The 57,671-nt window shown below is 71.9% G+C and carries 46 protein-coding genes and 1 tRNA gene (1 of these 47 running past the window's edge); 23 read left to right on the plus strand and 24 right to left on the minus strand.

All coding sequences use genetic code 11. The annotated features are described in order from the left end of the window. The 7 genes from argS to ACYVLT_RS07835 all read right to left on the minus strand — a co-directional run. A protein-coding gene (gene argS / locus ACYVLT_RS07805) for an arginine--tRNA ligase (protein ID WP_461119444.1) crosses the window boundary here: on the minus strand, positions 1 to 16 show its 5' end (the start). 1,757 nt of this gene lie to the left of the window's left edge; only the first 16 of its 1,773 coding nucleotides appear in the window; its start codon is at positions 14 to 16; its stop codon lies off the left edge, out of view. Between the two features lie 166 nt (positions 17 to 182). Further along, on the minus strand, positions 183 to 1,052 hold the full coding sequence (locus ACYVLT_RS07810; protein ID WP_461119445.1) for an LLM class F420-dependent oxidoreductase: 870 nt from the start codon (positions 1,050 to 1,052) through the stop codon (positions 183 to 185). An 85-nt stretch (positions 1,053 to 1,137) separates the two neighbouring features. Continuing rightward, positions 1,138 to 2,172, minus strand: coding sequence for a medium chain dehydrogenase/reductase family protein (locus tag ACYVLT_RS07815; RefSeq protein ID WP_461119567.1), 1,035 nt, complete (start codon positions 2,170 to 2,172; stop codon positions 1,138 to 1,140). A 113-nt stretch (positions 2,173 to 2,285) separates the two neighbouring features. After that, positions 2,286 to 3,335, minus strand: a complete 1,050-nt coding sequence (locus ACYVLT_RS07820; protein WP_461119446.1) for an ABC transporter ATP-binding protein — start codon at positions 3,333 to 3,335, stop codon at positions 2,286 to 2,288. Further along, entirely contained in the window at positions 3,332 to 4,105 is a 774-nt protein-coding gene (gene modB, locus ACYVLT_RS07825; RefSeq protein ID WP_461119568.1) for a molybdate ABC transporter permease subunit, read from the minus strand. The genes ACYVLT_RS07820 and modB overlap by 4 nt, the downstream gene beginning before the upstream one ends. A gap of 80 nt (positions 4,106 to 4,185) precedes the next feature. Beyond that, entirely contained in the window at positions 4,186 to 4,956 is a 771-nt protein-coding gene (modA, locus tag ACYVLT_RS07830; RefSeq protein WP_461119447.1) for a molybdate ABC transporter substrate-binding protein, read from the minus strand. Continuing rightward, positions 4,956 to 5,354 carry a TOBE domain-containing protein gene (locus ACYVLT_RS07835; protein WP_461119448.1) on the minus strand — a complete coding sequence of 133 codons (399 nt, stop codon included), beginning with the start codon at positions 5,352 to 5,354 and terminating at the stop codon, positions 4,956 to 4,958. Before ACYVLT_RS07835 ends, modA begins: the two co-directional genes overlap by 1 nt. A 211-nt stretch (positions 5,355 to 5,565) precedes the next feature. On the opposite strand from ACYVLT_RS07835, the gene ACYVLT_RS07840 reads away from it, so the two are divergent. After that, complete coding sequence (locus tag ACYVLT_RS07840) at positions 5,566 to 5,817, plus strand: hypothetical protein (protein ID WP_461119449.1); 252 nt, start codon at positions 5,566 to 5,568, stop codon at positions 5,815 to 5,817. 30 nt (positions 5,818 to 5,847) lie between these two features. Here ACYVLT_RS07840 and ACYVLT_RS07845 read toward each other — a convergent pair whose 3' ends face one another. The 3 genes from ACYVLT_RS07845 to ACYVLT_RS07855 form a co-directional block, all read right to left on the minus strand. Then, complete coding sequence (locus ACYVLT_RS07845; RefSeq protein ID WP_461119450.1) at positions 5,848 to 6,669, minus strand: tyrosinase family protein; 822 nt, start codon at positions 6,667 to 6,669, stop codon at positions 5,848 to 5,850. A gap of 33 nt (positions 6,670 to 6,702) precedes the next feature. Then, positions 6,703 to 7,146, minus strand: coding sequence for a tyrosinase family oxidase copper chaperone (locus tag ACYVLT_RS07850; protein ID WP_461119451.1), 444 nt, complete (start codon positions 7,144 to 7,146; stop codon positions 6,703 to 6,705). Between the two features lie 286 nt (positions 7,147 to 7,432). Next, entirely contained in the window at positions 7,433 to 8,605 is a 1,173-nt protein-coding gene (locus ACYVLT_RS07855; protein ID WP_461119452.1) for a metallophosphoesterase, read from the minus strand. A gap of 106 nt (positions 8,606 to 8,711) precedes the next feature. Between ACYVLT_RS07855 and ACYVLT_RS07860 the strand changes: the two genes are divergently transcribed. Both ACYVLT_RS07860 and ACYVLT_RS07865 read left to right on the plus strand, forming a co-directional pair. Next, a complete protein-coding gene (locus ACYVLT_RS07860; RefSeq protein ID WP_461119453.1) occupies positions 8,712 to 8,888 on the plus strand; it encodes a hypothetical protein in 177 nt (58 codons plus the stop codon). A gap of 182 nt (positions 8,889 to 9,070) precedes the next feature. Next, a complete protein-coding gene (locus ACYVLT_RS07865; protein WP_461119454.1) occupies positions 9,071 to 11,176 on the plus strand; it encodes a putative bifunctional diguanylate cyclase/phosphodiesterase in 2,106 nt (701 codons plus the stop codon). A 193-nt stretch (positions 11,177 to 11,369) separates the two neighbouring features. Here the strand turns inward: ACYVLT_RS07865 and ACYVLT_RS07870 are convergent, their stop codons facing one another. After that, positions 11,370 to 12,047, minus strand: a complete 678-nt coding sequence (locus ACYVLT_RS07870) for a thiaminase II/PqqC family protein (RefSeq protein ID WP_461119455.1) — start codon at positions 12,045 to 12,047, stop codon at positions 11,370 to 11,372. Between the two features lie 213 nt (positions 12,048 to 12,260). Here ACYVLT_RS07870 and ACYVLT_RS07875 point away from each other — a divergent pair, with 213 nt between their 5' ends. The 4 genes from ACYVLT_RS07875 to ACYVLT_RS07890 all read left to right on the plus strand — a co-directional run bounded on the left by ACYVLT_RS07875 (position 12,261) and on the right by ACYVLT_RS07890 (position 19,244). Continuing rightward, positions 12,261 to 14,387 (plus strand): diguanylate cyclase, encoded by a 2,127-nt coding sequence (locus ACYVLT_RS07875; protein WP_461119456.1) that lies wholly within the window; start codon positions 12,261 to 12,263, stop codon positions 14,385 to 14,387. Positions 14,388 to 14,392: 5 nt separating this feature from the next. Then, positions 14,393 to 14,851, plus strand: a complete 459-nt coding sequence (locus ACYVLT_RS07880; RefSeq protein WP_461119457.1) for a pyridoxamine 5'-phosphate oxidase family protein — start codon at positions 14,393 to 14,395, stop codon at positions 14,849 to 14,851. Positions 14,852 to 15,077: 226 nt separating this feature from the next. Beyond that, entirely contained in the window at positions 15,078 to 17,864 is a 2,787-nt protein-coding gene (locus ACYVLT_RS07885; protein WP_461119458.1) for a discoidin domain-containing protein, read from the plus strand. 186 nt (positions 17,865 to 18,050) lie between these two features. Beyond that, a complete protein-coding gene (locus tag ACYVLT_RS07890) occupies positions 18,051 to 19,244 on the plus strand; it encodes an esterase-like activity of phytase family protein (RefSeq protein WP_461119459.1) in 1,194 nt (397 codons plus the stop codon). 25 nt (positions 19,245 to 19,269) lie between these two features. Here ACYVLT_RS07890 and ACYVLT_RS07895 read toward each other — a convergent pair whose 3' ends face one another. Continuing rightward, positions 19,270 to 19,728 carry a MarR family winged helix-turn-helix transcriptional regulator gene (locus ACYVLT_RS07895; RefSeq protein ID WP_461119460.1) on the minus strand — a complete coding sequence of 153 codons (459 nt, stop codon included), beginning with the start codon at positions 19,726 to 19,728 and terminating at the stop codon, positions 19,270 to 19,272. Between the two features lie 74 nt (positions 19,729 to 19,802). Between ACYVLT_RS07895 and wrbA the strand changes: the two genes are divergently transcribed. From wrbA to ACYVLT_RS07930, 7 genes are all read left to right on the plus strand, one after another. Further along, positions 19,803 to 20,435, plus strand: coding sequence for an NAD(P)H:quinone oxidoreductase (wrbA, locus tag ACYVLT_RS07900; RefSeq protein WP_461119461.1), 633 nt, complete (start codon positions 19,803 to 19,805; stop codon positions 20,433 to 20,435). Further along, the gene (locus ACYVLT_RS07905) at positions 20,435 to 21,532 is read left to right on the plus strand and encodes a serine hydrolase domain-containing protein (RefSeq protein ID WP_461119569.1); all 1,098 of its coding nucleotides are present in this window, start codon (positions 20,435 to 20,437) and stop codon (positions 21,530 to 21,532) included. Before wrbA ends, ACYVLT_RS07905 begins: the two co-directional genes overlap by 1 nt. 96 nt (positions 21,533 to 21,628) lie before the next feature. Further along, positions 21,629 to 21,775, plus strand: a complete 147-nt coding sequence (locus tag ACYVLT_RS07910) for a DUF1059 domain-containing protein (RefSeq protein ID WP_461119462.1) — start codon at positions 21,629 to 21,631, stop codon at positions 21,773 to 21,775. A 223-nt stretch (positions 21,776 to 21,998) separates the two neighbouring features. Then, positions 21,999 to 23,075 carry a hypothetical protein gene (locus tag ACYVLT_RS07915; RefSeq protein ID WP_461119463.1) on the plus strand — a complete coding sequence of 359 codons (1,077 nt, stop codon included), beginning with the start codon at positions 21,999 to 22,001 and terminating at the stop codon, positions 23,073 to 23,075. After that, on the plus strand, positions 23,072 to 24,226 hold the full coding sequence (locus ACYVLT_RS07920) for a toxic anion resistance protein (RefSeq protein ID WP_461119464.1): 1,155 nt from the start codon (positions 23,072 to 23,074) through the stop codon (positions 24,224 to 24,226). The genes ACYVLT_RS07915 and ACYVLT_RS07920 overlap by 4 nt, the downstream gene beginning before the upstream one ends. Continuing rightward, entirely contained in the window at positions 24,223 to 25,842 is a 1,620-nt protein-coding gene (locus ACYVLT_RS07925) for a vWA domain-containing protein (RefSeq protein WP_461119465.1), read from the plus strand. Before ACYVLT_RS07920 ends, ACYVLT_RS07925 begins: the two co-directional genes overlap by 4 nt. Next, positions 25,839 to 26,441, plus strand: a complete 603-nt coding sequence (locus ACYVLT_RS07930; protein ID WP_461119466.1) for a hypothetical protein — start codon at positions 25,839 to 25,841, stop codon at positions 26,439 to 26,441. The genes ACYVLT_RS07925 and ACYVLT_RS07930 overlap by 4 nt, the downstream gene beginning before the upstream one ends. Before the next feature lie 17 nt (positions 26,442 to 26,458). Here the strand turns inward: ACYVLT_RS07930 and ACYVLT_RS07935 are convergent, their stop codons facing one another. After that, positions 26,459 to 29,563 (minus strand): BTAD domain-containing putative transcriptional regulator, encoded by a 3,105-nt coding sequence (locus tag ACYVLT_RS07935; protein WP_461119467.1) that lies wholly within the window; start codon positions 29,561 to 29,563, stop codon positions 26,459 to 26,461. 101 nt (positions 29,564 to 29,664) lie between these two features. Between ACYVLT_RS07935 and ACYVLT_RS07940 the strand changes: the two genes are divergently transcribed. Together ACYVLT_RS07940 and ACYVLT_RS07945 are read left to right on the plus strand one after the other, a co-directional pair. Further along, positions 29,665 to 30,675: an NADP-dependent oxidoreductase gene (locus ACYVLT_RS07940; RefSeq protein WP_461119468.1), complete on the plus strand. Its 1,011-nt coding sequence runs from the start codon at positions 29,665 to 29,667 to the stop codon at positions 30,673 to 30,675. Positions 30,676 to 30,936: 261 nt separating this feature from the next. Continuing rightward, a complete protein-coding gene (locus tag ACYVLT_RS07945; RefSeq protein ID WP_461119469.1) occupies positions 30,937 to 31,350 on the plus strand; it encodes a DUF3995 domain-containing protein in 414 nt (137 codons plus the stop codon). Between the two features lie 138 nt (positions 31,351 to 31,488). Here ACYVLT_RS07945 and ACYVLT_RS07950 read toward each other — a convergent pair whose 3' ends face one another. Continuing rightward, positions 31,489 to 32,655, minus strand: a complete 1,167-nt coding sequence (locus tag ACYVLT_RS07950; protein ID WP_461119470.1) for an endo-1,4-beta-xylanase — start codon at positions 32,653 to 32,655, stop codon at positions 31,489 to 31,491. Positions 32,656 to 32,877: 222 nt separating this feature from the next. Between ACYVLT_RS07950 and ACYVLT_RS07955 the strand changes: the two genes are divergently transcribed. Both ACYVLT_RS07955 and ACYVLT_RS07960 read left to right on the plus strand, forming a co-directional pair. Continuing rightward, entirely contained in the window at positions 32,878 to 34,110 is a 1,233-nt protein-coding gene (locus tag ACYVLT_RS07955; protein WP_461119471.1) for an SGNH/GDSL hydrolase family protein, read from the plus strand. A 205-nt stretch (positions 34,111 to 34,315) separates the two neighbouring features. After that, positions 34,316 to 34,987 (plus strand): lytic polysaccharide monooxygenase auxiliary activity family 9 protein, encoded by a 672-nt coding sequence (locus ACYVLT_RS07960; protein ID WP_461119472.1) that lies wholly within the window; start codon positions 34,316 to 34,318, stop codon positions 34,985 to 34,987. A gap of 54 nt (positions 34,988 to 35,041) precedes the next feature. On the opposite strand, the gene ACYVLT_RS07965 is transcribed toward ACYVLT_RS07960, so the two are convergent. From ACYVLT_RS07965 to ACYVLT_RS07985, 5 genes are all read right to left on the minus strand, one after another. Next, positions 35,042 to 36,613: a hypothetical protein gene (locus ACYVLT_RS07965; protein ID WP_461119473.1), complete on the minus strand. Its 1,572-nt coding sequence runs from the start codon at positions 36,611 to 36,613 to the stop codon at positions 35,042 to 35,044. Positions 36,614 to 36,786: 173 nt separating this feature from the next. Next, positions 36,787 to 37,782: a pectate lyase family protein gene (locus tag ACYVLT_RS07970; protein ID WP_461119474.1), complete on the minus strand. Its 996-nt coding sequence runs from the start codon at positions 37,780 to 37,782 to the stop codon at positions 36,787 to 36,789. A 34-nt stretch (positions 37,783 to 37,816) separates the two neighbouring features. Beyond that, entirely contained in the window at positions 37,817 to 38,806 is a 990-nt protein-coding gene (locus ACYVLT_RS07975; RefSeq protein WP_461119475.1) for a pectate lyase family protein, read from the minus strand. Positions 38,807 to 38,820: 14 nt separating this feature from the next. Further along, positions 38,821 to 39,849: a pectate lyase family protein gene (locus ACYVLT_RS07980; RefSeq protein WP_461119476.1), complete on the minus strand. Its 1,029-nt coding sequence runs from the start codon at positions 39,847 to 39,849 to the stop codon at positions 38,821 to 38,823. A gap of 307 nt (positions 39,850 to 40,156) precedes the next feature. Beyond that, positions 40,157 to 40,230: transfer RNA gene (locus tag ACYVLT_RS07985), tRNA-Arg, on the minus strand. Between the two features lie 549 nt (positions 40,231 to 40,779). On the opposite strand from ACYVLT_RS07985, the gene ACYVLT_RS07990 reads away from it, so the two are divergent. The 3 genes from ACYVLT_RS07990 (at position 40,780) to ACYVLT_RS08000 (ending at position 44,969) form a co-directional block, all read left to right on the plus strand. Further along, complete coding sequence (locus ACYVLT_RS07990; protein ID WP_461119477.1) at positions 40,780 to 42,705, plus strand: alpha-L-fucosidase; 1,926 nt, start codon at positions 40,780 to 40,782, stop codon at positions 42,703 to 42,705. Positions 42,706 to 42,896: 191 nt separating this feature from the next. Next, positions 42,897 to 43,787 (plus strand): expansin EXLX1 family cellulose-binding protein, encoded by an 891-nt coding sequence (locus tag ACYVLT_RS07995; protein WP_461119478.1) that lies wholly within the window; start codon positions 42,897 to 42,899, stop codon positions 43,785 to 43,787. A gap of 309 nt (positions 43,788 to 44,096) precedes the next feature. Further along, on the plus strand, positions 44,097 to 44,969 hold the full coding sequence (locus ACYVLT_RS08000) for a hypothetical protein (RefSeq protein ID WP_461119479.1): 873 nt from the start codon (positions 44,097 to 44,099) through the stop codon (positions 44,967 to 44,969). Between the two features lie 85 nt (positions 44,970 to 45,054). On the opposite strand, the gene ACYVLT_RS08005 is transcribed toward ACYVLT_RS08000, so the two are convergent. Then, on the minus strand, positions 45,055 to 46,503 hold the full coding sequence (locus ACYVLT_RS08005; protein WP_461119480.1) for a non-reducing end alpha-L-arabinofuranosidase family hydrolase: 1,449 nt from the start codon (positions 46,501 to 46,503) through the stop codon (positions 45,055 to 45,057). Between the two features lie 359 nt (positions 46,504 to 46,862). Beyond that, complete coding sequence (locus ACYVLT_RS08010; protein ID WP_461119481.1) at positions 46,863 to 49,601, minus strand: beta-L-arabinofuranosidase domain-containing protein; 2,739 nt, start codon at positions 49,599 to 49,601, stop codon at positions 46,863 to 46,865. 582 nt (positions 49,602 to 50,183) lie between these two features. Between ACYVLT_RS08010 and ACYVLT_RS08015 the strand changes: the two genes are divergently transcribed. After that, positions 50,184 to 51,719, plus strand: a complete 1,536-nt coding sequence (locus tag ACYVLT_RS08015; RefSeq protein WP_461119482.1) for an ankyrin repeat domain-containing protein — start codon at positions 50,184 to 50,186, stop codon at positions 51,717 to 51,719. Positions 51,720 to 51,732: 13 nt separating this feature from the next. On the opposite strand, the gene ACYVLT_RS08020 is transcribed toward ACYVLT_RS08015, so the two are convergent. Continuing rightward, positions 51,733 to 52,530 carry a hypothetical protein gene (locus tag ACYVLT_RS08020; protein WP_461119483.1) on the minus strand — a complete coding sequence of 266 codons (798 nt, stop codon included), beginning with the start codon at positions 52,528 to 52,530 and terminating at the stop codon, positions 51,733 to 51,735. Further along, positions 52,527 to 52,865, minus strand: coding sequence for a hypothetical protein (locus tag ACYVLT_RS08025; RefSeq protein ID WP_461119484.1), 339 nt, complete (start codon positions 52,863 to 52,865; stop codon positions 52,527 to 52,529). The genes ACYVLT_RS08020 and ACYVLT_RS08025 overlap by 4 nt, the downstream gene beginning before the upstream one ends. Before the next feature lie 66 nt (positions 52,866 to 52,931). Here ACYVLT_RS08025 and ACYVLT_RS08030 point away from each other — a divergent pair, with 66 nt between their 5' ends. After that, positions 52,932 to 56,852 (plus strand): CHAT domain-containing protein, encoded by a 3,921-nt coding sequence (locus ACYVLT_RS08030; RefSeq protein ID WP_461119485.1) that lies wholly within the window; start codon positions 52,932 to 52,934, stop codon positions 56,850 to 56,852. Positions 56,853 to 56,939: 87 nt separating this feature from the next. On the opposite strand, the gene ACYVLT_RS08035 is transcribed toward ACYVLT_RS08030, so the two are convergent. After that, complete coding sequence (locus tag ACYVLT_RS08035) at positions 56,940 to 57,458, minus strand: hypothetical protein (RefSeq protein ID WP_461119486.1); 519 nt, start codon at positions 57,456 to 57,458, stop codon at positions 56,940 to 56,942. Positions 57,459 to 57,671 lie beyond the last annotated feature (213 nt).

A 57,671-nucleotide genomic window follows, 5' to 3' on the forward strand; every position in this document is an offset into this window, starting at 1 on the left:
GGTGGTGGACACTCACCTGACACATCCCCCTTCGTCGAAAGGCGATTGTTCCAGGCCCGCCGGCCCCGACTCCCAGGGGGACGATCATCACGCGCCCGACGACCTCCACATGTCGGACCCGGGCCGATGCGGTGCGGGGCGGTCCACACCGGACCGGCGGCGACCCCGTTAGCCGGGTTCCGTCAGCCGAGTCCCGCGAGGCGGTCGGCGGCCGGGGCGACCACGCGCCCGATCCAGCCGGCCAGGTCACCGTCCGGCGAGCGCAGGATCACCGTGTCGACACCGAGGTCGGCGTAGCCGGCCACGGCCCCGGTCAGGCCGTCGCCGTCGTCCGGCACGTCCGCGAGGTGCACCACTGTCTTGCGGATCGCGTCGTAGTCACGGCCCAGGTCGTCGCAGTGGCGGCGCAGCACGTCGAGCTTGTGCGGCAGCTCGGCGGGCGACCGGAGCAGGAGGTTGCAGGCGTCGGCGTAGCGGGCGGCCAGCCGCAGGGTCTTCCGCTCGCCGTTGCCGCCGATCATGACCTCCGGGTGCGGGGTGCTCAACGGCGCGGGCACGCAGAGGGTCTCGGCGAGCCGGTAGTGCACACCGTCGAACGGGCCGTTGTCGCGCGGATCCCACATCCGCAAGCAGATCCGCAGCGCCTCCTCCAGCCGTTCGAAGCGCTCGCCCAACGGCGGGAACGGCACGCCCAGCCCGTCGTGCTCGCGCTCGTACCAGGCCGCGCCGATGCCCAACGTCGTGCGACCGCCCGACAGCACGTCCAACGTGGTGACGATCTTGGCCAACAGACCCGGGTGGCGGTAGGTGACGCCCGTGACGAGCGCGCCGAGCCGGATCGTGGAGGTGTGCGCGGCCAGGAACCCCAGCGTCGTGTAGCACTCCAGCATCGGGTCCTCGGGATCGTCGTTGTGCTCCATCTGGAAGTAGTGGTCCATGACCGACAGCCACCCGACCCCGGCCGCCTCGGCCGCCGCGCAGGCCGCCGCCAGCTCGGGACCGAGTCGCTCCGCACCCTGGTTGAACCGGTTGATGTGCACGCCCAGCCGCACGTCGCGCTCCGTTCTCCACCTGCTCGGCCACCGACGGCGCGACGCTAACGGCTGGAGCGCGCTCCAGGTCAAGGCGCGGCGCGGGTCAGGGGATCAACACGACCTTGCCCGCGACCGTGCCCGACTCGGCCAGCCGGACCGCGTCCGCGACCTGCTCCAACGGCACCCGGGCGGCCACCTGCGGGCGCAGCGAGCCGTCGGCGAGCAGCGCGAGGACCGCGCCCAGGTCGCGGGTCAGGCGGGCGCGGAACCGCGTCGCGTCGCGCTTGCCCGCCCAGATGTCGAAGAACCTCGCCGTGCGGCCGTTGGGCAGCGCGTCCCACCACAGCAGGCGGACGAACAGCTTCAGCACCGGCAGCCGTGACGAGCCCCGCCGGTCGCGGGTGGACGCGGTGCCGTAGGCGACGAGCGTGCCGCGCGGCGCGAGCAGCCGGTAGGACTCGACGATGCCCGGGCCGCCGACGTGGTCGAACACCGCGTCGACGCCGCCCGGGGCGAGTTCGCGCACCCTGGCGGGCAGGTCGGCGTCGCGGTAGTCGATCGGGGTGGCGCCGAGTGCGCGCACCGCGTCGTGGTGGCGGGGCGACGCGGTGCCGACGACCCGTGCGCCGGCCAGCCGGGCCAGCTGCACCAGGGTCGAGCCGACGCCGCCGTTCGCGCCGTGCACCAGCACCGTCTGACCGGCGGAGACCTTCGCGACGCCGTGCAGCATCCGCCACGCGGTCAGGCCGTTGACCACGAACGTCTCCGCCTCGGCCGGGTCGACGCCGGCGGGCACCGGCACCAGGTCCGCCGCCTCCACCAGCGCGTGGCTGGCCCAGCCGCCGACCTTGGTCAACGCGGCGAACCTGCCGCCGACCAGCGCCGCGTCCACCCCCGGCCCGACCTCGGCGACCGTGCCGACCAGGTCGTAACCGGGCACGAACGGGAACGCCGGCTGGTCGTAGTACTTGGCGCGGCGCATCTGCTGCTCGGCGAACGACACCCCGGACGCCTCGACCCGGACCAGCGCCTGGCCCCGCGCCGGGACGGGCCGTGCACGGCGGCGCAACCGCAGACCGTCGGGCTCGACCACACCGGGCAGCACGACTTCCAGGACCTGTTCGGCGGAGTGCGCCATCTCTTCCTCCAGCTGTGAGTGGTCAGTCACTCATTACTTGGCCGAGTGAACGCTCCTGGTCAACTTTTGTCAAGGAGAGCAGGGAGTTCCGTGTAGTGGCTAGTCAGTCACAGTCAGGACGGGTAGGCGTGCACTTCGGTGGCCTTGACCGCGGCCCACAGCTCGTCGCCGGGCCGGAGCCGCAACTCCGCGAGGGTCGCGGTGGTGATGTCGGCCAGCACGGGCGGCACGCCGTCCAGCCGCACGCGGGTGGTGTGCGCGTGCTGCTCGATCCCGGCCACGGTGACGCGCCACGCGTTGCGCGGGCTGCCGGTCGGGTGCTCGGGGTGCAGGCCGACCGCCGTCGGCGGGAACACCACGTGCACCGGCCCGGTCGCCGGCGTCGCCACGGTGAGCGTGCCGCCGTCGTCCAGCGCGACGGTCGTGCCGTGCGCGGTGCCGCGGTAGAGGTTGAGGCCGACCAGGTCGGCGACGTAGTCGGTGCGCGGCCGGCGGGCCACCTCGGTCGGCGTGCCCTGCTGCACGACCTCGCCGTGCTCCAGCACCACCAGCCGGTCGGCGAGCACCATCGCGTCCAACGGGTCGTGCGTGACCAGCAGCGTGTGACCCGGGAAGTCGCGCAGGTGCCGGCCGAGTTCGGCGCGCACGTGCAGGCGCGTGGCGGCGTCCAGCGCGGCCAACGGCTCGTCGAGCAGCAGCAGTTCCGGCCCGGTCGCCAGGGCACGGGCCAGGGCGACGCGCTGCGCCTGCCCACCGGACAACGTGCGCGGCCTGGCCCTGGCGTGTGCCGCCAACCCGACGCGGTCCAGCCACCGCGCCGCTTCCGCCCGCGCCGCCGCACGCCCCACACCGCGCGCACGCAGGCCGAAGGCCACGTTCTCCACCGCCGACAGGTGCGCGAACAGCAGGTAGTCCTGGAACACCACGCCGATCGGTCGCCGCTCGGCGGGCCGGAACACCTTCGGCGGCTCGTCCCACGTCTGCCCGTCCAGCCGGATGTGCCCGCCGGACAACGGCAGCAGCCCGGCCAGGGCGCGCAGCGCGGTGCTCTTGCCCGCACCGTTCGGGCCGAGCAGGGCGACCACCTCGCCCCGCCCCACCGTCAACTCCGCGGCCAGCCGGAACCGCCCGCGGTCGACACCCAGGTCGGCGTGCAACGTCATGACGGCCCGCTGATCCACCGGTCGCGCAGGGCGGCCAGCACACCGACGGACACCAGCAGCAGCACCACGCTGAGCACGATCGCCGCGTCCGGATCGGTCTCCAGGGCCAGGTACACCGCCAGCGGCATGGTGGTCGTCTCGCCCGGGAAGTTGCCCGCGAACGTGATCGTCGCCCCGAACTCGCCCAACGCCCGCGCCCAGCACAGCACCGTGCCCGCGACCACGCCCGGCAGGATCGACGGCAGCGTGACCCGGCGGAACACCAACCAGCGCGAGGCGCCCAGGGTCGCGGCGGCCTCCTCGTAGCGCGGGTCGGCGGCGCGCAACGCGCCCTCCACCGAGATGACCAGGAACGGCATCGCCACGAACGCCTCCGCCAGCACCACCCCCGCGGTGGTGAACGGCAGCGAGACGCCGAACCACGCGTCCAGGTACTGCCCGACCAACCCGCGCCTGCCCAGCACGAACAGCAGCGCCACACCGCCCACCACCGGCGGCAGCACCAGCGGCACCGTCACCAGCGCCCGCAGCACCGCCCGCCCCGGCACGTCGCCGCGCGCCAGCAGCCACGCCAACGGCACGCCGAGCACCAGGCACACCACCGTCGCCAGGCTCGCGCACACCAGCGACAACCGCAGCGCCTCGCCGACCGACGCGCTGAACAGCCGCTCAGGCAACGCCTCCCAGGGCGCCCGGACCAGTAGGCCGACCAGCGGGACGAGCAGGAACGCGAGCCCGAGCACGGCGGGCAGCAGCAGCACCACCGGCAGCCGGCCCGCCGCCCGACGACGGGTCGGTTCCCGACGGGTCGACCGCGGACCGGCCGACGTCGGACCGGCCGGTGTCGGCGTCACGGCGCCTCGAACCCGGCCTCGGCGAGCACCGCCCGCCCCCGTTCGGACCGCACGTGGTCGACGAACGCCCGCGCGCCCGCCGGGTTGCGCGCCCGCGCCAGCGGCGCGACCGGGTAGTCGGTGACCGTCCGGTCGGCCTCCGGGAACCCGAGGCCCTCGACCTGCCCGCTCGCGGACCGCACGTCCGTCCGGTACACCAGCCCCGCGTCCACCTCGCCGAGCCGCACCTTGGTCAGCACGGCCTTCACGTCCTGCTCCACCGTGTCCGGCCGGGCGGTCACCCCGGCCGCCTCGAACGCCCGCTTCGCCGCCGCACCGCACGGCACCTGCTCCGCGCACAACGCGATCTTGGCGTCGGCGTCGCCGAAGTCCGCCAGCCCGGTGACGCCCGCCGGGTTGCCCGGGGGCACCGCGATCGCCAACCTGTTGCGCGCGAACGTGACCGGCTCGGCGGCCGTCCCGCCCGCGTCGACCACCTGGGCCATGGTCTCGGGCGAGGCCGAGGCGAACACGTCCGCCGGCGCGCCCTGCCCGATCTGCTGCGCCAACCCGGAGCTGCCGCCGAAGTTGAACACCACCTCGACGCCGGGGTTGGCCGCCTCGAAGTCCTCGCCGAGCCGGGTGAACGTCCCCGTCAGCGACGCCGCCGCGAACACCGTGATCCGCCCCGACACCGCCCCACCCCGCGCACCGGGCTCCGCCGCGCCGCAGGCCACCACCGCGCACCCGGCCACGACGAGCGACGCGACCAGCGTGAACGCCCGCATCAGGACTCCGGGATCTCGACCACGACGTGTGTGGACTTGATCGACGCGACCGCCACGCCGCCGACCTCCAGGGCCAGCTCGTCGGCCGCGTCACGGCTCATCAGCGACACCACCCGGAACGGCCCGGCCTGCATCTCGACCTGCGCCATCACCCCGTCCTTGACCACCCGCGTGACGATCCCGCGCATCCGGTTGCGCGCCGACGCCGCCACCGTCACCCCGGCCTCCGGGGCCTCGGCCAGGCGTTGGGCGAGCTCGGCCAGCTCCCGCCCGTCGACACCCTTGCGCCCGCTGTCGAGCTGCACCTCCGACAGCCGGCCCTGCTCGATCCACCGGCGCACGGTGTCGTCGCTCACCCCGAGCAGGGAAGCGGCCTCGCTAATCCGCAGATTCGGCACGTAGAGCATTGTAACTCCGCACCTGCGGAGAACACTGATCTTCGTTTCGTCGCCGACCCGCCGGGTGCGCCGGGCCGAGCCTCGTCGACCGGAGGGCCGCCACGAGGGGTGTTCCCGGTTGCCGGCGGGTCGTGCGTGACGCCCGGTTGACCGCCGGCCGGAACCCGTCGCGTAAGTTCACCCGGGGAGGCGCTTGACTGGGAGGGCGTAGATGGCGAGTTCCGGACGACGACGGCATTTCGGGCGGGTGGACCCGTTCTGCCTGTTCATGGTCCTGCCGCTGGTGCTGATCGCGGGCATCCTGGTCTGGGGCGGCCTGGCCTGGGTCGGCGTGGCCGTCATCGTCTGCGCCGCGATCGTGGTGCTCATCGACTCCTGGACCAACCGGCCGCTGCCGTTCGACCTGCCCGAGGACGACGACTACGACTACGACCCGCCGCAGCAGGGCCGCCGCACGCGCTAGCCGCACGCGCGGCGAACCCGGCGAAGCCCGTCAGGCGTAGGTGTAGAGGCCGCGGTGGTCCAGCGTGGAGGCCACCGTGACGCCGAACGGGGCGAGCGCCTCGCCGACGTCGACGACCCCCGCCACGTCCCCGCCCGGTTGGTACCGGTCGGCGCCGAAGCCCCAGGTCGCCTGCCAGCGCGACCACTGCCGGTCGATGTAGCAGTGGTGCAGGAAGAACACCGGGTCGTTCGGCGAGTCGATCTGCGCCATGTGCCCGCCCACCCAGTTGTGCACGCGCCCGTGCAGCCCGGGGGACAGGCCGCCCTCCATGCGGTTGCGCATGCCGGCGCTGGACGACGAGTTCCACGGCGACACGTCGTAGGAGGACACGCCCATCACGGTGTCCACATCGGACGACGTGGGCAGCGAGCCGCGCAACGTCATCGCCCGGCGCAACGACGTCGAGGAGGTGGCGCTGACGTTGATCCGCCACCTCGTGGACCCGGCGAACGGGCCGCTGAGGACCGCGCCGTTGCCGCCGGAGCCGTTGCCGCCCATGAAGTCCGAGGTGAACGGCGCGCCGGTGGTGGAGCGGTTGGCCGTCCAGTTCCAGTAGGGCAGGTCGACCGCCGCGTTGTACGCCTTGAGGGCGTTCTCCAGCTCCAGCAGGTACTGCCGGTGCCACGGCAGGAACGACGACGACCAGTGCGCGTAGTTGTGGCTGTTGACGGTGCCGAAGTAGTCCATGTGGGTGCGCACGAACCAGTCGTAGTTGCGGCCGCCGGCCTGCGCCTTCAACGCCTTCACCGCGGCCACGAAGTTCGACTTCTCGGTGGCCGTCAGGACGGCCGCGCTCTTGCGGGTTCCCATGTCGGGACTCCTCTCGGGGTGGTCAGGCGCCGGTCACCGGTGGGTGTGGTCGGCGTGGTGGGTGAGTTCCTGATCCCCGAGCTGGTCCACGGCGAGCTTGGCCAACTTCTTGAGGCCGTCGCGGTTGTTCCCCTCGTCGAGCGGGATGGGGTCGAAGTGGTTGAGCGTGCTGACCACGGCGGTGTAGGTCTCGGTCGAGTCGGGGGCGACCGGCAGCTCGATCTGCATGACACCGAGCTTCTTGCCGTTGATGTGCACCTTGTGCTTGCCGTTGGCCTTGTCGTGCTCGCCCTTGATCTTCTTGCCCTTGTAGTTCTCCTCGAAGTCGCGCGGGTCGGCGGGCGCCTGGGCGCGGGGGCCGTGGGGGTCGGCCATCGTGCTGGACGGGGCCGCGGTGACGAAGCCGACCGTGGCGGCGGCGACCAGTGCGGCCGTCGCGCCGCGGCGGAGGACGTCACGGCGGGATAGTTCGGTCATGAGAGTCCTTAGGCGTGAACGTAGGTGCCGAGGGCCTGCCCATCGCCTCGACGACGGGAGCGGACCGTCCCTTTGTAGGCAGGGTCCGACTCCTGCGTTCCGTCAACAACGCCTGTCCTACTTACGTGTGACGGGTTCCCGCCAAAGGGTTATGGGACGCTCGTCGAGGCCCACCGAAAGTGGGCATTGGCGTCTCGGTTGGACCGACCCCGCCGAGAGGTTGGGCCATTCGGGTCAGAGGTGCCCCGGTCGACCTCGCCGGCCCCGGTGGAGCGCTCAGTGCCGCTCAGGCGGCGCGCAACGTGAGCAGGGAGATCTCGCTCGGCGCGAAGACGCGCAGCGGGGGACCCCAGAACCCGGCGCCCCGGCTCGTGTAGAGCCGGGTGCGCTCGCCGTGGCGGCTCAACCCCGCCAGCACCGGCTGCTGCAACCGCACCAGCAGGTGGAACGGCCAGATCTGGCCGCCGTGCGTGTGCCCGGACAGCTGGAGGTCGACGCCCGCCGCCACCGCCTTGCCGATCTCGCTTGGCTGGTGGGCCAGCAGCACCACCGGGTCGTCGGCGCGGGTGCCTGCCAGCGCCGCGTCGAGGTCCGCACCGTGACCGGCCTCGCCGGAGTGCGCGCCGGTGACGTCGTCCACGCCCGCGAACACCAGCCGGGCGCCACCGCGCTCCAGCACCCGGTGCTGGTTGTGCAGGCTCGTCCAACCCAACTCGGCCATGTGGTCCAGCCACGCCTGCGCGTTGCTGATGTATTCATGGTTGCCCGACACGTAGAACCGGTGCCGCGCCCGCACGTCACCCAGCGCGGCGGCCTGACCGCGGCGCTGTGCCACCGTGCCGTCCGCGATGTCGCCCACGTGGACGACGACGTCCGCGTCGAGCGCGTTGACCGCTTCCACCGTGCCCTCGGACCACCGGGTGCGGTCGATCGCGCCGTAGTGGGTGTCCGCGAGCACCGCGATGGTGAGGCCGTCGAACGCCTTGTCGAGCCGGGGGAGCGGCACGTCGGTCCGCTTGATCCGGGGCACCCGGCGTGCCTCGCGGATGCCGTAGCCGACCAGGGCCAGGCCGAGGACCACCAGCGTGACCGCGACGAACCTGGCCCGGAACGGGTTCTCCACGCCCGCCGCCAGCAGCACCAGCCGCACCACGTGGGTGATCAGCGTCCAAGTGAAGAACACCCACGCTACGCCCAGCATCAGGTGCGCGACGCGGGCGGCCCGGTCGGAGTGCCCGCGGCCGTGCGCCCGGACCAGCAGCAGCGGGAACGCCACCGACGTCACCACGAAGAACGCCGTGCCGACCGCCTGCACCGGCCACGGCCACCGCGCGCCCGGCGCGAGCAGACCCGTCCACGGCACCCAGAACAGCAGCGCGGTGATCGTCAGCAGCACCGCCGTGAAGGTGACGCGCCGCCGCGCGGACGGGCGGGGCGGCGCGGTCGTCGTGCTCGACATCGGATCTCCTCGGCGGCTTTACGAACCAGCGGGCTCTTATCGACGGTAGCCCGCCGCCGGGCCGGTGTCCAAGTTTGCCGGTGCGGTGGGCGGAAACCCTGGTCGCATGGCCGATCACGACGAACGCGTGCCAGGAGTCGACACGTCCCGGCAGGACGAGCAACTGGCCGACACGCAGCGGAAGATCGACGAGGCCAAGGTGATCGCGGCCGACCTCGCCAAGGCGACACCGGACCCGCTGCCCGACAGCGAGCCGCCGCGGGAGTCCACCCCGGGATCCTGACCCGTGCTCGGTTTCGCCCCCTGTCCCGACCGGTCCATAATGGACTCACCCGAATGGCGGTTGCATATCGGGAACTCCGGTATGGATAGTGCGTTCTCCCCGTGAGGGGATGTTCACTCGATCACCGCTTGACTTGGGGGTAACGGGGCGTGGCACGTCCAACCCGTTCCGTGGTGGAAGACGTGCTGTCGTCACCAGGGCAGGCCGGGCTGCGCCGGATCCGGCGGCTGACCGAGGCATACGCCTACCTCAGTGTCACCATGTTCACGGTGACACTGCTCTTCGCGGGCACCGGGCCCGAACGCCTGGTGCCCATCCTGCTCGTGCCGGTCATGCTCGCGGCGTGGCGACTGCGGCGGGGTCGGGGCGGCTGGGCCGTCGCCCTGGCGGAAGGCGTGATCGTCCACGGCGCGATCTTCGTACTCCCGAACCCGGCGCCCGTGATCAACTTCCTGTTCGCGGTGACGATGCGACGCGCGCTGCTCGGCAGCCGGGACCGGTTCCCGGTCAAGGTGGTGCCCGCGATGCTGGGATACGTGTCCGGCTTCCTGGCGTGGATCACGTTCAAGCCGGTCGTGGTGACGGGTCCGCTCGTCGCGTCCGTCGTGATGCCGTTGATGGGCATGGCGGTCGCCGCCATGGCGCTGCACGAGACGGTGCGCTCGGTGCGGCTGATGGAGGACGCGCACCGCACCGTCGAGGCCGTGGTGCGGGCCAGCCCGATCGGGCTCGTGCTGCTCGACGCCTTCGGCGCCCCACGACTGCACAACGACCGCGCGCGTGAGCTGCTGGACCTGCGCGCGGACGCGTCGGGGCGGGTGCCGTGCCCGCACGGTCCGGACATCTCGCAGTGCGCCGACGGTTGCCGTTCCGCCGAGGACGCGGTCGAGGTCGACATCACCCGCCCGGACGGCACGACCGGTGTGCTCGCGGTGCACGCCGTGCCGGTCGAGCACGTCTCCGAGCAGCACACCGTCGTCACCGCGCTGGACGTCAGCAAGCGCCGGGAGTGGGAGGACGCGCTGCGCACCCGTGCCGAGCGGGACGAGCTGACCGGGCTCGCGGGGCGCACGCACTTCCTGCACCTGGTGGACGAGGCGCTGCGGGGCGGTGAGGCGGTCGGCCTGCTGGTCATAGACCTGGACGGGTTCAAGGAGGTCAACGACGCCGAGGGGCACGAGGCCGGCGACTGGTACCTGGTGTCGGCCGCCGAGCGGATCAGCCGGGCCGTCGGGCCCGTCGCCACCGCCGCGCGGCTGGGCGGCGACGAGTTCGCCGTCCTCGCGCCCGGCCACGACGTGCGCGAGTCGGCGCGGCTGGCCACCCGCATCCTGTCCGAGCTGGCGCGGCCGCTGACCGGGTTGGGGCACGAGACGGTGATCCGGGCCAGCGTCGGCATCGCGGTGTCGTCGGCCAGCGTCGGGACGGCGGACCTGCTGCGCGACGCGGACACCGCGATGTACGTGGCGAAGCGGGAGGGCGGCGGGCGGATCCGACTGTTCCGGCCGGAGATGGGGGAGCGGGTGCTGGCCCGGCAGCGCGACAAGGCCGACCTGCGCACGGCGGTGTCCGACGGGCAGTTGGTGTTGCACTACCAGCCGATCGTGGACCTGGCGACGTCGACGGCGGCGGGTGCGGAGGCGTTGGTGCGGTGGCAGCGGCCGGGGCACGGGCTGCTCGGGCCGGGCGAGTTCATCGGGCTGGCCGAGGAGACCGGGCTCATCGTGCCGCTGGGCAACAAGGTGCTGGCGGGTGCGTGCGAGCAGGCGATGCGGTGGCGTGAGCAGGGACGGGCGCTCGGGGTGACGGTGAACGTGTCCACCCGGCAGCTGTCCGCGCCGACGTTCCTGCCGTCGTTGGACCGGGTGTTGAAGACGACCGGGCTGCCGCCGGAGCGGTTGACCATCGAGGTGACCGAGTCGGTGTGGGCCGACGGCGCGGCGATGCGCGGACTGATGGAGGTGCGGGAGACCGGGGTGCGGGTCGCGTTGGACGACTTCGGCACCGGGTACTCGTCGTTGAGCTACCTGCAGCGGTACCCGTTCGACGTGGTGAAGATCGACAAGTCGTTCATCGGCGCGTTGAACGACACCGGCCGCACCGCAGGCGTGGTCCGCTGCATCATCGACCTCGCCGACGTCCTGGGCGCGCACACCGTCGCCGAGGGCATCGAGACCCAGGCCCAGGCCGACTGGCTGCGCAAGGCCGGCTGCGCCTACGCCCAGGGCTACCTGTTCGGCCGCCCCGACCTGGCCGAGAACTGGGACACCCAACCGACCACCCCCTGACCCGAGAGTCCAACCCCCAGCACGCGAGAGTCCAACGTTCACGACGCGAGAGTCCAACGCTCAGGCACCCCGAGTTGAACGCTCAGCGACGCCCGGACGTAGAACCCAGCGGGCCTGAACGTAGAACTCGGGGTCTGCGAACGTAGGACTCTCGGGCGCTGGACGTTGGACTCACGCGTGTTGGAGGTAGGACTCACGAGGGCTGGGTGTTGGACTCTCGGGGGTGGGGGAGGTCGGCCAGGGTGTTCCAGAACATCAGTTCGTAGGAGTGCAGGAGGTGGGCGGAGGGGAGGGCGGTCTCGGGGGTCCAGCCGGTGGCCAGGACTTCGTCGAGGGCGCGCAGGCCCAGGGCGTCCAAGTCCGGCGCGGGTTGGGCGAAGAAGTCGAAGAACGCGCACCCGGCGTCGTCGAAACCGTAGTGCTCACGCAGCGCGGCGGCGATCGTCGCGCAATAGCCACCCCATTCCGCGAAGTTCGCCAGAATCGCGAGGAGCGCGTCATGCGGATTGCCGTCCAACGCCAGCCTGGCCACGTACGACGGATAAGCCTGGCACCCCGGCAACGGCCGGTACGCGGCCACGTCGTCCGGCGTCAGGCCGCACGCCGCCGCGAAATCACCCAGTTTGACCAACGCCAACCCCTCACCACCCGCGACCGCCGCGAAGAACTCGCGCTGCGCCGGCCCCGCGGACTGCGCGGCCAAGGTGAGGAACGCCCGCCAGTCGCTCCGCACGATGCGGTGCTCCTCGGCCGCCAACGCCGCCAACGTGGCCGGTGGCACGGCACCGCGGGCGATCAACGGCACCAGGCGGTTCGTCCCGCCCTCGCCCCTCAGCTCCTCCCGCACCCGCTCCAGCAGGTCGTTCGCCATCGTTCCCCCTCGCTCGAACACCACGCGCCACGATCGACCGCGGCACGGACAATATGCACCCTATAACGAGTGTCCGAGGCCATGCGGACGCACGGAAGCGTCTGTTCGGTGGATGAAGACTCGGCAACAGGGATTGACGCAGACCCGTAGTTCGGGTGTCATGACCCAGCCCTGGTAGGACATCAGCGTTAGCCGCAGTGGGGAGAGCCGCGATTGCGCGCCGGAGTCACGTCGGACGAAAACCGCGGAATCCCCACCGAAAAGCAGCACCTCGCCTGGACCGGTTTCCTGGCTTTCGGCCTGCTCATGGTCGGCGTCTACTACCTGCTGCCGCCATTCATGGGCGCGGTGCCGGTCCGGTTGGTCATCTACTGCGGCCTGAGCGTCCTCGCCGCGCTCGCCGCCTGGTGGGCCGCACGGCGTGACGCCCCCGGCGTGCGCGCGCCGTGGATCGTCCTCGGGCTGGCACAACTGGTCGCCGCCCTGGCCGACGCCACGTTCTACGCCTCGCACTACGTGCTGAACGACACGAGCTACCCGTCTTACGCCGACATCCTCTACCTCGGCCACTACCCGATCGCCGTGACCGGCGTGCTCATGCTGATCCGGCGCCGCCGAGCGGGCCGCGACCTGCCCAGCCTGATCGACGCGGTGTCGCTCACCGTGGCGGCGGGCCTGCTGTCGTGGGTCTTCGTGATCGGCCCGCAGACCCGCCTCGGCACGCCGGTGCTGGTCGAGATGGTGTCGCTGGCCTACCCGGTGATGGACCTGGTCCTGCTGCTGGTGTCGCTGCGGCTGCTGCTCGGCGACGGTCGGCGGGACGTGTCGTTCGTGCTGCTCTCGTTCTGGCTGGCCGCCACGCTGACCGCGGACACCGTGTACGTGCTGCAACGCCTCGACGGCAGCTTCGAGGCGGGCAACTTCCTGGACGCGATCTGGCTGGCCGGCAAGGTGGTGTTCGGCGCGTGCGCGCTGCACCCGTCGACCCGTCGGATGGCGCAGGCCGTCGACGTGCCGGGCCTGCGGCTGAGCTGGCCGCGGCTGGTGGTCCTGTCCTGCGGCGCGCTGATCGGGCCCGCGCTGCTGCTCCTGCAGAACGCCCAGGGCGTGCGTCGCGACGTGCCGGTCATCGCGGCGGGCTGCGCGGTGCTGTTCGCGTTGACCGCGACCCGGCTCGCCGGCCTGGCGGTGGACCAGCGCAGGCTCGCCATCACCGACAGCCTCACCCGGTTGCGCAGCCGCCGCTACTTCGAGGCACGGCTGGCCGACGAGGTGGCACGGGCCCGGCGCGCCGGCAGCCCGCTCGGCGTGGTGATCCTCGACGTCGACCGGTTCAAGTCGATCAACGACCGGTTCGGGCACCCGGCGGGCGACCGGGTGCTGGTCGAGGTGGCCGACCGGCTGCAGGCGGTCGCCGGGCCGGACCGGGTGCTCGCCCGGTACGGCGGCGAGGAGTTCGCGCTGATCGCGACCGGTGTGGACGCCGAGAACCTGAGCCGGCTCGCGGAACGGTTGCGGCACGGCGTGTCGCACCACCCGATCGCCGTGAGCGGTCGCCGTTCGGTGACGGTTACGCTCTCCGCCGGCACCGCCGCGTTCGCGCCGCACTACGGCACCGCGTCCGCGTTGGTGTCGGCGGCTGACCGCGCGCTGTACCTGGCCAAGAACCTGGGTCGGGACCGGGCGGTCGCCGGTGGCACATCGCTCACCGAACACCGGGAGGACGTCGCGGTGGACTACCTGAACCAGGTCGCGGACCTGGTCGACCTGCGCGTGGCCAGTCCCGGGCGCAGTCTGGCCATCGCCGAGTGGGCGCGGACCGTCGCCGAGCACCTCAAGCGGGACCCGGCCGAGATCCACAACGCGCACCGCGCCGGACGGCTGCTCGACGTCGGCATGATCGTGCTGCCCGACGACCTGCTCACCGAGTCCGGCCCGTTGACCGACCAGCAGTGGCACCTGCTGCACGAGCACCCCGACAGCGGCGCCCGGATGGTCGGCGTGCTGCCCGACCACGGCGAGGTGGCCGAGGTCATCCGCCAGCACCACGAGCGGTGGGACGGCGCCGGCTACCCCGCCGGCCTGACCCGTGACTCCATCCGGGTCGAAGCGCGGATCCTGTCCGTGTGCGACGCGTGGGCGGCGATGCGCGCCGACCGGCCGCACCGGCGGGCGTTGACCCACGAGCAGGCGGTGCGCGAGCTGCGGTCCGGGCGCGGTGCGCGGTTCGACCCGCACCTGGTGGACGTCTTCCTGGAGTTGCTGGAGAACGGGACCGTCGGCGACCTGACCGCCGGACCCGGCTCGACCGCGTCACGGGAGAACAGCCGCCTATCCTGACGCCCATGTCGCGCCGGGCCCTGATCACGATGACGACGGACGAGGTGCGCGCCTTCCTGGAGGAGCAGCGCGTGGTCACGGTGGCCACGATCGGTCCCCGCGGCAGGCCGCACCTCGTGCCGCTGTGGTTCGTGGTGGAGGACGGCGAACTGGCCGGCTGGACGTACCGGGCGTCGCAGAAGGTGGCGAACCTGCGGCGCAAGCCGGAGGCCACGCTGCAACTGGAGGCGGGGCAGACCTACGACCAGCTGCGCGGCGTGACCATGGAGTGCGACGTGCGGCTGGTCGAGGAGCAGGCGGAAGTGGCGCGCATCGGCGCGGCGGTCGCGGCGCGGTACTCCGGGCACAGCGAACCCGAGCTGGACGCGTTCGTGGCTGCGCAGGCGGCGAAGCGGGTCGGGTTGCGGTTCGCGCCGACCTCGGTGGTGTCGTGGGACCACCGCAAGCTCAGCGGCACTTACTGAGCGCCCCCAACGGGCGTCATCCTGCCACGTAAGCCGACGCAAGTTTCCGCAAGCGGCCCGCAAGTGGACCTTGTGACCTCACATCTTCGGCTGTCGTCAACTTTTTGCGTCTTTCAGTAGACATCTTGCGGTCCCGTGATGGGGCTGCTTATGGTGTGCGCCACGCCACACTGCGTTGACGTCCCTGCTTGCAGACCGAGGTCCCGTCCAACGAAGGGCTGAACCCATGCGAGTCGACCCCACCCTCCGGCGTCCCCTGGCGCTCGGCGCGGCGGTGGTGGCCACGTCCCTGGTGACCACGATGACGATCGCCGCCGCACCCGGCGAGGTCGCGGCCCAGGTCGCCGCGGCGGCGGCCACCTCGCCGTTCGACATCCCCGGCCGGGGCGCCGACGTGCCCTTCGTGGAGCACGAGGCAGAGAACGCCGCCACCAACGGCACGAAGATCGGCCCCAGCCGCCGCCAGGGCACGCTGGAGGGCGAGGCCTCCGGTCGCCGGGCCGTGACCCTGTCCGGTCAGGGCAGGTACGTCGAGTTCACCCTCACCGAGCCCGCGAACTCGATCGACATCCGCTACAGCGTCCCCGACGGCAACGGCGGCGCCGGCATCACCGCGCCGCTGTCGCTCTACCTCGACGGCGCGAAGACCGGCAGCCTCACGCTCACCTCGAAGTACGCCTGGCGCTACGGCGGCTACCCCTACGCCAACGACCCGAACCAGGGCAAGCCGCACCACCTCTACGACTCCACCCGCGCCCTGTTCCCCCGCACGCTGCCGGCCGGCTCCAAGGTGAAGCTCCAGATCGACGCGGGCGACACCGCGCCGTCCTACACGATCGACCTGGCCGACTTCGAACTCGTCGCCACGCCCGCCACCCGGCCCGCGAACTCGGTCTCCGTCACCGAGCACGGCGCCACCCCGAACGACGGCACCAACGACAACGCCGCCTTCGACGCCGCGATCGCCGCCGCCAAGGCCTCCGGCCGCGAGGTGTGGATCCCGGCCGGGCGGTTCACCGTCACCAAGCACGTCACCGTCGACCAGGTCACCGTCCGCGGCGCGGGCCACTGGCACAGCGTGGTCACCGGTGACCGGGTCGGGTTCTACGGCCTGGGCGAGCCGTCGAGCTGCGGCCAGGGGGGCAACTCCGGCGTGAGCACCCGCGTCGGCCTGCACGACTTCGCGATCATCGGCGAGGTCACCAACCGGGTCGACTGCGACCAGACCAACGCCATCGGCGGCGCGCTGGGCGGCGGCTCGGTGATCTCCGGCATGTTCCTCCAGCACACCAAGGTCGGCCTGTGGCTGGACGGCCCGTTCTCCGGCCTGACCATCCGCGACAACAAGGTCGTCGACCAGCTCGCCGACGGCATGAACCTGCACCGCGGCATCAGCAACGTGCTGATCGAGAACAACCTGTTCCGCAACATCAGCGACGACGGCATCGCGTTCTGGTCGGAGCAGCAGGCCGACCACAGCAACACGATCCGCCGCAACACCGTGGTCGTGCCGATGAAGGCCAACGGCATCGCGATCTACGGCGGTCGGGACAACGTCGTCACCGAGAACGTCGTGGCCGACACCCAGGACCAGGGCGGCGGCCTCCACGTCGGCAACCGCTTCTCCTCGGTGCCCCTGTCCGGCACGACCACCCTGTCGAAGAACACCACGCTGCGCGCGGGCGTGCTCGACTCCAACTGGCAGTTCGGCGTGGGCGCGCTGTGGTTCGACGCCCGCGACGGCGCGATGAACGGCCGGATCGACGTCACCGACACCGACCTGGTCGACAGCAACTACGAGGCCATCCAGTTCATCAGCGGCACGATCACCAACGTCCACTTCAACGGCGTGCGCATCAACGGCGCCGGCACGTTCGGCATCCAGCTCCAATCGCCGGGCGCGGCGTCGTTCACCAACGTCACCGCCACCGGCCTCGGCCGGGCGGGCATCTACAGCTGCCTGGGCGAGAACGCGTTCCAGATCACCAGGGGCGCGGGCAACTCCGGCTGGGACGGCCCGTCGTACTGCGGCCCGTGGCCGGACCCGATCTACACCGACCCGACCAACCCGCCGACCAGCACCACCACGACCACGACCACGACCACGACGACGACGACCACGACGACCACGACCGTTCCGCCGGGCGGCAACCTGGCCAGGGGCAAGGCGGTCAGCGCTTCCACCGCCAACGGCGGCTTCCCGGCGAGCCACGCCGTGGACGGTGACGCCAACACCTACTGGGAGAGCGCCAACAACCAGTTCCCGCAGTCGTTGACCGTCGACCTGGGACGGTCGGAGAACGTCGGCCGCCTGGTGCTGAAACTCCCGCCACCCTCGGCGTGGCAGGCGCGCACGCAGACGCTGAGCGTCTCCGGCAGCACGGACGGCGCGAACTACGGCCAACTCGTGGCGTCGGCCGGGTTCCGGTTCGACCCGGCGTCGGGCAACCAGGTCACCATCCCGGTCTCCGGCACCCACCGCCACCTGCGGCTGACGTTCACCGGCAACACCGCCTGGCCCGCCGCCCAGCTGTCCGAGCTGGAGGTCTACTCCGGCCCGGCGTCGACCACCACCACGACGACCACCACGCCTCAACCGACCGGCAACGTGGCGCGTGGCAAGCCGGTCCAGGCCGCGGCCACCGGCGGTTTCCCGGGCGGCAACGCGGTGGACGGCGACGCCACCACGTACTGGGAGAGCCCGAACAACGCGTTCCCGCAGGCGTTCACGGTCGATCTGGGCAGCCGGATCGCGGTGAACCGGATCGTGCTGAAGCTGCCGCCCGCCGCCGCGTGGGCCGCCCGCACGCAGACCTTGAGCGTGTCCGCCAGCACGGACGGCGCCGCCTACGGCCAACTCGTGGCGTCGGCCGGGTTCCGGTTCGACCCGGCGTCGGGCAACCAGGTCACCATCCCGGTCTCGGCGAACCACCGCTACCTGAGGCTGACGGTTACCGGCAACACCGGCTGGCCCGCCGCCCAGCTCGGCGAGTTCGAGGCGCACGCGGGCTGACGCCTCGGCGGGGGTCTTCGGGTAAGGCGGTCTTCGGGCAACGGCGCCGGGCGACCGCGTTGCCCGAAGACCGCCCGCGCGACAGATCGAGGCCCCTGGGGGCGGCATCCGCCGTTAACCCGGCCCGCCTAACGTTCGGCGCAGCGCGCGTCCCGGGTGGACGCGCCACGGCAGAACGGAACACGCATGAGGAGACCGCTGGTCATCGGTCTGTCCGCGCTCGTCCTGGTGTCGACGGCGGTGCCGGGCTCGGCCGCGCCCGGCGACCGGCGCGACTTCGGCCGCGCCACGTTGACCGGGTTCGCCGCACTGCCCGCGGTGACGTTCGTGCCGGGCAGCGAGCCGTCCGGCGCCGCCCTCGGCACGGCCCCGGTCAACGGGATCGTGCCGCCGTTCGCCGACCAGCCGGTGCAGGGTTTCAGCGGTGTGCTGCGCAACGCCGACGGCACGTTCGACGTGCTGTCCGACAACGGGTACGGCACCAAGGCCAACAGCGCGGACTTCACCCTCCGCGTGCACCGGATCGGCCCGGACTTCGCCACCGGCGCGGTGGACGTGCTCGGCGGCATCACGCTGACCGACCCGAACGGGCACGTGCCGTTCGGGCTGACGCGGCCGGACCGGGTGCTGACCGGCGCGGACTTCGACGTCGAGTCGATCGCCCGCGCGGGCGACGGCGGCTACTGGATGGGCGACGAGTTCGGCCCCTACCTGCTGCACTTCGACCGCGCGGGCCGGCTGCTCGCCCCGCCCGTGCCGCTGCCGGGCGTCTTCGCGCCGGAGCACCCGGCGGGCACGCCGAACCTCGGCGGCAGCAAGGGCTACGAGGGCCTGGCGCTGTCCGCCGACGGCCGCACGCTGGACGCGCTGCTGGAGGGCACGGTCGCCGGCGACGAGCCCGGCACCTTGCGCCTCAACCAGTTCGACCTGGAACGCGGCCGGTACACCGGCGTCCGCTGGACCTACCGGCTGGACCGGCCGGAGCACGCGATCGGCGACGCCGTCACGGTGGACCGCAACCGGCTGCTGGTGATCGAACGCGACGGCGCGCAGGGCGTGGACGCCCGCGTCAAGCGGGTCTACCTGGTCGACAAGCGGGACCGCGACCGGGACGGCGTGCTGGACAAGACGCTGGTCGCCGACCTGCTGGACATCGCCGACCCGCGCGGGCTCGGCGGCTCCGGCGAGACGTTCACCTTCCCGTTCACCACCATCGAGGACGTGGTGATCCTCGACGACCGCACCATCGGCGTGCTCAACGACAACAACTTCCCGTCCTCGTCCGGCCGCACGCCGGGTCGGCCCGACAACAACGAGTTCATCACCCTGCGCCTCGGTGACGACCTCGACGCCGACCCGCGCGTGCTGCGCCGGCGCTAGCCCTCCCGGGCCCACCGCTCCCGGCTCACTGCTCGCGCCACGACCGCTGCTCCTCGGCGATCCGCCGGAACAGCCGCTTGAACTCGCCGAACGCGTCCTCGCCGACGCGTTCGGCGAGGCGGCGCTCGATGGCTGCCACGATCGCGTCCGACCGGCTCATCTGGGCCAACCCGCGTTCGGTGGGCACGACGAGCTTCGCCCGCCGGTCGTCCGGGTCCGGCTGCCTGGTGACGTAACCCAGCGCCTCCAGCTCGTCCAGCACCTTGCCCACGACCTGCTTGTGCTGACCGGACCGGCGGGCCAGGTCGGTGGCCCGGGTGCCCTCCTCGTCCAGGTAGGCGAGCACCGCGCCGTGCTGCGGGCGCAGGCCCGGGTAGCCGTCGCGGGCGAGGGTCTCGAACAACTCCTCCTGCACGGCGAACAGCAGGCGGCCGGTGAGAACGCCCAGGTCGGGCTCCGTGTGCTTGCGTTCGCCCCGTCGCATGCCACTCCTTTGGTCACCAAAGGTGATAGTCACCATATTTGACGATCACCGCTCATGACTATATCGTTCGAGCCATGATCAAGCAGGAGGAGGGTTCCGTGGACAACCCCGTCAAGGTCGCGATCGTGTACTACTCGGCCACCGGCAACATCGCCCAGATCGCCCAGGAGATCGCCGAGACCGCGGAGAAGGCGGGCGCCGAGGTCCGACTGCGCAAGGTCGCCGAACTCGCGCCGCGGTCCGCGATCGACGCCAACCCGGGGTGGGCCGCCAACGCCGCCGCGACCGCCGACGTCCCGGTCGCCGTGGCCGACGACCTGATCTGGGCCGACGCCGTGGTGATGGGCACGCCGACCCGGTTCGGCAACGTCGCCGCGCAGCTCAAGCAGTTCCTCGACACGCTCGGCGGCCCGTGGCAGCAAGGGCTGCTGGCCGACAAGGTCTACAGCGGCTTCACCTCGACCGGCACGCTGCACGGCGGCCACGAGTCGACGCTGCTGGCGTTGGCCAACACGTTCCACCACTTCGGCGGCATCGTGGTCGCGCCCGGCTACACACATCCGGACAAGTTCGCCGACGGCAACCCCTACGGCACCTCGCACCACGACGCGGGCGGCACGGCCGCGGTGGACGACACAGTGCGTGCGGCGGCCCGCGTGCAGGCCGAGCGGGTGGTCCGGTTCGCCCGCGCGATCGCCGCGGCGTGATGCCGGTCGACGGCGTCGTCGCGCCCGGCTTCGAGGGCGTGCGCGAGGAGTTCGCGGCGGTCGTGGCCGCCGAGCCCGACCCGGGCGCCCAACTGGCCGTGTACCACCACGGACGGCCCGTGGTCGACCTCTGGGCGGGGTTGGCGCCGGACGCGCTGCTCGCGCTGTACTCCTCGGGCAAGGGCGCGGCGCACCTCGTGGTGGCGCTGCTGGTGCAGGACGGCGTGCTCGACCTGGACCGCGCGGTGGCGTCGTACTGGCCCGAGTTCGCGGCCGGGGGCAAGGAGCGGTTGACGCTGCGGGACCTGCTCGCGCACCGGGCCGGTCTCGTCGGCGTGACCGGTGGGTTCGACGCGGAGGAATCGGCCGACGACCGGCTCATCGCCGCCCGACTGGCCGGCGAGCGTCCGGCGTGGGCGGACGGCTACGGCTACCACGCGCTGACCATCGGCGCGCTGACCGGTGAGGTGGTGCGGCGGGCGACCGGGCGGACGTTGCAGGAGGTCTACGAGGAACGGGTGCGGGCGCCGTACGGGCTGGACCTCCACCTCGGCCTGCCGGCGGAGCTGGAACCCCGGTACGCGCCGGTGCGGCCGACGACCTCACCGCCGCCGGCGGCGCCGGAAGGGCTGACCGCGCTCGCGTTCAACACCCCGTTGGACCTGGTCGCGTTCGCCAACACCCGGCGCGTGCGCGCGCTCGGGCAGGCGTCGGCGGGCAGCGTGGGCAACGCACGCGGCCTGGCCCGGATGTACGCGGCGGCGATCGGCCCGGTGGACGGGCCGGCGCCGTTGCTCAAGCCGGACGTCCTGGCCGAGTTCACCCGGCCGCACAGCGCCGGTGTCGACCTCGTGACGGGGGAGCGGGACCACTTCCTGCTCGGCTTCGAGGCGCAGGGCGTGCGGTACCCGGAGCTGGGCGCGGACGCGTTCGGGCACAGCGGCGCGGTCGGCGCGCAGGCGTTCGCCGACCCGGGCAGCGGTGTCGCCTACGGCTACACGCGGCGTCGGTTCGTCGCCGGTGGCGGCGGTGGCGCGCCGGAGAACCGCCGACTGGTCGCGGCCGTGCTGCGCGCGGCGGCGCAACGCCGGGGGTGACGGCGGGGTCCGGCGGGCCCGTACTCGAACGGTCGACAACCTCCGCGCCTTCAGTACAGTCGATCGTGAGAGTGAGATCACCAGCGGAGGGTTGTCATGAAGCGGAACCTCACCTGCCCCTGCGGCGAGCCCATCACCGGTCAGGACGAGGACGACCTGGTGGCCAAGGTCCAGCAGCACCTGAAGGAGAACCACCCGGGTCACGACTACTCCCGCGACGAGATCCTCTTCATGGCCTACTGAGTTCACGGCCTGCCGAGTTCACGGCCTACTGGGCTCGCACGCCGAAGCCACCTCACCGCGCACGACCGCTTACGCCGCGTGCGCGGGCATGGTCGCCGCGGCTCCCGTGGCCGGATCGACACCATCCGTTCACCAACCGTTCGCCCGGTGATCGCCGCTTCGCGCGTCAAACGAGTCGAGCGGGCGAGATGATCGCCGGTGAACACGGGGGTGAGCGGGTCAAGTGAAGCGCCGGTTGTCCATCGGCTTGGCCGTGGTGTTGTTGGCCGCCGTCGCGGCGGTGGTCGTGTGGGGCCGTTCGGATGACGCGGAAGGCGGTGCGCAGGGTGGGTTGACCACCGTGCGCGGCGTCATCGGGTCGGAGAAGCTGGCGTTCTTCAGCGACCAGCGGGTGGTGGCCGCGTTCGCGGCGCACGGCCTGGACGTCGAGGTCGACACGGCCGGCTCGCGGCAGATCGCCACCTCGGTCGACCTCGGCAAGTACGAGTTCGCGTTCCCGTCGTCCTCGCCCGCCGCGCAGCGGATCCAGCGCGACCGCAAGACGACCGCCGCCCACACGCCGTTCCAGTCACCCATGGCGGTGGCCACGTTCGAGCCGATCGTGCGGCTGCTGGAAGCGGCCGGAGTGGTGAAGAAGGGCGCGGGCGACTACCAGGTGCTCGACGTGGCCAAGTACCTGGAGTTGGCCAAGGCGGGCACGCGCTGGGACCAGTTGCCCGGCAACACCGCCTACCCGGCGCGCAAGAACGTGCTGGTCACCACGACCAACCCGGCCGAGTCGAACTCCGCCGCGATGTACCTGTCGATCGTGTCGTTCGTGGCCAACGGCAACACCGTGGTCGGCACGCCCGAGCAGGAGGCGGCCGTGCTGCCCGACGTCGCCCGGCTCTTCCGCGACCAGGGCTACACGCAGAACAGCACCGAGGGCCCGTTCGAGGACTACCTCGCGGCCGGCATGGGCAAGACGCCGCTGGCGCTGATCTACGAGTCCCAGTACCTCGACCGGGTGCTGCGCGCCGACGGCTCGATCCGCCCGGACATGCGCCTGCTCTACCTCGCACCCACCGTCTACTCCAAGCACACGCTCGTGCCGTTGTCCGAGCGCGGCGACCAGGTCGGCCGGCTGCTGAGCACCGACCCCGAGCTGGCCAAGCTCGCCGCCACCTTCGGCTTCCGCACGTCCGACGCGCGCGCGTTCGCCGACGTGGTGGGGGACAAGGCGCCCGCGGACCTGGTGGACGCGGTCGAGCCGCCGTCGTTCGAGACGCTGGAACGCCTGCTCGACGCGGTCGCCCCGTGACCGACGAGTTCACCCTCACCCCGCCCGAGCCGGTGGCGCCGGTCCCGGTGGAGCGCGCGGCCGGGCTGATCGCGCTCGGCGACGACGTGCGCGCGGACGTCGACGAGCGGGCCGAGCGGTTCGCCGAACGACTGCGCGCGCTGGACGTCCGGTCGCCGGAGTTCACCGCCGTGCTGGACGACGTGCTCGCCGTCGGCGAGGCGGACATGCGTGCGGCGGCGGGCGTGGCGGGCGCGATGCTGGACCGCTCGGCCCGCGCGTTGCGCGACGACTCGCCCCAGGTCCGGGTCACCACGTCGTTGACCGGTCTGCGCCGCACGGTCGCCGAGCTCGACCCGGCCAAGCTGCCGATCACCGGCCGCAAGCTGCTCAAGGTCTTCCCCGCCGCGAACGCCGCCAAGAAGGCCCTCGACCGCTACCGCGCGGCGGGCGAGCCGGTGAACGCGCTGGTGGTGGACCTGCGCACCCGCCAGGACGGGCTGCGCCGCGACAACGCCGCCATCAAGGGCGAGCGGGAGCGGTTGTGGCGGGCCATGGGGAAGCTGGCCGAGTCGGCCGCGTTCGCCGAGGCGGTGGACGCCGCGATCGACCGGCAGGCCGAGGTGTTCGACCTGACCGACCCGGCACGCGCGCGGGCGTTGCGCGCCGACGTGCTGCACCCGATCCGGCAACGACACCAGGACCTGCTCACCCAGCTCGCCGTGAGCGCCCAGGGCTACCTGGCGCTGGATTTGGTGCGGCGCAACAACGACGAGCTGATCCGGGGCGTGGAACGCGCGGTGACCACGACCGTGGCCGCGTTGCGGATCGCCCTGCTGGTCAGCGGCGCCCTGGCCAGCCAGCGCGACGTGCTGGACGAGGTCGCCGCGTTGCAGGCCACCACGGACGGCCTGATCCGCGCCAACACCGAACTGCTGGACCTGCAGGGCGCGGAGATCCGGCGGGCGAGCAGCGACCCGGCCGTGGCGGTGGAGACGATCCGGGCGTCGTTCGACCGGATCTACGCGGCGATCGACGCGGTCGACGGCTACCGGGCGGACGCGGTGCGCACCATGGCCGCCACGGTCGAGTCGCTGTCGGGGGAGATCCGCCGCGCCGAAGAGCACTTGCGCCGTTCGCACGACGCGGCGGCGGTCGAGGGGGAACGATGAGAACAGCGTTCGTGCTCGCCGCGGTGCTGGCGGCCGCCGCGTGCACCGCGAGCCCGGAACCGGACCCGGCGCAGCCGGCGGGTCCGCCGGAACCCGGTGTGCTGCGGGTGCTCGCGGGCAGCGAGCTCACCGACATGCAGCCGGTGCTGGACGAGGCCGCGAAGGCCACCGGCGTCGAGGTGAAGTTCACCTTCACCGGCACGCTGGAAGGCGCCGAGGCGTTGGCGAAGGGCGAGGTCGACGGCAAGTACGACGCCGTCTGGTTCTCGTCCAACCGCTACCCGGCGGGCATCCCGGAGGCCGCGAAACGGCTCGGCAACCAGGTCAAGATCATGAGCTCGCCGGTGGTGCTCGGCCTGTCCACGTCCTCGGCGAAGCGGCTGGGGTGGGCCGACCGGCGGGTCGGCTGGGGCGAGATCGCCGAGCAGGCCGGGCGCAAGGCGTTCAGCTACGGCATGACCGACCCGTCGGCGTCGAACTCCGGCTTCTCCGCGCTGGTCGGCGTGGCGTCCGCGTTGGCGGGCGCGGGCAACGCCGTGGACGCCGGCCAGATCGCGGCCGTGACACCGCGGCTCAAGAGCTTCTTCACGGCGCAGGCGCTGTCCGCCGGGTCGTCGGGCTGGCTGTCGGAGGCCTACCAGCGCCGCGCCACCGGGCAGGACCCCGGCGCGCAGGTCGACGGCCTGATCAACTACGAGTCCGTGCTGCTGTCCATGAACGCCGCCGGCAACCTGCCCGAGCCGCTCGCGCTGGTCTACCCGGACGACGGCGTGGTCACCGCGGACTACCCGCTGACCCTGCTGGCCGACGCCGGTGACGACGCCCGTGGCGCGCACGAACGCCTCACCGACCACCTGCGCACGCCGGACGTGCAGCGCAAGATCATGGAGACCACGCACCGGCGACCGGTCGTGCCGGGTGTCGAGCCGGACTCCCGGTTCGCGGTCCGGGACCTGGTCGAACTGCCGTTCCCGGCCGCCCGCGACTCGGTCGACGCGCTGCTCTCGGCCTACTTCAACGAGATCCGGCGGCCGTCGCGGACGCTGTACGTGCTCGACACGTCCGGCTCGATGGCCGGTGGCCGGATCGCGTCGCTGCGGTCGGCGCTGGTCGGCCTCACCGGCGCGGACGACTCGCTCACCGGTCGCTTCCGCCGGTTCCGCAGCCGGGAGGAGGTGACCTTGCTGCCGTTCAACACCACACCCGGCACGCCGCGGACGTTCACCCTGCCCGAGGGCGACCCGGGGGCGGAGCTCGCGCAGATCAAGGCGTTCGCCGAAGGGCTGACCGAAGGCGGCGGCACGGCCATCTACGACAGCCTGTCCCGTGCCTACGAGGTGATGGAGCCGCTGGTCGCGGCCGACCCGGACCGGTTCACCTCGATCGTGCTGATGACCGACGGCGAGAACGCGAACGGCTCGGGCCTGGCCGAGTTCCAGGCGGCGTTCGGCTCGGTGCCCGCGCAGTTGCGGCAGGTGCCGGTGTTCACCGTGCTGTTCGGCGAGGGCAGCGGCGCGGAACTGGGCCAGGTGGCCACCATGACCGGCGGCAAGGTGTTCGACGCGCGCAACGCCGAACTCGGCGAGGTGTTCCAGGAGATCCGCGGTTACCAATGATCCGCTACCTCGGTTCGACCAAGAACCTCGTCGGCTGCGTCGGCGGCCTGATCGGCGTGCTGCTGCACCTGACCGGGGTGGTCGGCGGCGTGTGGCCGCTGGTGGTGGCCGGGCTGTACGCGGTGGGCGCGTTGCTCGCGCCGCCGGAGAAGGTCCGGCTGGTGCCGGTGGACGCGGTCACCGAGGCCGGTCGCCTGCGGGCGGAACTGGACGGCCTGGTGCGGGAGGTGGCCGCGCAGTCGTCCCGGATGCCCGAGCCCGCCGTCGCCGCCGTGGGCCGGATCGGCGCCGTGCTCGGCGATCTCCTGGCCCGGCCGGACGCGTTGGCCGCCAACCCGGACCTGCGGCACACCGTGGTCCGGTTGGCGCGCACCGACCTGCCGCTGTCCGTGCAGACGTACCTGAACCTGCCGTGGTGGTTCGCGGTGAAGCAGCGGGCGGGCGGCGAGCCGAGCCCGGGCGACGAGCTGGTCACCCAGCTCGCCCTGCTGGAGGACGAGGCCCACCGGCTGGCCGAGCGCGTGTACGCGGCGGACGTCAACCAGCAGGCCGACCACACCCGCTACCTGAAGGAACGCGACCAGCGCGACCCCACCTGACCCCGCGAGTCGAACCCTCAGGTCCCGCGAGTCGAACGCTCGGGTCCCGCGAGTTCCCCGTTCGCGTCGGCCGAGTGCAGCGCCTGGTCCGGCGTGAGCGCCGCACCGCGGGCGAAGTGCCCGGCGAACGCCGCCGAGCCCAGGGCTTCGGTGACGCGTGCGGTGATCCGGTCGACGTCGCCGCGTTCGGCCGGGGGCAGGGGAGCGCCACGCGACCGTCGGGCCGCGTCCGCCGCCCCCAACAGCGTCGCGGCGATCGCCGGGCGGTCCGCGGCGCCGGCCAGTCCCTCCAACGCCAAGGCCAGAGCCCGCGGATCACCGGTGTCGACGGCCGCCGCGTAGCTCTGCCGGTGCCGGACCGCCGCGGTCGTGGCGTCTCCGCGCAGCTCGGCCACGAACCCCAGCTCCGCCAGCACCAGCGCGTTCGCGCTGGTCAGCCCCACCTCGTCGTGCCAGGCCAGCACGGTGTCCAGGAGCGTCTCGGCGGTGTCCAGATCGCCCTCACGGCGTGCGCCCAGCGCCAGGCCGAGCCGCGCGTTGACCTCGCCGGCCCGGAAACCGTGCTGCGCGGCCAGGTGCAGGGCGCGCTCGTGGTGCTCGCGTGCCCGCGTGTGGTCACCCGCGAGCAGGGCGATCCGGCCCAGGCCCGCCGTCAGGTCGGACACCTCGGGCCACGGGCCCAGTCGGTCGGCCAGGCGCAGGCCCGTGCGCACCCGGTCCGCCGCCTGGTCGTAGTCGCCGAACGCCTCGGCCACCGCCGCGAGCGGACGGATGCCGCGCAGCCTGCCCCACGTGTCACCGAGGTCGCGGAAGAGGGCGACGCTGCGCTCGCCGTCCCGCGCCGCCGCCGCCAGGTCGCCGCGCAGGAGGCGCTGGAACGCGCGGGTGCTGAGCGCCGCCGCCGTGCCCCACCGGTCGCCGGTCGCGGCGAAGCCCGTCAACGCCCGCGCGGTCAGGTCCTCCGCCGAGGCGACGTCGCCGATCTCGCACAGGGCGTGGCCGAGGAACCAGGCGGCGTGCGGTTCCGGGCAGGACCGCAACGCGGCCTCGATCCGCCCGGTCGGGTCCGCGGACTCACCGGTCAGGATGCCGATGCCGACGTGCCACGCGGTGGTGGCGCCGGTGCGACCGAGCGCGTGCACGGCTTCGAACGCACGGCGCGCCTCACCCAGCCGACCGCGCAGCACCCAGTACCACGCCAGGGCGTCGACCAGCCGCAACGCCTGCGACGTGAGGCCTCGGCGCACGGCGTGGTCCACCGCGCCGCGCAGGTTCGCCGAGTCGGCGTCCAACCGCCGCAACCACTCGTGCTGGTCCGGCCCGCGCAACCGGGACCGCTCGGCGAGGTCGGTGTAGTGCTCGACGTGCCGTGCGCGCACCTCGTCCAGCTCGCCGGCCTCGGCCAGGCGCTCGACGCAGTACGCCGCCACGGATTCGAGCAACCGGTACCGGTTGCCCGCCGGTCCTTCCACCACGACCACCAGGGACCGGTCGACCAGGCCGGTCAACACCTCCAGCACGTCGTCACCGCCGCACACCGCCTCGGCCGCCTCGAACGTGCAGCCCTCCTGGTGCACGGCCAGCCGGCGCAGCACCACGCGCGACGCGTCGTCCAGCAGCTCCCAGCTCCAGTCGATCACCGCGCGCAGGGTCCGCTGCCGCGGCGGCGCGTCCCGGTACCCGCCCGCCAGCACGCGGAACCGGTCGTCCAGCCGGGACAGCACACCGGTCACGCCCAGCGCCCGCACCTTCGTCGCGGCCAGCTCCAACGCCAGCGGGATGCCGTCCAACCGGCGGCAGATCGCGGCCACGGCGTCGGCGTCCATGGTCGACCCGGGCGCAGCGGCGGTGGCGCGGGCGACGAACAGCTCGACCGCGGCGGACCCGGCCAGCGGTGCCACGGGGTGGCGCACCTCACCCGCCACCGACAGCGGCTCCCGGCTCGTCGCCAGCACGCGCAGGTGCGGCGCGGTCCGCAGCAGGTGCGCGGTCAGCCCGGCCACCTGCGCGATGATCGGTTCGCAGTTGTCCAGCACGAGCAGCATCCGCTTGTCCCGCAACGCCTTCGCCAGCCGGTCGACCGCGTCCACCTGCTCGCCGCCCCACGTGCCGTCGTCGCGGATGTCCAGCGCCGCCGCCACCACGTCGGGCAACGAGGACGGCGCGGACACCTCGACGAGCCACACGCCGTCCGGGAACCCGTCCACCAGCCGCCCGGCGGTCTCCACCGCGAGCCTGGTCTTGCCGACCCCGCCGGGACCGGTCAACGTCACCAGGCGGTGCCCCGCCAGCAGTCGACGGACCTCGGCCACGTCCCGCTCCCGGCCCACCAGCTCGGTGAGCGGGTTCGGCAGGTTGCCGCCCGGCCGCACGGGCGGCGCGAGGTCGGCGTCCTGGTTGAGCATCGCCCGGTGCAGGGCGGTCAGCTCAGGGCTCGGGTCGACACCGAGCTCGCCCGCCAACCGGCGGCGCAGGTCGTCGTAACCGGCCAGCGCCTCGCCCTGCCGACCGGACCGGTAGAGGGCGCGCAGGTGGACCGCGCGCAGGCGTTCCCGCAGCGGGTGCCGGACCACGACGTCGGCGAGCTCGGACGCCACGGCCGCGTGGTCGCCGAGGTCCAGTCGCGCCAGTGCCAGGTCCTCCAGCGCGACGAGCCGCTGCTCTTCGAGCCGGGTGGTCGCGGACCGGGTGAGGTCGAGGTCGGCGAAGTCCGCGAACGCCGGGCCGCGCCACAGGTCCAGCGCGTCGGTCAGCAACGCCGCACGTGCCGCCGGATCGGTGGCCTCGCGGGCCTGTGCGGTCAACGCCGCGAACCGGTCGGCGTCCAGGTCGTCGGCGTGCACGAGGTAACCGGGGGAGCGGGATTCGACCAGGTCACGGCCGCCTGGCTCGGCTTCCGCCAGCGCACGCCGCAACTGCGAGACCTTCGCGTGCAACGCCCGCAGCGGGTTGCCGGGACCGTCGTCGCCCCACAGGTCGGCGACCAGCCGGTCCGCCGACACCGGCCGGCCGCGGTGGGCCAGCAGCGCGGCGAGCAGCACGCGCACCTTGCGCTCGGGCACCCGCACCGGTGTGCCGTCCGCGGTCCGCACGTCCAGCGGGCCCAGCACCCCGAAACGCATGGCCCAACCGTAGTCGAGGCGACCCGAACAAGATCGGAACAGGATCCGAACAGGGTGTCGGCACCGTGGGTTCCGAAAGACGACCCACTGGGAGGAACACCATGTCGAACACCACCCGGGAGATCCGGCTGGCCGCGCGCCCGGTCGGCGAGCCGGGCCCGGACGACTTCACCCTCGCGACCGCCGACCTGCCCGAGCCGACCGACGGCCAGGTGCTCGTGCGCAACACGTGGATGTCGGTCGACCCGTACATGCGCGGGCGGATGGACGAGGGGGAGTCCTACATCGCGCCGTTCCGGGTCGGCGCGGCCCTGGAGGGCGCGGCGGCCGGCGAGGTCGTCGCGTCGAAGGCGGACGCCGTGCCGGTGGGCGCGACCGTGGTCCACTTCCTCGGGTGGCGTGAGCACGCCGTGGTGGCCGCGTCGGCGGTGACCGTCGTGGACACCGCGATCGCACCGCCGCAGGCCTACCTGGGCGTGCTGGGCACGCCGGGGCTCACCGCGTACGTGAGCCTGACCGAGGTCGCGCCCGTGCGGCCCGGCGACGTGGTGTTCGTGTCCGCCGCCGCGGGCGCGGTCGGCAGCGTCGCCGGGCAGATCGCCAAGCGGCTCGGCGCGTCCCGGGTGATCGGCTCGGCGGGCGGTCCGGTGAAGGCGAGGAAGCTGCTGGACCACTTCGGCTTCGACGCCGCCCTCGACCACCGGTCGGGTCCGATCGCGGAACAGCTGACGTCGGCCGCGCCGGAGGGCATCGACGTCTACCTCGACCACGTCGGCGGAGACCACCTGGAGGCGGCCATCGGCGCGATGCGCGAGGGCGGCCGGATCGCGCTGGTCGGCGCGATCAGCCAGTACAACGCGACCGGGCCGGTGCACGGGCCGGATCTGTACCCGGCGGCGGTCAAGCAGCTCAGCCTGCGCGGCCTGGTGGTGACCTCCTACCTGCACCGGTTCCCGGAGTACGTCGGGCGTGCCGCCGGGTGGCTCGCGGACGGCGGGCTGCGCACCGAGGAGACCGTGTACGACGGGCTGGAGCGTGCACCGGAGGCGTTGATCGGGGTGTTGCGCGGTGCCAACACCGGCAAGATGCTCGTCCGCCTGGACGCGCGGTGAGCCGCTCCGGTCCGCGACCGGGAAGCTGGGGGTCGGCGCGGCGGTCGCCTCTCGGCGAGTGGCTCGACGCGGCTCCAGCCTGACGGTATTCCGCGACGGCGCTTGGTGAGGCCCGGGGACACGGACCGCACCGACCGAAGCTTCCAACGGCTCGGGGGCCGCCGGTGTTCCCGTCCCGCCGTGGCGTGCGTCTCAGTTCGCCGAACGACCCGTACGGTACCGTACGGTCAGCGACCATACGCAGGCGTACGGAGGTGTGGGATGGCGGTGTTGGCCCTGCTCACGGCGGGTGTGCTCGTGCTCGTGGGCGCGCTGCACGTGCTGTGGATCTTCTCGCCGTGGCCCCTGCGGTCACGGGAGGAGTACGCCCGCCTGGTGGTGGACGTGCCGCCGGAGCGACTGCCGTCGGCGGGCCTGACGCTCGTCGTGGCGCTGGCGCTCGGCCTGGCGGCCTACCTGGTGATCGGTCGGGCGGACCTGGTCGGGGTGCCGGGCCCGTCCTGGCTCCCGGTCGCGGGAACGGCGGGCGTGGCGGCGGTGTTCCTGCTGCGCGGTGCGGGCGGGTTCGTCGTGTCGTCGCGGCGGTCGACCGAGTTCGCCCGGCTGGACCTGCGCGTCTACTCGCCGCTGTGCGTGGTGCTGGCGGCGTCCTGCGCGGTGATCGCGATCGGCTGAACGACGGCTCGACGGCTCGACGGCGACCGGTGACCGGCGGACGGCGGTGGGCCGGGATGGCGATCGGCCCCCGCCCGAGCTCCGGGGCTCGGACGGGGGCCGATGGCTCGTGGTAACGCGATCAGGCGTGCGTCGGGATCACTTCGCGCAGGCCGGCAGGTGCGGGTGGCGCTCGCCGCGCTTGACCGACTCCTTCGCCAGCGTGCACTGCAGGGCGTGGTAGGCGGGCTTGCGGGTGAAGTCCTCCCACATCACCGTCGCCGCGCCCTCACCCTCGAAGAACACCGGCACCCAGGAGTACTTGTCGGTGAAGCCCCAGATCGTGAAGGAGTCACAGCCCTTGACGTTCAGGCACGCGACCAGGGTCCGGTTGTAGTAGTCGGCCTGCTTGGCCAGCATCTCGGCGGTCGGCACGCCGTTCGCGGGCAGGTCCATCCGCACGTCCAGCTCGGTGATGGCGGTGCCCAGGCCCAGGTCGGCGAACCGCTTCAGGTTCGTCTCCAGGTCACCGGGGAAGCCGTACCGGGTGCTGAGGTGCGCCTGGGCGGAGAAGCCGTGCACCGGCACGCCCTGCGCCAGCAGGTCCTTGATCAACGCGTGGTAGGCGTTGCTCTTGGCGTTGACGCCCTCGACGTTGTAGTCGTTGAAGTACAGGTCCGCCTTCGGGTCGGCCTGGTGCGCCCAGCGGAACGCGTCCGCGATGATGCCGGGGCCGAGCTCGCGGATCCAGATGTTCTCGGTGGTGCGCAGGTTGCCCGAGTCGTCGAAGATCTCGTTGGCCACGTCCCACTGCTGGATCTTGCCCTTGTAGCGGCCGACGACGGTGGTGATGTGCTCGCGCAGGATCTGGCGGAGCTCGGCCGCGGTGAAGTCGCCCTCCGTCAGCCACGCGGGGTTCTGGTTGTGCCACAGCAGGGTGTGCCCGCGCACCACCTGGCGGTTGCGCTGCGCGAACTTCGCGATGGCGTCGGCCATCCCGAAGTTGTAGCGGTTGCGCTCCGGGTGGATGTACTCCCACTTCATCTGGTTCTCGGCGGACACCGAGCTGAACTCCTTGGCCAGCACGGAGCGGTACTCGTGGTCCTTGGTGAACGGGTCCGGGTAGGGCTGCTCCTCGTGGTGGCCGCCACCGGCTGCGGCGCTGCCGATGTAGAAGCCCTTCGGTGCGGCCCAGCGGAGGGTGTCCTTCTTCGCGTGGCCCGGCGACAGCTCACCCGTGTCGGGCGTGGCTGCGGCGACCAGGGCGAGCGGCGATGTCAACGCCAGCGCGGTGAGCGCGGCGGTGACGAGGCGGATCGACTTCATTGCGGTCTTCGCTTTCTCGGACGACTGCGACGGCGGCGTTCGAAAGTTTCGTCTTGAATCCGGCAATTTTCGAGATGCCGGACCTTAAGACGCCCGCCGTGCCAACGTCAAGACTTCGTCAAGTACCCACTGCCGCCCGTAGGTGCTGGTCGGAGAGTTCTGTCGGGGTCGACGGCTAGCGTGGTGGCCGAACGGTCGACGATGTGACTGGGGGTCACGCAGATGAGGAGATCGGCGGTAGCGCTGGTCGCGGTGCTGGGACTGGCACTGGTCCCGGGCGCGGCGGCGGGTTCGGCGCAGGCTTCGAGCCTCGGGTGGAACGCGACGTGGGCCGCCTCGCCGCACGCCCCGACCGAGGTCTTCGGGCCCAACTGGGGGCCGGCCGGGTTCGACGACCACACCGTCCGCCAGGTCGTGCGGATCAGCGACGGCGGCGCGGCGGTGCGGATCAGGCTGTCCAACGCCTACGGCACGGCACCGCTCGTGGTGACCGGTGCGACGGTGGCGCGGAGCGGGGCGGGCGCGCAGGTGCGGCCGGGCACGGTGCGGCACCTGACCTTCCGCGGCCACCGCTCGGTGACCGTGCCGGTCGGCGGTGAGGCGGTCGGCGACCTCGTCGCGCTGCCCGTGGCGCCGCTCAGCCGGGTGACGGTGACGCTCTTCCTGGCCGGGAAGACCGGTCCGGCCACCGGGCACACGTTCGCCACCGCGACGAGCTGGCGGGCGTCCGGCGACCACCGGGCCGACGTGGCGGCCGACGCGTTCACCGAGACGTCGCAGTCGTGGTTCTACCTCGACGCGGTCGAGGTGGTCGACCTCGCGCCGCGGCGCGAGGTCGTGGTGGCGTTCGGCGACTCCATCACCGACGGTGTGGGGTCCACTGTGGACGGCGACAACCGCTACCCGGACGAGCTGGCCGAACGGCTCGGCGGGCGACGCGGTGTGGTGAACGCGGGCATCGGCGGCAACCGCGTGCTCAACGACTCGACGTGCTTCGGCGAGAAGGCCACGTCGCGGTTCGAGCGGGACGCGTTGGCACAGCCCGACGTGCGCACGGTGATCCTGCTGGAGGGCATCAACGACATCGGGTTCAGCCAGTTCCCGATCGAGTGCACCACGCCGAACCCGGAGGTCACCGCGGCCGAGCTGATCGCCGGCTACCGGGAGCTGATCGGTCTGGCCCACGCCCGGGGCGTGCGGATCGTGGGCGGCACGCTGCTGCCGTTCAAGGGCGCCGCGTACTACACCGAGGCGGGTGAGGCGGTGCGGGACGAGGTGAACGCGTGGATCCGCACGTCCGGCGAGTTCGACGCGGTGGTCGACTTCGACCGCGCGCTGGCCGACCCGGCGGATCCGGACGCGTTGCTCCCCGCCTACGACAGCGGTGACCGCCTGCACCCCGGCGATGCGGGGTACCGGGCGATGGCCGAAGCCGTGGACCTGTCGGCGCTGTAGTCCGGCGACTCACCGCGAAACGCCCTCCCGGCAGTCGTCGGGAGGGCGTTTCGTCGAATTGCGGTCGAACGCGCGTCGAATGCGAATCCGTTGTCGCCCAACACTTCCCCTTTCCGTGCACGAATGGTTACAGTGCGATTTGGGAGCGCTCCCAGTCCGCCCGTGGTCTCTGTCCAACATGGCTGTCCTCAACGAGGAGGAGAGAGTGGCGCTCATAACCGTTCCTGCGAACAAGAGCCTGCTCGTCAAGGTCTTCGCGACGCTCGCGGTCGTCGCCGGACTCATGGCGAGCATGATGACCGGCGTCGCCCAGGCGCACGGGTCCACCGTCGACCCGCCGTCGCGCAACTACGGCTGCTGGCAGCGGTGGGGCAACGACTTCCAGAACCCGACGATGGCCCAGCAGGACCCCATGTGCTGGCAGGCCTGGCAGGCCGACACCAACGCGATGTGGAACTGGAACGGCCTGTACCGCGAAGGCGTGGCCGGCAACCACCAGGGTGCCATCCCCAACGGCCAGCTGTGCAGCGGCGGGCGCACCGGCGGCATGCGCTACGCGGCGCTGGACAACCCCGGTCAGTGGAAGGCGGTGACCAAGCCGCGCCAGTTCACCCTCGACATCTGGGACCAGGCCCGGCACGGCGCGGACTACCTCCGGGTGTACGTGACCAAGCAGGGCTACAACGCGACGACGACGGCGTTGGGCTGGAACCACCTGGACCTGGTCGCGACGACCGGCCGTTACGCGCCGTCGGACCACTACCGGGTCGCGGTGAACGCGGGCAGCCGCACCGGCCGCCACATCGTCTACGCGATCTGGCAGGCCAGCCACTCCGACCAGTCGTACTACTTCTGCAGCGACGTCATCTTCCAGTAGGCGAGCCGGGTTCCGCGCCCACCCCGTCCGGGTGGTCGCGGAACCCGTCCGGTGTCACTGGTCGATGAACAGGCCCTGCCCGAAGCCGGCGCCGGAGGAGTCGTTGCCCGGCTGCACGGTCACGTTGTCGCCGCGCGCCGGGACGCCCACGACCGTCGGCTCGCCGTCCACCACGTAGGTGTCGTCGGTGGTCGCGCGGTCGAGGAACACGCCGAGGCCCTGGTTGTTGCCGAAGCCGAGGCTGCCCGCCCTGGTGCTCGGGTTCTGGATCGGGCCGACGAACTCACCGGCGAACGCGCCGTGGTAGCTGTCCGCGCCGGCGTCGTCGATCAGGATGCCGGTGGTGCCGGGCAGCACGTTGGCCGTGCCCTGGACGAACCGCGGGATGCGGTCGCACAGGCCCTCGCCCTCGTCGTCCCGCACGCCGCCCGCCCCCTCGGTCTGGTTGGGCGCGGACGGGTCGACGGGTGCGGGCATGTAGTAGTCGTAGGTGTCGGCGCCCGCCTGGTCGTGCAGCAGGCCGAAACCGCCGACCAGCGCGAAGCCCTGGCTGTTGCGCACGGCGGAGTAGGTGTCGTTACCCCCGTCGTCCGACAGCAGCCCGACGCCGAAGATGTGGCCCGCGCCGAGCGAGCCGGTCTTGCCGGTGTAGGCGTCGGCCGTGCCGCCGGAGTCGCGCAGGACGCTCACGCCGAGGAAACCCGCGCCGCCGGTCATCATCCGGCGCACGACCGGGTCGGTGGTGCAGCCGGTGTCGTGGTCCGGGGTTTCCTTGACGCCGTAGGTGTCCTGGCCCGCCAGGTCGAGCAGCACGCCGACCGCGGGCACGCAGTCCAGCGCGGTCAGGCCGGGGATGGCGCGCTGGCAGCCCCGCGCGGGGCCGGTGCCGCGCAAGCCCGGGACGGCGGACCCGACGGGGGAGAAGTTCAGGTCGACCATGTTGCCGCCGGCGTTGTTGCGGTAGGTGTCGTCGCCGCCGACGTCGATGATCAGCATGTAGTCGTGCGCGTAGGTGTTGTCGCCGCACGTGCTGCCGTCCAGTCGCAGCACGGGCCAGAGGTCGAGGTCGGCGGTGCCGGGCACGGCGCACGAGGCGGCCGCGGGCTGGGACGCCAGGTCGTCCAGCGTGAGCTGCAGCTCGACCGTCCGCCGCCAGACGGGCTCGGCGCACGCGCGGATACCGGCGTGCGCCAGGGGGTCGAGGGCGCCGCCGGTCTTGAGCACGAGCGGCAGCAGGCCGGTCGGGATGGCGGCGAAGCGCGTCTCGGTGACCTGTTGGCACGTGGCCATCGCGGTGAGCAGGTTGGCCACCCGGCCCGCGACCTCGGTGGACAGGCCCGAGGAGCCGATGGCCCCGGCGGCGTCCTGCGGCAGGCCGACCCCGGCGGACAGGGCGGAGACGGCGGTGGCCAGCGCGCCGGCCGGGTCGGCGGGCAGCGGGGTGGTGATCGAGGTCGGCACGCTCAACAGGCCCTCGTGGGGCTGGAGCCGGGCGCCGACGACGGGGTTGGCCGCGGCGATGGCCTGCCACGCCGAACCGCTCGCGGAAGCCGTGCCGTTCGCGGCGACGAGCAGCGCCACGCAACCGGACAACGAGAGCAACGCTCGTCTTAATCGTCTCGACATGGTCGTGTTCCCTCCGGATGTGGATCAGGGCGGCCGAACTATAAAGTCGGCCGCCCTGATCCGCACTCCGGGGCGAGGACCGCGTCTCGAATACCGCCGTTCGTCGCAGCGCGCTCGTTGGACCCCGCCCGTGCCGACGACCGCCGGGGTTCAGCCCGCCGCGGTCGTCCTGGTCACCCCGCCGCCCCTGGGACGCGGCCGACACCGGCGCCGGCCGTGACGAGCTGCGGCACGGACGCGGGGTCGTCCACCGCGTAGCTGTAGTAGGTGCGCGGCTCCACGACGGTGCCGAGCGTTTCCGGCGCGCCGGAGCCCGCGTAGATGTTGTTGCGCTCGATCACCCGCCCCGGCCCGCTCTTGTCGTAACCCGACAGGACGGGATACGCGACGTTCTCGAAGTAGTTGCCCTCCACCACGACACCGGCGTCCATGGTCGAGGCGACGCCGTAGAGCGAGTTGCCCCGGTAGTAGTTGTTGTAGACGTGCACCGGCTCGCCGAACCGGACCCGCGGGTGGCGCTGGTCCGTGCCGTCGAAGAAGTTGTGGTGGTAGGTGACGCGCAGCTTGCCCTTGTCGCTGGTGTAGGTGTCGGAGTGGCCGAGCAGCGCGGCCTTGCTGTGGTGGTGGAAGTGGTTCCACGACACCGTGACGTAGTCGGAGTTGCGCTTGATGTCCAGCAGGCCGTCGTAGCCGTCGGACAGGTCGCAGTGGTCGATCCACACGTGGTGCGCGGAGTTGGTGACGCTGATCGAGTCGTCCGCGGCGTCGGTGAACCGCAGGTTGCGGATGATCACGTTGTGGCCGGGGCGCGTGGTCGAGCCGAGTTGCAGCCCGCCGCCGGTGATCTCGGCGGTGGAGCCGAGACCGACGATGGTCTTGTCCGCGACCACGGTCAGCATCTCGTCACCGACCTGGATCCGGCCGGACACCGAGATGACGTACGGCTCCTTGCGGCCGACGTAGTCGGCGAGGGCGGCGGCCGTCGTCACGGTGACGGCCTGGCCACCCGCGCCGCCGGTGGTGCCGTTGCGGCCGAGGGCGTTCACCCCCGCGAACCCGTCGGCGACGTCGAGCGGTGACACGCCGGCCGACGCCGTGCGCGGGACGGCGACCGCGAACGCGGCCAGCGCCGAGCCAGCGAGCAGCCGACGGCGATTGATGGCGCTCATGGGAAGTCCTCCTGGCTGTCCTGGCTGTTATGGCTCAGACGCGGCCGACGCCGGCGCCGGCCGGCACGGTGCTGGGCAAGGTCGACGGGCTGTCCGGGGTGTAGGCGTAGTAGGTGCGCGGTTCGACGACCGTGCCGAGGGTCTGCGGGGTGCCGGAGTTGACGTAGATGTTGTTGCGCTGCACCACGCGCCCCGGTCCGCTCGCGTCGTAGCCCGAGTAGATCGGGTGCGGCACGTTCTCGAAGTAGTTGGCCTCCACCAGCACACCGGCGTTCATCGTGGACGCCACCCCGTAGAGCCGGTTGTCGCGGAAGTAGTTGTTGTAGACGTGGATCGGCTCGCCGAAGCGGACGCGGGGGTGCCGCTGGTCGGTGCCGTTGAAGTAGTTGTGGTGGAACGTCACCCGCAGCTTGCCGGTGTCCTGGCTCGCGTTGGAATCGGAGTGGCCGAGCAGCGCGGTCTTGCTGTGGTCGTGGAAGTTGTTCCACGACACGGTGATGAAGTCCGCGCCCCGGACGATGTCGATGAGGCCGTCCAGGCCGCCGCTGAGGTCGCAGTGGTCGATCCAGATGTGGTGCGAGGACTGCTGGATGCTGATCGCGTCGTCGTCCGCGCCGGTGAACCTCAGGTTTCGGATGATGACGTTCTGCCTGCGGTACATGTCCAGGCCGCCGCCGCGGATCTCCGCGCCGGGCAGGCCGATGACGGTCTTGTTGGAGCGCAGGCCCTGCTTGCTGCTGAACGTCATGATCCCGTCGACCTGGATCACGTAGGGCTCGTTGCGGTCGCAGTAGTCGAGGAACGTGTCCGTGTCCCGCACCGTGACCACGGGTCCGCCCACGCCGCCGGTGGTGCCGTTCTGGCCGAGCGTGTTCGTCCCGGCGAACCCGTCGGCGGTCTGGAACGGCGCCGCCCACACCGGGTTGGTGGTGACCGGGCTCGCGCCCGCCGGGCGTGCGGCGACGGCGGTCAGGGCCGTCGCGGCGGCGCCCGTGAGGAGGGCGCGCCTGCTGATGTCGCTCATCGTGGCTGCTCCTGTCAGATGCGACCGGTGCCCGCACCGGCGGGCACGACCGCGGGGACCTCGGCGGCGCGGTTGGGGGTGTAGGCGTAGTACGTGCGCGGCTCGACCACGGAACCGCGCAGCTCGATCTCGTGGTTGCACTCCACGAGGATGTTGTCGCGGGCGACCATGCGGCCCAGGTCGCCGCTGAAGTCGACCCGGCCGGGGTTGTTCACGCTGAAGAAGTAGTTGCCCTCCAGCACCACGCCCGCGTTCATCGCCGAGGCGACGCCGTAGCTGTTGTCGCGGTAGTAGTTGTTGTAGACGTGCACCGACTCGCCGAACCGGACGCGCGGGTTGCGCTGGTCCGAGCCGTCGAAGTAGTTGTGGTGGTAGGTCACCCGCAACCGGCCGATGTCCTGCGCGCCGTTGTCGTCGTCGTGGCCGAGCAGCAACGTCTTGTCGTGCTCGTGGAACCTGTTCCACGAGACGGTGACGAAATCGCTGCCCCTTTTGATGTCGACCGCGCCGTCGTCGCCGTTGGAGAAGTCGTTGTGGTCGATCCAGATGTGGTGGCTGAACATCTGCACGTTGATCAGGTCGTCCGTGGCGCCGGTCAGCGCGAGGTTGCGGATGATGATGTTGTGCACGGCGTCGGCCGGGGGAGCGGTGACGTCGTCGTCCACCGGCAGGCCGATGTTCAGCCCGCCGCCGACCAGCCGCGCGTCCGTGCCCAGGCCGACGATGGTCTTGTCCGAGGCGACGTCGTGCATGCCGTCCGTGCTGCCGGTCGGCAGCGTGATCGTGCCCCTGACCTGCACGACCAGCGGTTCCGGTCGGGCGATGTAGGTCAGGAACTGGGCGGTGGTGGTGGCGGTGACCACGGCGCCGCCCGCGCCGCCGGTGGTGCCGTTCTGTCCCAGTGCGTGCACCGAGGCGAACCCGTCCGCGGTGGTCGCGGCCAGCGCCGGCGTGGCGCTCGGCACCGCGACCGCGGTCGTGGCGAGTGCGACGGCCACGACGACCTTCAGCAGGGCGCGCCTGTTCCCGACAGGTGTGGGCATGGCTATTTCCTCTCCCGTATGAGGGGTGAGTGCAGGAGTTATCGGGAAAGCGCTCTCTGATCGCACCGTAGCGCATGTCACCGGCCTGTCAACGGTCGGCGACACCTCGGGCCCGAGGTTCACATATGTGGCCGGACTATTAGTCGGAGTGGTTCACATATGTGTCGGCGAACATCCATTCCGGCTAACCGGGAATGCTCCTCGCGGCTATTATCGCCCGCCGCGCGAGGGCGTTGCTGGTCTGGAACCACAGACCGCGCCCCGCCGGGTTCGTCCAGGCGGGTCGCGGTGGCACAGGCTCCAGCGGTGCCTCCACCAGGACTCGAACCTGGGGCCTCGCCGTTCGTAGCGGCGCGCTCTGTCCTGCTGAGCTATGGAGGCTGGAATGGTGCGGCAATTGCCGGGGGTGAAGAAAAGCCGCCCTGGTCGGTTCCCCGACGGGCGGCTCCCTGGACCGGACCTGTCACCAGGTCACGGCGGGGAGCACGGGCGGCCCGAACGGCGTCGACGCGTGTTCGTCATCGCCCCTCCTCCGCTCGGTGTGTGCCGCCATGGTGCCGACCGCCGCACGGTGCGGTCAAACCATTTCCGACGTGTCCCCAGTGGACACGAGGTGAAGGTCAGCGCGGGCACGTCGGTCTGGGAACAGGGTCAGACGTAGGATGTATTCATCGAAGGTCGGAGTGCTGGTGTCCGGCCGGGTGGCCGACTGTGGCCCGCAAGTTCGCAAAGTCGCAGGCCGAGGTGCGGTTGGGGATCAATCGGCTCGAACCTGCGGTGATCGGACCCTTCCGTAGAGATGGGATGTATTGCTAGCCTCCTGCCGAGCGCCCGCCACGGCAGGAGTCGCCATGTCACTCACCGACAAGGCCTTCGACCGCGGCAGTGGCCGGATGCCGCACCGCGCATGCGTCGAGTCCAGGAGTGTCGATGACGACATCAGAGGTATCCCGCCGGAGTTTCCTCGCGGCCTCCGGCATCGCGGCGGCCGCTGTCGCGGCACCGGGTCTTGCGGGGCTCTCGCCGCAGGCCGCCGCGGACACCCAGACCGACCTGTCGAACCTGGTCAACCTCCGCTTCGGCATGTTCAACCACTTCAACCTCGGCACGTTCACCGACGAGGAGTGGGCGGCCGGCGGTCAGAGCCCGCTGAAGTTCGCGCCGCCCTCGGTGGACTGCGGCCAGTGGGCGGCGGCCGCCGCCGCGGCGAAGATGAGCTACGGCGTGCTCACCACCAAGCACCACGACGGCTTCTCCCTGTGGCCCACGGCGTTCGGCACCCAGAACGTGGCCTACTCGGGCTATCGCCAGGATGTCGTGCGCCAGTACGTGGACGCCTTCCGCGCCCGCGGCTTGCGGGTGGGGCTGTACTACTCGATCTGGGACCGCACGCACACGATCGAGGCGTACGGCGGTCACGTCGGTGACCCCAAGCAATCCGTCGAACCGGGTGACATGACCGTGGTGCTCGGCCAGATCCGGGAGCTGTTGACCAACTACGGCACGATCGACGTGTTCGTCACCGACGGCTACGCCTGGCAGATGGGTCAGCAGCAGATCTCCTACCAGGAGGTCCGCAACCTGGTGAAGTCGCTGCAACCGGGCTGCGTGATGGTCGACCACGGCGGCCTGGCGCAACCGTGGCTGGGCGACGCGATCTACTTCGAGGCGCCCCTGGGCATCAGGTCGCCCGCGGGGAACACGTACGCGGGCATCCAGGGCGAAACGATCAGCAACGGCTGGTTCTGGCACCCGAGCACGCCCACGACCGCGCCGCGCGGCCGTGACGCGATCCTGGCCGACCTGCGGGACCTGGAGCCCAAGTACACGACGTACCTGTTGAACTGCCCGCCCAACCGCAACGGCAGGCTCGACACCAACATCGTCAACCGGCTCGCGGAGGTCGGCGCGGCCTGGAGTCCGAACAGCTCACGCCCGCCGCTGCCGGTGCAGCCGCTGCGGGTCGAATGGCCAGTGAACGCGGTGGCCGCCTACGCGTCGTCCTACAACCCGGGCGAGTTCGCCTACCACGCGATCGACAACCGCAGTGACGTGAACTTCGAGACGTGCTGGTCGACCTGGGGCGGTGGCCGGACGCTGCCCCAGACCATCACGATCGACCTCGGGGGAGTGTGGAGCAACGTCTCCACCCTCGAATACCTGCCGAAGCAGTGGAATCGGTCCGACTCCGTCGACGGCGACATCACCGCGGCCACGATCGCCACCAGCACCGACGGCGTCGCCTTCACCACGGTGGCCACCGTGAACTGGGCCGCGGACCGGCGGGTCAAGCTCGCCGAGTGGCCCAACCGGAACGTGGGCTTCGTGCGCATCACCGTCACGGCCGCCACCGGCGGCTACGTCAACATCAACGGGGTGCACGTCGGCGGCCGCAGCGCCCGTCCCCAGCTGGTCTCGCGCTTCCCGGTGGCGAACACCGTCTACCGCATCGAGTCCCGCGCCAGCGGAAAGGTGCTCGACGTGCGGGGCGTCGGCACGGCCGACAACACCCCGGTGCACCAGTGGTCGTGGTTGAACCAGGCCAACCAGAAGTGGACCTTCGTCTCCACCGGGGACGGCTACTTCGAGGTCCGCGACCAGAACAGCGGCAAGCTGCTGGAGGTCGGCGGCATGTCCCGGGTCGACGGCGCAACCATGAACATCTGGGGCGACGCGAACGTCCACCAGCAGCACTGGGCCGTCACACCGGTCGGTGGCGACTACTTCATCCTCACCAACCGGCTGAGCCAGCGGGTGTTGCAGGTTCCCGGCGCGTCCACCTCGGACGGCACCGTCCTCACCCAGGGGGACCACAACGGCGCCGGTCACCAGCAGTGGCGGCTGATCCGCTCCTGACCGTCCGACCCGGCGGGTTGCGCCCGATCTTCGGGATATTGCTGGAAGGTGTCGGGTGAGTCAACGCTCACAAGAAGGTCAGCCGTGCGTTGACTCGCCCGCGTGTGGCCGCCTAGCGTGCACGGCACCAGGGCGGCCCGGGCGGTGGTCATGTCCAAGGTCGGCCTGGCGGCCGCGGTTCGGGAGGTGCAGTGCCCAAGCGTTGGGTGGTCGCGTCGGCTGTGGCGTTGCTGGTCGTGACCGTGACGGTGGTCGTCGTCGCGGTGGCGTCGAACCGGACGAACGGCGGTCCTGAAGCGACGGTCGACCCGGACGAGGGCCAGTTGATCGGCATCGCCGCCACCACCCCGTCCGCGAGCCCGCCACCGAGTTCGTCCGCGAGCACGACGGCCGTCACCTCTTCCACCGCGACGACCTCTGCCGTCGCGCCCACCACGTCCGCGCCCGCGCCTGCTGCCGCGCCGCTCGTCGGGAAGATCCAGCCGGGGGTCACCCGATCCGGGATGGCCACGTTCTACGACACGGACGGCAGCGGTGCGTGCGGGTACGACCCGAGCCCCGACCCGTTGAACGCGGCGATGAACTGGGCGGACTACGAGGACTCCAAGGCGTGCGGCGCCTACGTCCTGGTGCAGGCGGCCAACGGCAGGAGCGTGACGGTGCGGATCACCAACCTGTGCCCGCTGCCGTGCCGGACCGGGCAGCTGGACATGAACCCGGAGGCGTTCGACCGCCTCGGGCTGCCGCGCAACCTCGGGGAGATCCCGATCACCTGGAAGCTGGTGAACCCCCCGCTGTCGAAGCCGATGTCGATCCGCTACAAGGTCGGCTCGTCCCAGTACTGGTGCGCCATCCAGGCGGTCGACCACGGCAACCCGGTGGCCCGGCTGGAGGTCCGCACGAGCGGCGGGTGGAAGCAGCTCCAGCGCACCGACTACAACTACTTCCTATCGGAGAACGGCGCCGGGTGCGGCGGGGCCATCGCGGTCACCGACATCTACGGCGAGCGCCTGGTCATCGACCCGCTACCGGTCAAGGCCGACGTCATCCAGCCGACGACCCTGCAGTTCGCCCGGCACTGACCCGTCGGTCGGCCGGCGTCCGTTCGGCATCCCCGCCGACGAGGCCCGCGACATCTGCCCGCGCCGCCTGCCCGACCTGGACGACGTGCCCCGACCGCACACCGCCGCCTGACCGGGCGCCGCGCTCAACCATCTACGGCCGCTGACGCCTGGGCCCGCCCCATCATCGGTGCGGCAGAGCGTCTGGCAGGAAGTCGCCACACTTCGGTCCAGTCGCGTCCTCGTTTTGTATTGACTCCGCCATAAGGGTTGCCTAGCGTCGGCGCTACCGCGACCGCCGGGGCGTCCGCCGATTCGAGAGGACCGACCGTGCGCAAGCCACGCATCACCGAGTTCGTCATCGCAGGCTTGGCCGTGGTGATCCTCGTGGCGGCGGCCTTCGTCGTGTTCGGGCAGGACTCCCGGCCGACGCACCAGAGCCACGTGGCGGCCACCGTGCCGAGCGCGGCGCCGGGGGCGGGCCGGTCCGACTCGTTCGAGGGCTACCGGCTCGAACCGGTCGAGGTCCCCGATCGGCACGGCCCGGACCTGCCGTTCGCGTTCCGGGTCATCGGGCCCGACCAGCGGCCCGTCACCTCGTTCCAGCCCAACATGACCAAGCAGCTGCACTTCTTCGTCGTTCGCGACGACCTCAGCGTGTACCAGCACGTGCACCCCGAGCCGGACGGCGACACCTGGCGCACCACGCTCCCACTGCCCGGCGCCGGTCGCTTCCGCATGTACGCCGAGTTCATCCCGCCCAGCACGGAACGGCACCCCGAGCCGGTCGTGCTCGGCGCGCCGTTCGAGATTCCCGGTGACGCGACGAAGGCGGCGCTGCCCTCGCCGAGCGTGGAGACCACCACCGACTCGGGCTACCGGGTCGCGGTGCGGGACGGGCTCGCCCTCCCGTTGAGCGCCCCGGCGAAGATCCGGTTGGCCATCAGCGATCCCGGGGGTGCCCCGGTGGAGGCGCTGGAACCCCACCTCGGCGCCTACGGGCACGTCACCGCGTTCCACACCGAGCAGCTGTCCACCACCCACCTGCACCCCGTCGAGGTGGTGGGGATCCCGGTCCTGCGAGGCACCCTGACGTTCGACGTGTGGTTCGGCGACGCCGGCGACCACCGGCTGTTCCTGGAATTCCGGCACAACGGCCAGTTGCACACCGCCGCACTCACGTTCACCGTCGCAGACGCCTGACGCGAAACGGCTCTCGGTGACAGGCGGGTCGGCGACCCCATCCACCCGTGAGGGATGAGGTCGCCGACGCGGCCGTGTCAGGCGATCAGCGCTGGAGCGTCAGCACGCCCGGCCGCCAGGGCAGGGAGTTGTAGGGGACGCCGCCGGTGCCGAGGGGAAGCCCCTGGTAGAGGAGTTGCAGGTTGCAGGGGTCGATGGTCTTGGTCTGGTCGGGGTTGGTGCGCACCAGGTCGCCGTGGCTGATGTCGTTGGTCCAGGTGGCGCCGCTGTTGGCCTTGCCCGCGAACGGGTTGCCCTCGGTGGCGGCCTGCGGGGTCCAGGAACCGCCCAGGCTGCTGGACGTGAACGAGCGGAAGTAGCGTCCGTTGGCCCCCATCGCCTCGACGAGCATGAGGTACTGGTTCTGGTCCTTGACCTTGTAGACCTCGACGCCTTCGAACAGGTTCTCCCTCGTGTCGCTCATGATCGTCGTGTACGAGGTGCCGAAGCTGCCGGGGAAGTTCCCGATCGGCATGGTCGAGCGGTAGATGTTGCCGTTGTCGCCGGCGAAGAACATGTACATGTTCGTGCCGTCGCCGATCAACGTCTGGTCGAGGGCGCCGCCGCCGGGGATGTTGCCCGAGAAGAGCTCCTGCGGCGCCGACCACCCGTTGGCGTTGGTGGGATCGCTGGTGGTCCGGTAGCTGAAGGTGGTCGGGCCCCACTGGTAGGCGAGCACCCAGACGTTCTTCGGGGCGAAGTAGAACAACGTGGGCGCGACCGTGCCGAGGTTCATGGTGTTCTGCGGGGCCGAGGCCATGTCCGACCAGTTGGTGAACGTCCCGAAGTTCATCGAGCCGTAGTGCTGCCCCGTCTTGTCCACCGTCGACCCGTAGACCAGGTGCTTGCCGTTGTGGACGACGTTGGTGAAGTCCTTGAGCGAGATCCAGTCCGACTTGGGGTTCGCCAGCACGCCCGTCGACGCCCAGCGGTAGGTCGACGGGAGCCCGCACGACCCGGTGTCGCCCACGCGGACGAGCTGCCACTGCTGGTTGGCCCCGTTCCAGTCGCCGTACTGCACGACCGCCGCCCCGTCCGCGGTCGACAGGCCGGTCACCTCCGCGGCCTTGCCGCTGTGGCGGTTGATCAACCTGACATGTCCGCCGTCGGAGTCCGCGAGCCGGAACTGCTGGTTGGTGCCGTTGTGATCGGTCCACTGCTGGACCTTCGCGCCGTCCGCGGTCGACCAGTTGGCCACTTCGAGGACCTTGCCGGAGTTCTTCGACCTCAACCGGTAGTAGCCGCCCCCGGAATCGACGAACTGCCACTGCTGGTTGGCCCCGTCGTGCCGGGACCACTGGTGGACCGCCGCCCCATCGGCGGTGGATGCGCTCGCGATGTCCATCGCCTTGCCGCTGTTGCGATTGACCAACACGTACGACGCGTTCGTGTCAACGGTCGCCGCCGACGCCGCGCCGGTGTCGAGCGCGACCGCCGCGGTAGCCGCGAGGACGGTCGCGAGCACGGTGCTCAGCGCGGATGTCCAACGATGCACGGTGATTTCTCCTTCAGCGTCAAGGCCACACGGGCCGGTCACAGAGGGAAGGAACTGCGATGTGCTCGAATGGCGTCACGGGCGAAAAGGGCCGCATCGGACCAAAGGCATGGAGAACTCCGAACGATCGCCGAATCGAACCGCTTCGATTAAGAGGATCTTATACCGCCGGAGCATGCCGAGACCAGGCATCTACGTCTTTCGAATCGGTTCGACAGTTCGTTCGACGATTCGATCCGATACCGGCTCTCGTCGGGAGAGCGCACCAGCGCGGGGTCACGCACGCCCTTCGTGCCGATCGGGGAGTGCAGGGCCCGCGACGTCACGATGACGTCGCGGGCACCCGATGGTTCGCGGGGTCAGACGAAGCGCCAGAGGTGGTCGTTGGTGCCGTTGTCGTCCCAGACGATCACCTGTGCGCCTCGCGAGGTGGAGGCGCCGTTGAGACCGAGCACGCGGCCGCCGTTGGCGGTCTGGATGCGGAAGTAGCCGCTGGAGCCGTAGCGCAGCCGCCACTTGTGGTCCGCGGTGCCGTTGTCGGCCCACTGCACGACGCGGGCGCCGTTGCCGGTGGCACCGCCTTCGACACCGAGGACCTTGCCGCTGTGGGAGTTGCGCAGCCGGAAGTAGCCGTCCGGGTCGAGCAGAGCGGTCCACAGGTGGTCCGCGGTGCCGTTGTCGTCCCACTGGACCACCAGGCCGCCGTCCGCCGTGGACATGTTCTGCACGCCCAGGAACAGGCCGCTGCGCAGGTTCTGGATGCGTCGCGCGCCGACCGGCACGAACCGCCAGTTGTTGTCCGCGCTGCCGTTGTCCGGGTCTTGGACGGCTTGCGCGCCCTGCGCGGTGGAACCGTTGAGGATGCCCAGCAGCTTGGCGCTGTTGGCGTTGCGGATCTTGTGGGTGCCGTCGCCGTTGTCCACGATGGTCCAGCGGTGGTCGGCGGTGCCGTTGTCGGCCCACTGCAGCACGCGGGCGTTGTCGGCGGTGGACATCTTGTCCACGCCCAGGACCTTGTTGCTGTTGAGGTTGCGCAGCCGGACCGCGGTGCCGTCGGGCACCAACTGCCAGTTGTGGTCGGCGGTCCCGGTGTCGCCCCACTGCAACGCCAGTCCACCGTCGGCCGTGGACATGTTCTGGATACCGAGCACGAAGCCGCTGGAGGCGTTGAACAGCCGGTAGCCCGCGCTGGAGCTGCCGCTCATGTTCCAGTACACCGTGTAGTTGTGGCCGTGTGCGTTGTAGAACGGGCCGAGGTTGACCGTGGCGCCGTCGGCGGTCGCGGTGAACGCCAGCGCCGACGTGCTGGTGCGCGCGACGGAGGCGGGTTCGAGGGCAGGGAGCGTGCTGAACGCCGTGTCACCGTAGTTGCCCGACAGCACCACCGGGCCGTAGGTCACCGCGGCGACGTCGGGGTTGTCGTTGGCGGCCTGGAGGACGAGCCGCATCGGCAGTCGCACGGTGACGGTGTCGCCCGAGGCCCAGGTCCGGGTCAGGCTCGCGTAAGTGCCCGGCGTGGTGGTGATGTTGTGGACGGCACCGTTGACGCTGACCGTCGCGCCGGTCGTCCAGGACGGGATCCGCAGCCGCATGGTCCAGGACCCGCCGACGTTGCCGGTCACGGTCAACGTGGTGGTGTCGGACACCGGGAAGCTCGTGGCCTGGGTGACGGTGATGTTGCGCTGCGACCACGTGAGCACCGACGGCGTGTAGAGGTTCACGGTCAGGGTCGTGCCGTCGTGGAAGTAGATCGAGTCGGCCAGGCGGGTGTTGACCTCCAGCGCCGTGCCCTGGCAGCACCAGAACGTGCCGTAGTCGGTGCTGAAGCTGCCGCCGCCCACCACCGGGCCCGCCACGCCCCGGCGGCCGCCGGGGTTGAGCGCGGTGAAGTAGCAGACGTGGCCGTGCGCGCTGTTCGGGTCCTGCTGCCCGAGGAGGTGGTTGAGCAGCGCCCGCTCGTAGAAGTCGAAGTACGCGGCCCGGTTCGGGTCCAGCAGCCACAGTTCACGGGTCAGCTTGAGCATGTTGTAGGTGTTGCACGCCTCGGCCGTGTCGGTGTCCAGGAACCCGGCGATCGCGTTGGGCGCGCGGAAGTGCTCGGCCTCGCTGTTGCCGCCGATCACGTAGGTGTGGGTGCCCACGGTGATGTCCCACGCGTTGGACGCGATGTCGCGGTAGCGCGCGGTGCCCGTCGCCTTGTGCTCGCGGACCGCGCCGATCCACTTCGGCACCTGGGTGTTGGCGTGCAGCCCGCTGAGCCGGTCCTGGTTGGCCGCCAGCGGGTCGAACACGGCGGCGTGGTCGAACCGCTGCGCCACGGCCAGCCACCGCGAGTCGCCCGTCTGCTGGTACAGGTCGGCGAGCACGGCGTTCATGCCGCCGAACTCCGTCCGCAGCGTGGCCTGCATCTGTGCGGTGCTCAACCGGGCGGTGCGCCAGTCCACCCAGCCCGCGAACCGCAGCAGCACGTCACGGGCCTGCGTGTTGCCGATGTAGCGCCACACGTCCAGCAACCCGGCCAGGGTCTTGTGCAGGGTGTAGTACGGCACCCCCCTGGGCGTGCCCGCCTCCAGCAGGTCGAAGTCCGACTCCGGGAGCCCGGACAGGTAGCCGGTGGTGAAGCCCGCGGCGACGTTGTTGGCCTGGCACTTGGCCAACTCGGCCACCATCAGGTTGGCCTTGTCCCGGCACGTGGTCTCACCCAGCACGGCCCAGGCGTTGGCCCACGCGCTGAGGAAGTGCCCCTGGCTGTGCGTGCGGAACGCGAAGTTCGGGGCCTCCCACCCGCCGCACGCCGCCGCGCCGTTGGTCGACAGCCGGTGGTTCGCGCGGAAGTTGTAGAGCAGCCGGTCGACGTCGATGAACCGCAGGTAGGTCAACGTGCGGTGCTGGTTGTCCAGCCAACGGCTCGCCGTCAACCGGACCTGGTCGAGCTCGAACGGGAACGCCGAGACGCCGATGTCGTCACGGACCGGCGGCACCACCGCGGCCCCGGCGACCGGGGCCAACGAGGTGACCGCGGCGGTCGCGGCGGTCGCGAGGGCGGCGACCCCCGCGGCCTGCAACAGCCTGCGACGGTTCAGGGCTGAGGATGACATGAGGCTCCCTGGATCGGCTGCCGCCGCTGCCACGAACAGCCGCAGGCACACCTTTGTGCTCGTCAACGTGAACCGATCAACGGCGGACGTCCGCGTCGATCGGTGGGGCAGACCGGGTCACGGTCTCGCGATGTCAGTCCGAGGGCGTCGTGCCTCCCGGCGTCGGACCGGTCGACACGGCAGGGCCCGGTGCACGGCGCGGCCGGGGTATCGCGTCATCGACAACCTCTCCGTCGGGGCCGCACCGGTCCACACCATCGGTTGGACAAATGTTATCGCTAACAATCCGGATTGCAGGCCGGTCACTGTCCGACCGTGGTGTGGCGTATAGGTAACAGCGGGGTTGACGCGTTGTCAACGGTCAGATTCCCAGGTGCGGTCACTGAAACGTGTCAACCGCTGTTAGCGCTAACAGACAACCTGGGCTTGCGCGGGTGGTGTCGGGTTATAGTGGCCGCGGCTACCAGGAAGCCACCGGTCCGCGGGAATGGGCTCAGCCCACCTGGCGCGTGCACCACGTGTCACCATCGCTCTCCTTTCGGCCTGACCGAGCGGACATCAGGCAGACGAGAGGAGACCACCGTGTCGACCCCGGGCATGCCCGACCGTCCCCACCTCGACCGCTTCCGCCGGCAGGCCCGTGCCCTGCAGCGGGCCGTCCGGGCCGGTGAACCCGACGCCGTCACGCGGCTGGCACGTCACCACCCCGGCGTCCTACCGGACCGCACCGGCGGTTTGCGGCTCAGCGCGGCGCAGTTCGTCATCGCCCGCGAACACGGGTTCGCCAGCTGGCCGCGGCTCGTGCGGTACCTGGAGACCGCGGCCGAACACGGCTGGGACACCAGGCTCGGTGCGGCGCCCACGGCCGGGCCGGCGGAGGAGTTCTGCCGCCTCGCCTGCCTGACCTACAGCCGCGAGGACGGGCCGGAGCGCTGGGCGCGGGCCCGTCGACTGCTGGCCGAGCGTCCCGATCTGACCACGCGGGACATCTGGGCCGCCGCGGCGGCCGCCCGTCCGGACGACGTGGGCCGGCTGCTCGCGGAGCAGCCGGGGCGGGTGGCCGAGCGGGGTGGCCCGTTCCGGTGGCGGCCGCTGTTCTACCTCGTCTACTCGCGATTCGACGAGACCGTGTCGGCCGAGCGTGTGCTCACGGTCGCCCGGCAACTGCTCGACGCCGGCGCCGACCCGGACGACGGCTACCTCTTCGACGCCCTGCCGTCGCCGTTCACGTTGCTGACCGGGGTGTTCGGTCACGGCGAGCTGGGTCGGCGGCGCCAGCCCCGCCACCCGCACTGGCGGGAGTTGGGCCGGCTGCTGCTCGACGCGGGCGCCGACCCCAACGACGCCCAGGCCCTGTACAACCGGATGTTCGAGCCGGACGACTCGCACTTGGAGCTGCTGTTCGACTACGGCCTCGGCACCGGCGACGGCGGCCCGTGGTGGACGCGGATCGCCGAGCTGGGCACGCCCGCGCGGATGCTGCGCGTCCAGCTCCGCTGGGCGGTCGAGCACCACCAACCCGCCCGCGTGCGGCTGCTGGTCGAGCACGGCGTCGACTTCCACTCGCCGTTCGAGGACGACGGGCCCGCGTGGAGTCCCGGCGACGGCCGGACACCGGTCGAGCTGGCCCGGCTCAACGGCGACGTGGAGATCGCCGACTACCTCGTCTCCCGAGGCGCCGCGCCGCCCGGTCCCGATCCGGTGCGCGAGCTGATCGCCGCGGCGTTCCGCGCCGATCGGTCCGCCCTCGACCGGATCCGCGCCGAGCATCCCGACGCCGTGGCGGTTACCCGCCGCAGTCGCCCCGGGCTCATCGTGTGGGCGGCGGCCCGCGCGTCGGTGGAAACGGTCACGTTGCTGGCGGAGCTCGGCTTCGACGTGAACGCCTACGGCCGCGGCGACGCGCCGGTCGAGGAGGCCTGGGAGACCGCACTGCACCACAGCGCGATGGCCGGCAACGTCGAGCTCACGCGTCGGCTGCTGGAGCTGGGCGCCGACCCCGACCTCCGCGACCAGCGCTTCGACGCGACCCCGCTCGACTGGGCCCGGCACTTCCACCAGCTGTCGACCGCCGACCTGCTCGGACCGGTCACCGCTGTCCCGGCGAGCGGCGACTGAGTGCCGCGTTCCCTCAGGTTCCCTTGCGGAACGCCGCCGTGACGTCCTCGCCGGTGGTCAACGGTGCGCCGAGCTCGCGCGCCAACCGGCCCGCGTGCACGTCGACGACCGCTTCCATCAGCTCCGCGTACACCTCGACCGCTCCGCGCACCCGCACCCACCCGACTACCGCGACGCCCACCGCCACCACCACCGACGGCCACCAGAACGCCCCGACGACCGCGTAGGGCACGCACCACGTGGTCGTCGCCACCGCTGCCTCCGCCTCCGCCCGTGCCGCCCGCAGCTCGGCGCGCCCGGAGTCGTCGAGCACCAACCACAACCGCGCCCACCACGACTTGAGGTCGACGGCGTACTGGTGGTGCACCCGGTCCTCGACGGCCGCCAGCCGGTCGCCGGTCCACGTCGCCCGGGTCGGCGCGGCGAGCGCGATCCGGTTGCGCTTCGCCGCGTCCCCCCGTTCGTGCGCCCGCGCCCATCGCCGATGCCGGCGCCGTGCCGCCCAACGGGGGCGCGTGCCGAGGAAGCAGCGCCACGTCACCGGGCACAGCGCCCGCACCACGAGCCCCGCCGCCACCGATCCCAGCAGCACGGCGGCCAGCGCGAGCAGTTGGGCCGCCGGCGGCCGAGTGCCGAGGTCGCGGGTGACCCGGTCCGCCTGGGCGACCAACCTCGTCACGTCCAGCGCGTGCGCGTGCCCCAGCAGCGCGCCCACCGCCGCGGTGGCGAGGAACAGCACGCCGGGCAGCACGAGCAGCGACACCCACCGCTCGGCCACCCGCTTGCCCAGCTCACCGAAGAACGCGTTCACGCCCGTTCCCGCCTCAGCGGCTCGTCCCGCAACCAGCACCGCTCGGCCGGCACCGGACCGCCCGGCTCCCGGGGCACCTCCCGCCCGCACGCGTCCGACGGGCAGACGTACACCTCGCCGAACGTCCGACCGGGCACGGGCGGCACCAGGTCGCTGCCGCGCAGCACGTCGGCGGGGATGCCCAGGCGCGGTAACTCGTCCTTCGGCGGGTGGCCCGCGCGCACCCTCGCCAGCACGTCGTCCAGCACCCGCCCCAACCCCTGGCGCGTCACGGCGGCGCGCAGTTCGGGCAAGGTGGTGCAGAAGGCGGCGAGGTGTTCGTCGGCGTGCGGCACGACGTTCCTCCTCTTCGTCGGGGATTCTCCAGCCTGTCAGGAATACACGGAGATCGAGGTGGATGGGTGCGGGACGAGCTGATCCAGGACGTCCTCGGCCGGATCGCGCGCGCCGACGAGGGCGACGCGGGCGCGGTGCTCGCACCGGACGCGGAGGCGGCGGGGGAGGCGCTGCTGGCGTTGCTGTCCCCGGACGGCAGGTTCGACTTCGACGTGCTGCACGTCGTCGGCACCCTGCACCTGGCGCGGTCGATGTGGCGGGAAGGACCGGCGGCGGCCGAGTCGCACGCCCTCGCCGAGACCCTGCTCGCGCCGGTCTTCCTGCTCCGCCCCGACCTCGCGCCGCCGATCTGGGAGGGCGACCCCGCGGCCGAGGAGGGCCAACGGCGGCGCGACCTCGGGTCCGCGTTGGTGCGGGTCGGCGTGCTGCTCGGCAACCCGACCGCGTTCGCCGTCGCCGTCAACACCCTCGCCCCGGCGGCCAACGATCCCGCGGACCCGTTCGCCGCCTCGTGCGGGGTCGTGCTCGCCGCCGCCGCACGCCTGCTGTCCTGGCACACCGGCGACGCCGAAGCGTTGACGTTCGCCCAGGCCGCCGCGCAGCGCGTCCTCGACGCGGAGCCCACCGACGCCACGCCGCCGGCCCGTGCCGAACTGGTCCGCGCGCTGCTCCTGGAGCACACACGCACCGGCGACCAGGCCGTGCTCGACCGCGCGGTCGAGCACGCCCGGCAGGTGTCGCCCGACGACGCCGAAGCCCTGGGAGTCGCGGCGATGGCGCTCGCGCTGTCCGCCGAGCGCACCAAAGACCGCGCACTGGCGGGGGAAGCCGTCGCGTTGGGCCGCGACGCCGTGGCCCGCCGGCCCGGACCCGACCAGCTCGTCGCGCTGGCGACCACCCTGCACACCACCGCCGGGTTGACCGACGACCCCGCTCCGCTGGTCGAGATCACCGACCTGTTGCGCCCGTACCTCGGCTCCGGCAGCCCGCAGGAACTGCTGTACCTGCACGGCAGCGCCCTGTTCCAGCTGGCCTCCACCGATCCCGCCGCCCTGGACGAGACGGTGACCGCCCTGGGCGGCGCCCTCGCGCGGATCTCGCCGACCCACCCCGACCACCCGGTTCGCACGGGCATGTACGCCGAGGCGCTGTGGCGCCGTTGGAAGCACATCGGTGACCGGGACAGCCGCGAGGCCGCGCTCGCCGCCCTGGAAGGCACCGACCCGCGCCTGCGCGCGACCCGCGTCGGATACCTGGTGGACCTCGCCACGTCGAGCCACGACGTCGCGGACGTCGACACCGCCCTCGCCGCCGAACCGGACTGGAACGACCGGGCGATCCTGCTCGGGCACCGCTACGACCTCGTCGGTGACCGCGCCGCCCTCGTGGAGGCGATCGCCCTGAACCGGGCCCACCTCGCCGACCCGGACGACCCCGAGGACGAGGCCCGCACCGCGCACAACGCCGCCATGCTGCTGCGCAAGCTGCACGACCTGGACCGCACGCCCGAGGTGCTCGCCGACGCGCTCAGCCTGGCCCGGCGCGGCGTGACCGCCCACCCCGCGCCGACGGGCCCGCAGGCCGAACGCGTCGCCCTGCTGGCCCTGCTCACCGCCGAGTCCGGGCAGGTCGAGGAAGGCTCGCGGCTCGCCACCCGGGCCGTCGCCGACTGCCCGCCGGACCACCCGAACCGCTCGATGGTCCTGGCCCGGGCCGCCGATGCCCACTACCGGCACCACGATGCGACCGGCGCGAGCACCTCGCTCGACACCGCGATCGCCGTGGGCCGCGCCGTTCTCGCCGACGGGGACCAGCCCCGGGTGCTGGAGCTGCTCACGGTGGCGTTGGGGCGGCGCGCCGAGCTGTCACCCGACCTCCACGCCCTGGACGAGGCGGTCGACTTCGGGCTGCGCGCGGTCCAGGCGCAGCCCTTCTCGCGGATCCGGGCGTCCACGGCGCTCAACCTCGCGGGCTCGCTGGCCGAGCGCTACCGCCGCACCCGGGACGTGGACGACCTGAACCGCGCACTGGACGTGATCCGCGACCACCTCGGGGTCGTGCCCCCGACCGACAGCTTGAAAGCCCGGCTGACGGACCAGATGGGCGTCGTGATGATGTTGCTGTACCAGCACGCGGGCGACAAGGACGTGTTGCGCGAACGGGTGCGGATCGCCGAGCGCGGCGCCGAGCGGTTCGGCCCGCACGACCCGGCCCGCCCCCAGGTGCTCAACAACCTGGCCTTCGCGTTGATGGAGCGGTACTTCGTGGACGGCGACCGAGCCGACGCGGAGAGGGCCGTCGCCGCCGCCCGTGAAGCCGTCGCCCTGACTCCCGCCGGCCTGGCCATCCGCGGCTCCCGGCTGCTCAACCTCGCGATCGCGCTGGGCGTCCTCGGCGAGGCGACCGGCACCAGGGGTCCGCTGCGGGAGGCCGTCCGCGTCGCCGAGGCGAGTGCGAACGTGCTCAACGCACCGCCCGCCACTCGCATCCGCGCCCACCGGGTGTGGGGCAGGTGGGCCGTGTTCTTCGGACGGTGGAGTACCGCACTGGCGGCCTTCGCCGGCGGCGTGGACCTGGTGGCCCAGGTCGCGCCCCGGCACGTGCGCCGTGCGGACCGCGAGTTCCGCCTGGCCGACCTGCGCGGGGTGCACACCGACGCGGCCGCCGCCGCCCTCGCGACCGGTGACCCGATCCGGGCCGTCGAGCTGCTGGAGCAGGCCCGGGGCGTGCTCCTGGTCGACGAGCTCGACGCCCGGGCGGGTTCGCTCGCGCTGCGGGACCGCGCGCCGCACCTCGCGGCCGAGTGGGACGCGGTGCTGGGTGAGCTGGCCGACGAGTCCCAGTCGACCGACGAGCGGCAGGCGTTGTCGCGGCGGTGGGAGGACGTGTTGCACCGGATCCGCGCCGTGCCCGGTCTCGACGCCTTCCTGCGCCCGCCGAGCGCGCTGGACCTGCGCGTCGCCGACGGCGCGATCGTGCTGGTGAACATCAGCGAGTTGCGCTGCGACGCCCTGCTGATCACCTCGCGCGGCGTGCGCTCGAAGCGGTTGCGGCGCGTCACCTTCGAGGAGGTCGAGGAGCGGGCCGGCGCGTACCTCGCGGCGCTCGACACGCTCGACCGCGGCGACCTGGTCGCGCGGTTCGACGCGCAAGCCGTGCTCCGCGAGACGCTGGCGTGGCTGTGGGACGCGATCGCCCGACCGGTCCTGAAGGCGCTCGGCCACACCCGTGCGCCCAGTGCCGCGTGGCCCCGCGTGTGGTGGTGCCCGACCGGCGCGCTGACCCACCTCCCGCTGCACGCCGCGGGTCGGCACGACGTCCCCGGCGAGGCCGTGCTCGACCGCGTGGTGTCGTCCTACACACCCACCGCCCGCACCCTGAGCCACACCCGGTCCCGCCCGCCGACGACGCGGCGCGACCTCCTCGCGGTCGCCATGCCCACCACCCCCGACCACGCCGACCTGCCCGCGACCGACGCCGAGGCGACCGACCTCGCCGCGCTGCTCGCCGCCGCCGAACCGCTGCGCGGTCCCGCCGCGACCCGGGCCGCCGTGCTGGCCGCGCTGCCGCACGCGACGTGGGCCCACTTCGCCTGCCACGCGCACAGCGACCCGCTCGTCCCGTCCGCCGGCCACCTGCTGCTCGCCGACGGCGCGCTGACCGTCGCCGACATCGGCGCGCTGCGCCTGGAGAGCGCCGAGTTGGCCTACCTGTCGGCGTGCTCCACCGCCCGCGCCGCCCGCACCACGCCGGACGAGGTGATCACGCTCGCGTCGGCGTTCCAGCTCGCCGGGTTCCGACACGTCGTCGGTGCGCTGTGGCCGATCCAGGACGCCGTCGCGGCCCGCGTCGCCGCCGCCTTCCACCGCCGTGTCCACGCCGGGACGCCGCCCGCCGAGGCCCTGCACGAAGTGCTGCGCGAACTACGCGCCGAGTTCCCACTCGCGGTGTCGCAGTGGGCCGGGTACGTGCACGTCGGCTCATGACCGCCACTCCCGCTGCGGCTACTCACGCAGATCGTTGGTGGTAGCGCAATCGGCAGGCCACCGCGCCGGTGTCGGCCCGCCCCGAGCTCAGATCGGGTAGCTGGAGATGGCGCCGCAGGTGAGGGGGTCCGGCGTGGGACTGGGGGCAATGGCGGTGTGGCACACCTGGACGGTGACGCGGTCGATGGGCACCGGGGTCGGCGTCGGGGTGAGTGGCGCGGAGAGCACGAACTCGAACTTCGTCGCGCTGGTGGTGCCCTGGCGCTCGGTGTCGACGACGGTTCGGCCGTTGTAGGCGGTGAACACGGCCACCGCGACGGTGCGGGGCGGAGGGGCGCACGGGGTGGTGTTGCGCAGCGCCACCTCACCGGTGACCTTGACCGCGCTCACCGGGAGGGGCGACGGGCTCGGCTGCGCGTCGCGCCAGGCCAGCTGGCCCGCGGTGTAGCTGCCGAGGCAGCGGTCGGTGTGCTCGGCCTTGAACGGCACCACCGCCGCCACAGCGGGGTCGGCGCTCGCGCCGCCGGCGAGGGTGAAAGTGGTCGTGGCGGCCGCGAACGCCACGGCAGCGGCGCGGCCGATCGTGGACAGCAGAGGCGAGGTCATTCGAGCAGACTCCTTTGTCGGCCAAACATGATCTACACCGGACACACCCGACGCCACCGCGTTGATCCTTTTGTGCGAACCGCGGAGCGCCTCATTCGAACGCCAAGTGCCGCGCGCGATCGATCCCGTCACTTTCCACGCCGCGGAATCGGTCTCGGCGCGCGGGAATTTACCGAAGCGTCGAGTGTTGTCGCGCGCTTCCGCCCGACGTTG

Source organism: Saccharothrix stipae, from assembly GCF_054781895.1.

Coding starts and splice junctions, on each gene's coding strand:
- ACYVLT_RS08010 (WP_461119481.1), bottom strand. CDS start 49,601: ATGTCATCCTCAGCCCTGAACCGTCGCAGGCTGTTGCAGGCCGCGGGG.
- ACYVLT_RS07980 (WP_461119476.1), bottom strand. CDS start 39,849: ATGCCCACACCTGTCGGGAACAGGCGCGCCCTGCTGAAGGTCGTCGTG.
- ACYVLT_RS07850 (WP_461119451.1), bottom strand. CDS start 7,146: ATGACCGAACTATCCCGCCGTGACGTCCTCCGCCGCGGCGCGACGGCC.
- ACYVLT_RS07845 (WP_461119450.1), bottom strand. CDS start 6,669: ATGGGAACCCGCAAGAGCGCGGCCGTCCTGACGGCCACCGAGAAGTCG.
- ACYVLT_RS07950 (WP_461119470.1), bottom strand. CDS start 32,655: ATGAAGTCGATCCGCCTCGTCACCGCCGCGCTCACCGCGCTGGCGTTG.
- ACYVLT_RS07885 (WP_461119458.1), top strand. CDS start 15,078: ATGCGAGTCGACCCCACCCTCCGGCGTCCCCTGGCGCTCGGCGCGGCG.
- ACYVLT_RS07965 (WP_461119473.1), bottom strand. CDS start 36,613: ATGTCGAGACGATTAAGACGAGCGTTGCTCTCGTTGTCCGGTTGCGTG.
- ACYVLT_RS08035 (WP_461119486.1), bottom strand. CDS start 57,458: ATGACCTCGCCTCTGCTGTCCACGATCGGCCGCGCCGCTGCCGTGGCG.
- ACYVLT_RS07840 (WP_461119449.1), top strand. CDS start 5,566: ATGGCGAGTTCCGGACGACGACGGCATTTCGGGCGGGTGGACCCGTTC.
- ACYVLT_RS07870 (WP_461119455.1), bottom strand. CDS start 12,047: ATGGCGAACGACCTGCTGGAGCGGGTGCGGGAGGAGCTGAGGGGCGAG.
- ACYVLT_RS07880 (WP_461119457.1), top strand. CDS start 14,393: ATGTCGCGCCGGGCCCTGATCACGATGACGACGGACGAGGTGCGCGCC.
- ACYVLT_RS07895 (WP_461119460.1), bottom strand. CDS start 19,728: ATGCGACGGGGCGAACGCAAGCACACGGAGCCCGACCTGGGCGTTCTC.
- ACYVLT_RS07820 (WP_461119446.1), bottom strand. CDS start 3,335: ATGACGTTGCACGCCGACCTGGGTGTCGACCGCGGGCGGTTCCGGCTG.
- ACYVLT_RS07935 (WP_461119467.1), bottom strand. CDS start 29,563: ATGCGTTTCGGGGTGCTGGGCCCGCTGGACGTGCGGACCGCGGACGGC.
- ACYVLT_RS07855 (WP_461119452.1), bottom strand. CDS start 8,605: ATGTCGAGCACGACGACCGCGCCGCCCCGCCCGTCCGCGCGGCGGCGC.
- ACYVLT_RS07860 (WP_461119453.1), top strand. CDS start 8,712: ATGGCCGATCACGACGAACGCGTGCCAGGAGTCGACACGTCCCGGCAG.
- ACYVLT_RS07905 (WP_461119569.1), top strand. CDS start 20,435: ATGCCGGTCGACGGCGTCGTCGCGCCCGGCTTCGAGGGCGTGCGCGAG.
- ACYVLT_RS07910 (WP_461119462.1), top strand. CDS start 21,629: ATGAAGCGGAACCTCACCTGCCCCTGCGGCGAGCCCATCACCGGTCAG.
- ACYVLT_RS07930 (WP_461119466.1), top strand. CDS start 25,839: ATGATCCGCTACCTCGGTTCGACCAAGAACCTCGTCGGCTGCGTCGGC.
- ACYVLT_RS07970 (WP_461119474.1), bottom strand. CDS start 37,782: ATGAGCGCCATCAATCGCCGTCGGCTGCTCGCTGGCTCGGCGCTGGCC.
- ACYVLT_RS07890 (WP_461119459.1), top strand. CDS start 18,051: ATGAGGAGACCGCTGGTCATCGGTCTGTCCGCGCTCGTCCTGGTGTCG.
- wrbA (WP_461119461.1), top strand. CDS start 19,803: ATGATCAAGCAGGAGGAGGGTTCCGTGGACAACCCCGTCAAGGTCGCG.
- ACYVLT_RS07945 (WP_461119469.1), top strand. CDS start 30,937: ATGGCGGTGTTGGCCCTGCTCACGGCGGGTGTGCTCGTGCTCGTGGGC.
- ACYVLT_RS07815 (WP_461119567.1), bottom strand. CDS start 2,172: ATGGCGCACTCCGCCGAACAGGTCCTGGAAGTCGTGCTGCCCGGTGTG.
- ACYVLT_RS07990 (WP_461119477.1), top strand. CDS start 40,780: ATGACGACATCAGAGGTATCCCGCCGGAGTTTCCTCGCGGCCTCCGGC.
- ACYVLT_RS07925 (WP_461119465.1), top strand. CDS start 24,223: ATGAGAACAGCGTTCGTGCTCGCCGCGGTGCTGGCGGCCGCCGCGTGC.
- modA (WP_461119447.1), bottom strand. CDS start 4,956: ATGCGGGCGTTCACGCTGGTCGCGTCGCTCGTCGTGGCCGGGTGCGCG.
- ACYVLT_RS07975 (WP_461119475.1), bottom strand. CDS start 38,806: ATGAGCGACATCAGCAGGCGCGCCCTCCTCACGGGCGCCGCCGCGACG.
- ACYVLT_RS07955 (WP_461119471.1), top strand. CDS start 32,878: ATGAGGAGATCGGCGGTAGCGCTGGTCGCGGTGCTGGGACTGGCACTG.
- ACYVLT_RS07940 (WP_461119468.1), top strand. CDS start 29,665: ATGTCGAACACCACCCGGGAGATCCGGCTGGCCGCGCGCCCGGTCGGC.